General features: G+C 69.8%; 46 protein-coding genes and 1 pseudogene (1 of these 47 running past the window's edge). 15 read left to right on the top strand and 32 right to left on the bottom strand.

Annotated features, from left to right (window positions below; all coding sequences use genetic code 11):
* Positions 1-186: 186 nt before the first annotated feature.
* The 7 genes and pseudogenes from ABTX24_RS19145 to ABTX24_RS19175 all read right to left on the bottom strand — a co-directional run bounded on the left by ABTX24_RS19145 (position 187) and on the right by ABTX24_RS19175 (position 8524).
* The gene (locus tag ABTX24_RS19145) at positions 187-1470 is read right to left on the bottom strand and encodes a hypothetical protein (protein ID WP_350841777.1); all 1284 of its coding nucleotides are present in this window, start codon (positions 1468-1470) and stop codon (positions 187-189) included.
* Positions 1471-1529: 59 nt separating this feature from the next.
* Positions 1530-2006 carry a DUF6508 domain-containing protein gene (locus ABTX24_RS19150; RefSeq protein ID WP_350841954.1) on the bottom strand — a complete coding sequence of 159 codons (477 nt, stop codon included), beginning with the start codon at positions 2004-2006 and terminating at the stop codon, positions 1530-1532.
* Positions 1986-2462 (bottom strand): annotated as a pseudogene (locus ABTX24_RS19155) (O-acetyl-ADP-ribose deacetylase); the annotation flags it as partial. The gene ABTX24_RS19150 and the pseudogene ABTX24_RS19155, both read right to left, overlap by 21 nt.
* Positions 2459-4942: a non-ribosomal peptide synthetase gene (locus tag ABTX24_RS19160; RefSeq protein ID WP_350841779.1), complete on the bottom strand. Its 2484-nt coding sequence runs from the start codon at positions 4940-4942 to the stop codon at positions 2459-2461. The gene ABTX24_RS19160 and the pseudogene ABTX24_RS19155, both read right to left, overlap by 4 nt.
* Positions 4939-5976, bottom strand: coding sequence for an ABC transporter ATP-binding protein (locus ABTX24_RS19165; RefSeq protein WP_350841781.1), 1038 nt, complete (start codon positions 5974-5976; stop codon positions 4939-4941). Before ABTX24_RS19165 ends, ABTX24_RS19160 begins: the two co-directional genes overlap by 4 nt.
* Positions 5973-7469: an ABC transporter permease gene (locus tag ABTX24_RS19170; RefSeq protein WP_350841783.1), complete on the bottom strand. Its 1497-nt coding sequence runs from the start codon at positions 7467-7469 to the stop codon at positions 5973-5975. The genes ABTX24_RS19165 and ABTX24_RS19170 overlap by 4 nt, the downstream gene beginning before the upstream one ends.
* 50 nt (positions 7470-7519) lie before the next feature.
* Positions 7520-8524: an iron ABC transporter substrate-binding protein gene (locus ABTX24_RS19175; protein ID WP_350841785.1), complete on the bottom strand. Its 1005-nt coding sequence runs from the start codon at positions 8522-8524 to the stop codon at positions 7520-7522.
* Between the two features lie 205 nt (positions 8525-8729).
* Between ABTX24_RS19175 and ABTX24_RS19180 the strand changes: the two genes are divergently transcribed.
* The gene (locus ABTX24_RS19180; protein ID WP_350721157.1) at positions 8730-10121 is read left to right on the top strand and encodes a purine-cytosine permease family protein; all 1392 of its coding nucleotides are present in this window, start codon (positions 8730-8732) and stop codon (positions 10119-10121) included.
* A 32-nt stretch (positions 10122-10153) separates the two neighbouring features.
* On the opposite strand, the gene ABTX24_RS19185 is transcribed toward ABTX24_RS19180, so the two are convergent.
* The 5 genes from ABTX24_RS19185 to ABTX24_RS19205 are packed head-to-tail and all read right to left on the bottom strand — an operon-like array spanning position 10154 to position 14793.
* Complete coding sequence (locus ABTX24_RS19185; RefSeq protein WP_350841787.1) at positions 10154-11071, bottom strand: LysR family transcriptional regulator; 918 nt, start codon at positions 11069-11071, stop codon at positions 10154-10156.
* Positions 11072-11091: 20 nt separating this feature from the next.
* A complete protein-coding gene (locus ABTX24_RS19190; protein ID WP_350841789.1) occupies positions 11092-12540 on the bottom strand; it encodes an aspartate ammonia-lyase in 1449 nt (482 codons plus the stop codon).
* Positions 12537-13676 (bottom strand): M20 family metallopeptidase, encoded by a 1140-nt coding sequence (locus ABTX24_RS19195; protein WP_350841791.1) that lies wholly within the window; start codon positions 13674-13676, stop codon positions 12537-12539. The genes ABTX24_RS19190 and ABTX24_RS19195 overlap by 4 nt, the downstream gene beginning before the upstream one ends.
* Positions 13676-14344: a DUF1028 domain-containing protein gene (locus ABTX24_RS19200; protein WP_350841793.1), complete on the bottom strand. Its 669-nt coding sequence runs from the start codon at positions 14342-14344 to the stop codon at positions 13676-13678. The genes ABTX24_RS19195 and ABTX24_RS19200 overlap by 1 nt, the downstream gene beginning before the upstream one ends.
* A complete protein-coding gene (locus ABTX24_RS19205) occupies positions 14341-14793 on the bottom strand; it encodes a RidA family protein (RefSeq protein ID WP_350841795.1) in 453 nt (150 codons plus the stop codon). The genes ABTX24_RS19200 and ABTX24_RS19205 overlap by 4 nt, the downstream gene beginning before the upstream one ends.
* A gap of 168 nt (positions 14794-14961) precedes the next feature.
* Here ABTX24_RS19205 and ABTX24_RS19210 point away from each other — a divergent pair, with 168 nt between their 5' ends.
* Complete coding sequence (locus tag ABTX24_RS19210) at positions 14962-16221, top strand: flavin-containing monooxygenase (protein ID WP_350841797.1); 1260 nt, start codon at positions 14962-14964, stop codon at positions 16219-16221.
* A gap of 267 nt (positions 16222-16488) precedes the next feature.
* Here the strand turns inward: ABTX24_RS19210 and ABTX24_RS19215 are convergent, their stop codons facing one another.
* From ABTX24_RS19215 to ABTX24_RS19225, 3 genes are read right to left on the bottom strand one after another with little or no spacing between them, the layout of a single operon-like run.
* Positions 16489-18540 (bottom strand): oxidoreductase, encoded by a 2052-nt coding sequence (locus ABTX24_RS19215; protein WP_350841799.1) that lies wholly within the window; start codon positions 18538-18540, stop codon positions 16489-16491.
* Positions 18537-20051: an APC family permease gene (locus ABTX24_RS19220; RefSeq protein WP_350841801.1), complete on the bottom strand. Its 1515-nt coding sequence runs from the start codon at positions 20049-20051 to the stop codon at positions 18537-18539. Before ABTX24_RS19220 ends, ABTX24_RS19215 begins: the two co-directional genes overlap by 4 nt.
* A gap of 29 nt (positions 20052-20080) precedes the next feature.
* Positions 20081-21565, bottom strand: a complete 1485-nt coding sequence (locus ABTX24_RS19225) for an aldehyde dehydrogenase family protein (RefSeq protein WP_350841803.1) — start codon at positions 21563-21565, stop codon at positions 20081-20083.
* 99 nt (positions 21566-21664) lie between these two features.
* Here ABTX24_RS19225 and ABTX24_RS19230 point away from each other — a divergent pair, with 99 nt between their 5' ends.
* Complete coding sequence (locus ABTX24_RS19230) at positions 21665-22318, top strand: TetR/AcrR family transcriptional regulator (protein ID WP_160024111.1); 654 nt, start codon at positions 21665-21667, stop codon at positions 22316-22318.
* A 3-nt stretch (positions 22319-22321) separates the two neighbouring features.
* Here ABTX24_RS19230 and ABTX24_RS19235 read toward each other — a convergent pair whose 3' ends face one another.
* Together ABTX24_RS19235 and ABTX24_RS19240 are read right to left on the bottom strand one after the other, a co-directional pair.
* Positions 22322-22948 (bottom strand): hypothetical protein, encoded by a 627-nt coding sequence (locus ABTX24_RS19235; RefSeq protein ID WP_350841805.1) that lies wholly within the window; start codon positions 22946-22948, stop codon positions 22322-22324.
* A gap of 83 nt (positions 22949-23031) precedes the next feature.
* Entirely contained in the window at positions 23032-24255 is a 1224-nt protein-coding gene (locus tag ABTX24_RS19240) for an MFS transporter (protein ID WP_350841807.1), read from the bottom strand.
* 26 nt (positions 24256-24281) lie between these two features.
* Between ABTX24_RS19240 and ABTX24_RS19245 the strand changes: the two genes are divergently transcribed.
* On the top strand, positions 24282-24938 hold the full coding sequence (locus ABTX24_RS19245; protein ID WP_350841809.1) for a FadR/GntR family transcriptional regulator: 657 nt from the start codon (positions 24282-24284) through the stop codon (positions 24936-24938).
* Positions 24939-24961: 23 nt separating this feature from the next.
* Here the strand turns inward: ABTX24_RS19245 and ABTX24_RS19250 are convergent, their stop codons facing one another.
* The 9 genes from ABTX24_RS19250 to ABTX24_RS19290 all read right to left on the bottom strand — a co-directional run bounded on the left by ABTX24_RS19250 (position 24962) and on the right by ABTX24_RS19290 (position 40680).
* Positions 24962-26389: a phytoene desaturase family protein gene (locus ABTX24_RS19250; RefSeq protein WP_350841811.1), complete on the bottom strand. Its 1428-nt coding sequence runs from the start codon at positions 26387-26389 to the stop codon at positions 24962-24964.
* Between the two features lie 22 nt (positions 26390-26411).
* Entirely contained in the window at positions 26412-28547 is a 2136-nt protein-coding gene (locus ABTX24_RS19255; protein WP_350841813.1) for a DUF5005 domain-containing protein, read from the bottom strand.
* An 82-nt stretch (positions 28548-28629) separates the two neighbouring features.
* Positions 28630-32190 carry a TIM-barrel domain-containing protein gene (locus ABTX24_RS19260; protein ID WP_350841815.1) on the bottom strand — a complete coding sequence of 1187 codons (3561 nt, stop codon included), beginning with the start codon at positions 32188-32190 and terminating at the stop codon, positions 28630-28632.
* Between the two features lie 100 nt (positions 32191-32290).
* Positions 32291-33142, bottom strand: a complete 852-nt coding sequence (locus ABTX24_RS19265; RefSeq protein ID WP_350841817.1) for a class II fructose-bisphosphate aldolase — start codon at positions 33140-33142, stop codon at positions 32291-32293.
* 1 nt (position 33143) lies between these two features.
* On the bottom strand, positions 33144-34052 hold the full coding sequence (locus tag ABTX24_RS19270; protein ID WP_350841819.1) for a hexose kinase: 909 nt from the start codon (positions 34050-34052) through the stop codon (positions 33144-33146).
* On the bottom strand, positions 34049-34990 hold the full coding sequence (locus ABTX24_RS19275; protein ID WP_350841821.1) for an ROK family protein: 942 nt from the start codon (positions 34988-34990) through the stop codon (positions 34049-34051). Before ABTX24_RS19275 ends, ABTX24_RS19270 begins: the two co-directional genes overlap by 4 nt.
* 4 nt (positions 34991-34994) lie before the next feature.
* The gene (locus ABTX24_RS19280) at positions 34995-35915 is read right to left on the bottom strand and encodes an SIS domain-containing protein (RefSeq protein ID WP_350841823.1); all 921 of its coding nucleotides are present in this window, start codon (positions 35913-35915) and stop codon (positions 34995-34997) included.
* 91 nt (positions 35916-36006) lie between these two features.
* Positions 36007-36789: a DeoR/GlpR family DNA-binding transcription regulator gene (locus ABTX24_RS19285; protein WP_350720624.1), complete on the bottom strand. Its 783-nt coding sequence runs from the start codon at positions 36787-36789 to the stop codon at positions 36007-36009.
* 45 nt (positions 36790-36834) lie between these two features.
* The gene (locus ABTX24_RS19290; RefSeq protein WP_350841825.1) at positions 36835-40680 is read right to left on the bottom strand and encodes an endo-alpha-N-acetylgalactosaminidase family protein; all 3846 of its coding nucleotides are present in this window, start codon (positions 40678-40680) and stop codon (positions 36835-36837) included.
* A 104-nt stretch (positions 40681-40784) separates the two neighbouring features.
* On the opposite strand from ABTX24_RS19290, the gene ABTX24_RS19295 reads away from it, so the two are divergent.
* Together ABTX24_RS19295 and ilvD are read left to right on the top strand one after the other, a co-directional pair.
* Positions 40785-42551, top strand: coding sequence for a glycoside hydrolase family 35 protein (locus ABTX24_RS19295; RefSeq protein ID WP_350841827.1), 1767 nt, complete (start codon positions 40785-40787; stop codon positions 42549-42551).
* A 35-nt stretch (positions 42552-42586) separates the two neighbouring features.
* A complete protein-coding gene (gene ilvD / locus ABTX24_RS19300) occupies positions 42587-44272 on the top strand; it encodes a dihydroxy-acid dehydratase (RefSeq protein WP_350841829.1) in 1686 nt (561 codons plus the stop codon).
* Here ilvD and ABTX24_RS19305 read toward each other — a convergent pair.
* Positions 44262-45065: an AraC family transcriptional regulator gene (locus ABTX24_RS19305; RefSeq protein ID WP_350841831.1), complete on the bottom strand. Its 804-nt coding sequence runs from the start codon at positions 45063-45065 to the stop codon at positions 44262-44264. The genes ilvD and ABTX24_RS19305 overlap by 11 nt on opposite strands.
* A gap of 18 nt (positions 45066-45083) precedes the next feature.
* On the opposite strand from ABTX24_RS19305, the gene ABTX24_RS19310 reads away from it, so the two are divergent.
* From ABTX24_RS19310 to ABTX24_RS19335, 6 genes are all read left to right on the top strand, one after another.
* Entirely contained in the window at positions 45084-45449 is a 366-nt protein-coding gene (locus ABTX24_RS19310; protein WP_350841833.1) for a DUF4345 domain-containing protein, read from the top strand.
* Between the two features lie 98 nt (positions 45450-45547).
* Positions 45548-46030: an NUDIX hydrolase gene (locus tag ABTX24_RS19315; protein WP_350841835.1), complete on the top strand. Its 483-nt coding sequence runs from the start codon at positions 45548-45550 to the stop codon at positions 46028-46030.
* A 267-nt stretch (positions 46031-46297) separates the two neighbouring features.
* The gene (locus tag ABTX24_RS19320) at positions 46298-47353 is read left to right on the top strand and encodes a hypothetical protein (RefSeq protein WP_350841837.1); all 1056 of its coding nucleotides are present in this window, start codon (positions 46298-46300) and stop codon (positions 47351-47353) included.
* 530 nt (positions 47354-47883) lie between these two features.
* Positions 47884-49107, top strand: coding sequence for an ABC-three component system protein (locus tag ABTX24_RS19325; protein ID WP_350841839.1), 1224 nt, complete (start codon positions 47884-47886; stop codon positions 49105-49107).
* Positions 49104-49706, top strand: a complete 603-nt coding sequence (locus tag ABTX24_RS19330) for a three component ABC system middle component (protein ID WP_350841841.1) — start codon at positions 49104-49106, stop codon at positions 49704-49706. Before ABTX24_RS19325 ends, ABTX24_RS19330 begins: the two co-directional genes overlap by 4 nt.
* Positions 49707-49762: 56 nt before the next feature.
* Positions 49763-51736: a DUF3732 domain-containing protein gene (locus tag ABTX24_RS19335; RefSeq protein WP_350841843.1), complete on the top strand. Its 1974-nt coding sequence runs from the start codon at positions 49763-49765 to the stop codon at positions 51734-51736.
* Positions 51737-52544: 808 nt separating this feature from the next.
* Here ABTX24_RS19335 and ABTX24_RS19340 read toward each other — a convergent pair.
* Positions 52545-53096, bottom strand: a complete 552-nt coding sequence (locus ABTX24_RS19340) for a hypothetical protein (protein ID WP_350841844.1) — start codon at positions 53094-53096, stop codon at positions 52545-52547.
* Positions 53097-53297: 201 nt separating this feature from the next.
* The gene (locus tag ABTX24_RS19345) at positions 53298-53630 is read right to left on the bottom strand and encodes a hypothetical protein (protein WP_350841846.1); all 333 of its coding nucleotides are present in this window, start codon (positions 53628-53630) and stop codon (positions 53298-53300) included.
* 139 nt (positions 53631-53769) lie between these two features.
* Here ABTX24_RS19345 and ABTX24_RS19350 point away from each other — a divergent pair, with 139 nt between their 5' ends.
* A complete protein-coding gene (locus ABTX24_RS19350) occupies positions 53770-54159 on the top strand; it encodes an ankyrin repeat domain-containing protein (RefSeq protein ID WP_350841848.1) in 390 nt (129 codons plus the stop codon).
* 68 nt (positions 54160-54227) lie between these two features.
* Here the strand turns inward: ABTX24_RS19350 and ABTX24_RS19355 are convergent, their stop codons facing one another.
* On the bottom strand, positions 54228-54932 hold the full coding sequence (locus tag ABTX24_RS19355) for a TetR/AcrR family transcriptional regulator (RefSeq protein WP_350841850.1): 705 nt from the start codon (positions 54930-54932) through the stop codon (positions 54228-54230).
* A gap of 162 nt (positions 54933-55094) precedes the next feature.
* Here ABTX24_RS19355 and ABTX24_RS19360 point away from each other — a divergent pair, with 162 nt between their 5' ends.
* Both ABTX24_RS19360 and ABTX24_RS19365 read left to right on the top strand, forming a co-directional pair.
* Positions 55095-55880: an aminotransferase class IV gene (locus tag ABTX24_RS19360; RefSeq protein ID WP_350841852.1), complete on the top strand. Its 786-nt coding sequence runs from the start codon at positions 55095-55097 to the stop codon at positions 55878-55880.
* Positions 55881-55892: 12 nt separating this feature from the next.
* A complete protein-coding gene (locus ABTX24_RS19365) occupies positions 55893-56822 on the top strand; it encodes an SUMF1/EgtB/PvdO family nonheme iron enzyme (protein ID WP_350841854.1) in 930 nt (309 codons plus the stop codon).
* Positions 56823-56898: 76 nt separating this feature from the next.
* Here ABTX24_RS19365 and ABTX24_RS19370 read toward each other — a convergent pair whose 3' ends face one another.
* Together ABTX24_RS19370 and ABTX24_RS19375 are read right to left on the bottom strand one after the other, a co-directional pair.
* Positions 56899-57276, bottom strand: coding sequence for a nitroreductase family deazaflavin-dependent oxidoreductase (locus ABTX24_RS19370; RefSeq protein WP_350841856.1), 378 nt, complete (start codon positions 57274-57276; stop codon positions 56899-56901).
* A 1-nt stretch (position 57277) separates the two neighbouring features.
* On the bottom strand, positions 57278-57671 hold the 3' portion of the coding sequence (locus ABTX24_RS19375) for a nitroreductase family deazaflavin-dependent oxidoreductase (protein ID WP_350841956.1). Its footprint extends 62 nt past the window's final position; 394 of the gene's 456 nt are visible here — the last part of the coding sequence; its start codon lies beyond the right edge, outside the window; the stop codon is at positions 57278-57280.

Raw genomic sequence — 57671 nt, forward strand, 5'->3', positions numbered from 1 at the left:
TCCGCTGCGCCACACCCGGGCCGCCGCCCCGATAGCCAGCCAAGTTTTTTCTCGATCTGGTCCGGAGTCCAGGACCGCCGAAGGCGGCCGGCGAAGCCGGCGCCCGAAGGGCGTCCTTGACGCCGGACCAGATCGAGAAGACCCTCCAAGAACGGGTCGGCGGCCCACCCCAACCCCGAAGAACGATCACCCCTGCCAAGCCCTCCAGACAGCGTCAAGCAAAGCCCGAACCTCCTCGCGCCGCCCGGATTCGGACACCTCGATCTCGTCCCCCGCACTGCGAAAAGTGACGACCCGCCCCTGGTCGTCACGGACAGTGACCACCCTCCCGAACCCAGCGAGGGGCTTGATCACTTCCACCATGTCCGAAACCTCGTCGATGGTCACGTGCACCGAGAGGTCGTCATCGGTGAACGTGAACGGCGCATACGCAGCCAGCCGCGGTGCCGCAGCAACTCGCTCAGCGACCACATCCGGCGGTCCGGCAACCTGGTATCTCTCATCACCGGCGACGGTGCCGGAGATCGAGATCCGCCTGAGACCGGCGGCCTCGGGCTCCTGTTCGACCTCCCGATAGACGGCGACGACGTCGTGCACGTCGACGCCACTGATCTGGAGGCCGCGATCATCGCTGCTGACCGACCCGACCGATGAGAGCGCAGCGAGATCGAGGACGAGCTGAGCAGCGGGGACGTCCTGGCTCCAGGCACTGATCTTGCCGCCGCTGACGCTGACCTGTTGACCGGGCGTCCTGCGTGCGAGCTCGGCGGCCGCAACCACGTCTTCGCCGCGACTCATCTCCAGCGTCAGCGCGCCCGGCCTGATCGCGTACCCCACGACCTCGATCCGATTCCGGATCTCGCGGAGGCCGGCGATCGGCTCGGTCATCGGAACCGCTTCAGGCAACGTGTCGACGTGCTCCCAGTAGTCGGCCGCATCGGTGACGCTCTGATCTTCTCCGTAGGTCACCAGCACACCGGCGCGCTCACACCCCGGCGTCGCGGCCCGGAGCGCGACCAAGCCGTCATAGGCCACCAACGGATCCGTGCTTGACTCCGCCTCGACGACACAGGCCTGTGACCCGGCACCGTAGGCGATCGTCGCGCTGTCCAGATCGGTGCGCTGCCGCACTTCGTCGAGCAATCGCAACCCGCTCGCGTTGCTCTCCTCGGATGGGCTCACCTGAAGATCGACGCGGTCCATCTCGAGAGTGAGCTCGTAGTCGGGACTCTCCCCGGACACGTAGGGCGCCAGGATCGCGGCAATCTCAGCGGCCCGCGCCGTGCTGATCCCGTCCTCCAGGATGATGGTTCCGCTGGCGTCACCCGCAAACGGCAGCACGTTGTTGCCACCGACCTCCACCCGCTCGATGCCATCGACGCCCTCGAGCCGCTCACTCAGCTCATCGGCCAGCTGGTCGCCCCGGTTGGCCGCACACGACGACGCCATCAGCACGATCGCGAGCGCCATGACGACAGCGCGAGTGCTCACAATGCTTCCTTCGGTCCCGAAACATGGGTCATCGCTGCTCAGCGCTCGCTCTCGAACCACGTACGCAACCGAGCGACGATCGCGTCGATGGACCCATCCTGCAGTGCACGCCCGAAGACCCCGTCGTTGAAGCGTTCACCACGAACGTAGACCGTGGCGAGCCGAGCAGCGTCAGCGACCGGAGCAGCGCCAAGCAGCGAAGGGGCGGAGAGGAGCGGATTGCCGCGCATCCACTTCATCCAGTCGATGGACGCCCCCGGAAGCGAGCGATAGAGCTGCCGGACCCGAGGGCTGTAGGCGGGATACGGCGCCTGGATCGCGCCGCTCTCGGTCTTCTGCCCGCCACCCCAGGCGACGTCACGGTCCTCAGCCGTCAGCGCATCAGCGGCCGAGAAGGCCTCGAGCCACGTCGCGTCCGGGACGCTCCGCAGCTCAGCCTCGACCTGGGCATCGGAGGGATCGAGGGCCTCGCGGGCGCGGTCGAAGGTGTCGAACGCCTTCTGGTCGAAGAGCACGACACGCACCTCCTCGACCGAGGTCGGGGTCCGGGCGAGGGTCCACAGGGAGACGTACGCGGCCTCGTCGAGCGGGTAGCGGTAGACGCCGGTCGAGATCGCCGGGAACGCCACCGTGCGCGCCCCGAGCTCGTCGGCCACGCGGAGCGACTCACGGAAACACGAGGTCAGCAGGGCGACGTTGTCCTGGCCGTCGGTGTAGACCGGGCCGACCGTGTGGATCACCCACCTCGCCGGAAGATCGCCGCCCGTGGTCGCGACCGCCTGCCCGGTCGGCAGACCGCCGCCGAGACGTCCGGCCCGCAGCGCCCGGCACTCCTCGAGGATCGCCGGGCCGCCGCGCCGGTGGATCGCCCCGTCCACCCCTCCCCCGCCCAGCAGCGAGGAGTTGGCGGCGTTTACGACCGCGTCAACAGGCTGGTCGGTGATGTCCCCGCGTACGACCTTGATCCTCACGCCGTCAATCTAGCCACCCGGGCTCGGGCCGCCCAGGCCGCCGGGCCGAGGGCGGCGGCCACACCGGCCGCGAGGGAGGCGAGGACGCCCAGCCAGCCGAGCCCGGCAGCCTCGAGGCCGGGATAGATCTGCCAGTGGACGAGGTAGATCCACAGCGACGACGCCGCGAGCACGGCGGCCAGCCGGGCCAGCGGCCAGGGCAGCAGGGTCGGCCACGGGACCAGCAGGACGAGGATGCCGAGGGCGACCGTGGCCTCGCGGACAGGGTCACCGAAGAAGCCGTACGTCGCGACCACGACCGTGACCGCGACGAGCACCCGCTGCCACGGCCGCTGTGCCTCCGCCGCCGCCCAGCCCAGGGCGAGGCACCACAGCACGCAGCCGATCGTGTAGCGCTCGGTCGGACCGGCCTCTAGGCCGACCCACAGGTACCGCACCGCGAGGGTCGCCCCCACCACCACGGCGGCCGCACCGAACCGGTGGCGCCGCTGCCACCGGTCGAGGACGGGCACCAGCAGCAGGAGGGCGAGCCCGGCGAACGACCAGGTGATGACCTCCAGGAACCACAGCTGCCAGTCGCGGGTCCACTCGTCGCTGCCGAGCGCCTGGTTGAGTCCGAGCGCCGTCGGCCAGTGGTAGCGGTCGCTGACCAGGGCCACGGCACAGACCCAGAGGGCCGCCGGGAGCGCGACCGCGGCGGCTCCCCGGAGCAGGCGACGCGCGCGCAGGGTCCGGGTGGGAGCGGTGAGCCCGAAGCGGGCGAGGTTGAAGCCGGCCACCGCGAGCAGGATGTGCGCGCCGCCGAGGAGGGTCCACACGTCCGCGTGGCTGCCGACGATGGCGACGATGGCCACCGCGCGCAGCAGAACCGGGATCTCGACGGGCCGCAGCCACCGCCGCGGGCTCCGCGCGCTCGCGGCGAGCTCGGCGATGCTCCGGTGCTGCCAGCCGGAGGGCAGGGTGCCGAGCCGTTCGCCGAGCTGTGTGGCGATCTCGACGAAGGAGAGCGAGTCGCCGCCGAGCGAGACGAAGCTGTCGGCCACCGTCGCGTCGGGGCGCCGCAGCACCGTGGCATAGACCGTACGCAACGCCTCCGCGTCCGCACCTTCGGCCAGCCCCGTATCCGGTGGCCCGGCCGCGTCCGCCACGCTCGCCCAGGCACCGAGCGTGGCGTAGTCGACCTTGCCGTTCGGCGTACGCGGCACCTCGTCGATCACGTGGACCTGGACCAGCGCGCGCGGCAGCGCCACGATGCCGTCCACGAGCCCCGGCAACCGGTCGGCGGCCCCCGGATCGTCGGTGAACAGGTGCAGGCGGGCGCCGGGAGCGACGGCTCGCACCGGCCCACAGCCGGCCGAGGCCGCGAGCTCGGACTCGATCCGGTCGAGGTCGATGCGCAGCCCCAGGATCTTGCCGAACCGGCTGCGCCGGCCGGTGATCTCCCACAGACCGTCGTCGGCCTGCCGGGCGAGGTCGCCGGTGCGGAGCTCGGTGAGCTCGGGTCCGCGGGCGAGGTCGACCACGCTCTCGGCGTACCCCATCATCACGTTCGGTCCGGTGTAGACCAGCTCGCCGACACCGTCGGCCAGGCCGTCCCCGGCACCGTCGACGGGATCGAGGTGGAAGTGCCCGCCCGGGATCGGGATGCCGATCGCCTCGGGCCGGCTCGCGGCGAGCGCGGGCGGGAGGTAGGCCATCCGGGCGGTGGCCTCGGTCTGGCCGTACATCACGACCAGGTCCCAGCCACGCGACTCCCCCAGCGCGGCATAGCGACGGACCGTCTCGGGCGGCATCTTGCCGCCGGCCTGGGTGATGTAGCGCAGCGACGGCAGCGAGCGGTCGGCGAACCCCGAGGTGTCGAGCAGGTCGAACGTGTAGGGAACGCCGGCGAACGAGGTGGCGCCGTGACGCGCCGCGACGTCCCAGAAGCACTCGTCGGCGACAGAGAGGTCCGTGAGGATCACGGCGGCTCCGGCGCTCAGGTGGGAGTTGAGCACCGAGAGGCCGTAGCAGTAGTGCAGCGGCAGCGAGCTCATCGCCCGGTCGGCGGAGGTGAGCCCGAGGTAGGCAGCGATGCTGGCCGCGTTGGCGGTCAGGTTCTCCCGGGAGAGCCGGACCAGCTTCGGCGACCCGGTCGAGCCCGAGGTCGACAGCAGCAGCGCGAGGTCGGGATGGAGATCGGCCCGGCCCTCGAACGCCGCCCGGTAGCGCGTCCGCAGCTCGGCGTGATCACCACCCGGCGGCGTCAACAGCACCGGCCGGCGAGCGGCGAGCGCGGCCAGGTAGCCGACCACCGAGTCCAAGTCGTTGCCCGCCTCGAGCAGCACGACGCCGCGGGCGGGACCGTACGCCGCCGCGCGGTCCATCACCGCCTGCTCCAGCTCGGCGTAGGTCAGCGTCGTCTCGTCGGTGATGACCGCCGGGTCGCCCGGTCGCCCTTGCAGGAGCAGGTGGGCATCGGTCGCGATGGTCGAGCTCATCGCATGTTCCCTGGATAGCCGACCAGCGGCCCGACGACCTCGAGCGCGACCGTGGCTCCGATGTCGGGGATCCCGGTGCCCGCGACCCGGGCGGTGACGCGTACGTCATCGCTCAGCCGCACCCGGATGGTGGCGTCGTGGCCGAAGAAGGAGACCTCCTCGACGACGCCCTTGGTGCCGGAGGTGGCGTCGACCGAGACCTGCACCTGCTCCGCACGGACGACCAACGTCACCGCCCCGGCGGGCCGTGGCGTGATGAGTGCGACCTCCCCGAGCGGCGAGTCGACCCGCCCGTCGCCGCCGACCTCACCGGGAAGCAGCGTCGCCGAGCCGAGGAAGGCCGCGACCCCGGGATGCTCGGGGGTCAGGTAGACGTCCACCGCGGAGCCGACCTGCAGGAAGCGCCCGGCAGCCATCACGGCGACCTGGTCGGCCAGCGAGAGCGCCTCGCCCTGGTCGTGGGTGACCAGCAGCGCTGCCGCGCCGGCCGTACGCAGCGCCCGCACGACCGCTCGCCCGGACTCCTCGCGCAGCCCCGCGTCGAGCGAGGAGAAGGGCTCGTCGAGCAGCACCAGGCGGGGCCGGGGCGCGAGCGCACGGGCCACGGCGACCCGCTGCTGCTGGCCCCCGGAGAGCTCGTGGGGATGCCGGTCGGCCAGCTCGGCCGGCAGCTCGAGCAGCCGGAGCAGCTCGGCGACGCGTTCCTGCCGCTCGGCACGGGCCACGTTCCGGCGCAGCCCGAAGGCGATGTTGCCGCCGACGTCGAGGTGCGGGAAGAGCGCGCCCTCCTGCGGGACGTACCCGATCCCACGGCGGCGCGGCGCCAGTCCGGCGACCGAGCGTCCGCCGATCCTGATCTCGCCCGCGGTCGGCGTCATGAACCCCGCCACGCAGCGCAGCAGCGTGGTCTTGCCGCAGCCCGAGGCACCGAGCACGGCGGTCACCCCGCCCTCGACGGTCAGGTCGAGCCCGTCGAGCACCTGCCGCCGGCCGTGTCCGGCCCGCAGCCCGCTGATCTCCAGTGCCGCGGTCATCGCGCCTCCCCTCTCGACGAGCGACCCAGCAGGATCGTCGCCGGCATCGCCAGGAGCACCAGCGCCAGCGCGTACGGCGCCGCGGCGCCGTAGGCGACCGAGGATGCCTCGCTCCAGAACTCGGTGGCCAGCGTCGTGGTCCCGATCGGGGCCAAAAGCAGCGTCGCGGTCAGTTCCGTGGAGACTGCGAGCGCAACCATCGCGGTCGCCGTGGCCAGCCCGGGCAGGAGCAGCGGCAGGGTCACCCGGCGCATCGCGCCGGCCCGGCTCAGCCCGAGGCTGAGCGCGACCTCCTCCAGCCGCGGCGGCACCAGCTCCAGCACCCCGCGCACGGCGACGAGCGCGCGCGGCAGGAACAGGATGACGTACGCCGCCACGAGCAGCGGCAGCGTCTGGTAGAGCGCAGGCACCCAGCCGATGGCGACGGTGACCAGGGCGAGCGCCACGACCACACCGGGCAGCGCGCTGGTGACGTACGCGACCCGCTCGACGCCCAGCGACCAGCTCGTCCGGCGGCGGACGGCCTGCCAGACGACCGGCACCGCGGCGGCGGTCGCGACGACTCCGGCGACGGCGGCCAGCGCGATGCTGGTGCCGGCGGCAGGCAGCAGGCGGCTCAGGTCGAGCTCGGCCGAGGCACCCCGGACCAGCCAGCGCACCAGGCTGACCGCCGGCAGACCGACAGCCAGACCGACGAAGGCCGCGAGCCCGACGAGCACCGGCGCGGTAGCCCGCCCCAGCCGCTGCCGTGGGGCCGGCCGCGCCGTGCCGCTCCCGACGTGGGCACGCCGAGCCGGGCCGCGGGCCAGCATCTCCAGGGCCAGCAGCCCGAGGCAGGCGAGCAGCAGCACGCCGGCGAGCAGGGTGGCTGCCGGTCCGTTGAAAGCGGTGCCGTACTGCTGCAGGATCGCGGTCGTCAGGGTCGGATAGTTGAGCAGCTGGAGCGCGCCGTACTCGGCCAGCAGGTGGAGCCCGACGAGCAGCGCGCCGCCGAGCACCGCCGGCGCGACGGTCGGCAGGACCACGCGGAGGAACACCTCCCGTGGCCGCCGCCCGAGGGACGCGGCGACCTCCTCCAGCGATGGGTCGAGGCGTCGCAGCGCGGCCACAGCGGGCAGGTAGACCAGCGGATAGTAGGAGAGCGAGACGACCAGCACGGCCCCGAGATAGGACTGGACGGCGTGGGTCGTGGCGACCCAGGCGTAGCCGTTGACGAAGGCGGGGATGGCCAGCGGCGCGCACAGCGCTCCGTGCCACCAGCCGGCCAGGGGCAGAGAGGTCCGCTCGACCACCCAGGCGCCGCAGACCCCGAAGACCACCGAGAGCGCGACCCCGCCGACCAGCAGCCGGCCGGTGTTCCACAGCAGCTCGCCGATGCGCGGGCGGACCAGGAAGTCGTACGCCTCCGCCGGCCCCAGCGAGGCGGTCGACCACACGACGTACGCCACCGGGAGCAGACAGACGGCGGCGATGGTGCCGGCGACCGCCGGCATCAGCCATCTCCCTGAGGAGGCGGCCGGAAACGTGCCGAGATGCACGCTGCTCAGAGGAACCCGGCTTCCGTCATCATCTCAACCACGGCGTCGCTGTCGAGCTCGGAGACCGAGACGGCGGGCGGGTCGAGCTCGGAGAACGGCTTGACCGGCGGGTCGAGCTGCACCTCGGGGTTCAGCGGGTACTCCAGCGCGTAGCTGTCGGCCAGCCCCTGCTGCCCGGTCTTGCCGGTGAGATAGCCGACGAACTTCTCGGCGTCCGTCTTGTGCTCGGCCGAGGCCAGCACGCCCGCCCCGGAGACGCTCACGAAGGCGCCCGGGTCCTGGTTGCCGAAGAAGTGGAGCTCGGAGCTGTCGCTGACCTCACCGGACTCGGCCTGGTCGCGGTACCAGTAGTAGTGGTAGATGACGCCGACCGGCACCTCGCCCGCGTTGACCGACTCCAGCACGACGTTGTTGCCGTCGTAGACCGTGCCGTTGGCCTTGATCCCGTCGAGCCACTTCTTGGTGGCCGCCTCGCCCTCGGTGGCCAGGACTCCGGCGACGATCGCCTGGAAGTCGGCGCCGGTCGGCGAGAAGGAGATCTTGCCCTTCCACTCCGGCTCGGCGAGGTCGAGCAGCGAGGCCGGCAGCTCGGCCTCGGTGATCTGGTCGGTGTTGTAGACCAGCACGGTGGAGCGGGCCACGAAGCCGGTCCAGGCGTTGCTCTCCGGCCGGTACTGCTGCGGGATCGGCGCGGTCACGTCGTCCGGCAGCGTGGCCAGCAGGCCCTCGCGCTCGACCGCGGCCATCGCCGGGGAGTTCTCGGTGAGGAAGACGTCGGCCGGCGACTTCTCGCCCTCCGCGACCAGCTGTGCGGCGAGCTCGAGGTCCTTGCCGTTGCGCAGCTCGACGTCGATCCCCGTCTCCTTCTCGAACGCCGGCACCAGCTCCTCCATGAGCTGCTCGTGCTGGGCGTTGTAGACGACGAGCGCGTCGCCGGAGGAGCATGAGGTGAGGGTCGTCGCGAGAAGGGCGACGGAGACCGAGACCACGACAGCGGAGAGAGGCTTCACGGCCTTCCTTTCATTTGGTAAGCCTGACCTTACGAAGGTTTACCTAAGAAGGCGAGCACGACAATGTGACGGTTTCAGTTCGCGTTGGAGCTCGATCCGCGCCTGCATCGGTTTTGCCGATGCCTTACGCCAAAAGGATTCGTTTGCCAGAGGAACAGCCCAGTCACGACCATGGTGGGGCGCCTCACACCTTTGGAGAATGACCATGTCTGACCAGCCAGTCGTCGAGAAGCACACCATCGGCTACGTCCCACCCGAGGACCGCCATGGCAAGGTGCGCGACCTCTTCACCCTGTGGTTCGGGACCAACATCGCTCCCCTGCCCGTCGTCACCGGTGCCGCCGGCGTCACCGTCTTCGGCCTCGATCTGTTCTGGTGCGTCGTCGCCATCGTGGTCGGCCACCTCGTCGGCGGCGTCTTCATGGCGCTGCACTCGGCCCAGGGTCCGCAGATGGGCATCCCGCAGATGATCCAGAGCCGCGGCCAGTTCGGCTCCTACGGGGCACTGATCGTCGTGGTGATCGCGGCGGTCATGTACCTGGCCTTCTTCGCCTCCAACATCGTCCTCGCCGGGCAGTCGCTGCACGGAATCGCCGACCCGATCCCGGTCGAGGCGGGCATCGTCCTCGGGGCGCTCGGTTCCGGCCTGATCGCCGTGATCGGCTACAAGGTGATCCACTCGCTCAACAAGGTCGCGACGTGGGTCCTCGGCATCGGGATCGTGCTCGGCACCGTCGCGATCTTCGTCTCCGGCCTGCCCGCGGGCTTCTGGACCCAGGGCGGCTACAGCACCGCCGGTTTCCTCGCGACCGTCTCGCTGGGCGCCCTGTGGCAGATCGCCTTCGCGCCGTACGTCTCGGACTACTCGCGCTACCTGCCGGCCGGCGTCGGGGTGAAGGCGACCTTCACCGCCACCTACCTCGGCTGCACCCTCGGCTCGATCCTGCCGTTCGTCTTCGGCGCGATCGTGGCGCTGGCGATGAAGCCGGGCGTCGAGGTGATGACCGGGGTGCGCGACACCACCGGCGCGTTCGGTACGCCACTGCTCGTCCTGTTCCTGCTCTCGGTGATCAGCCACAACGCGCTCAACCTCTACGGCACCGTGCTCTCGGTCATCACCTGCGTGCAGACGTTCGTCGCGTCCTGGATCCCGACCGCCCGCAGCCGCGTGGTGCTCTCGCTGGTGGTGATGGCCGCCTCGACGTACTTCGCCATCGGCGTCTCCGGCAACTTCATCTCGCACTTCGTCGACATCGTGCTCGCGCTGCTCGTCGTGCTGGTCCCGTGGACCGCGATCAACCTGATCGACTTCTACCTGATCCACCGTGGCAACTACGACCTCGACTCGATCTTCGCGGCCGACGGCGGCATCTACGGCCGCTTCAACGGCCAGGCGATCCTCGCGTACGTGATCGGCATCGTCGTCCAGATCCCGTTCATGGCGACGCCGCTCTACACCGGCCCGGTCGCGGACAGGCTCAACGGCGCCGACCTGAGCTGGATCATCGGCCTCGTCGCGACCGCCCCGATCTACTACCTGCTGGCTCGCGGCCGCAAGCTCGCACCGAGTGAGATGGCGCTGGCCTCGCACGCCTGAGACCCGAGCACTCCCACGGCGGGGAGGTCGCGTCAGCGGCCTTCCCGCCGTCGCGCTGCCCGGCCCGAGGAGCGGACGAACGCCTGGGCGCGGGCGGTGAGGCGTACGCCCTTCATCGAGGCCAGCACGACCTCGAGGGGCTCGACCGGGTCGCTGATCTCCAGGGTCACGATCTGCGCGCCGTCGTAGGTCGTGTCGCTCGCCGGGCGCTGATTGAGGACCGACCATCCCTGGCCGTTGGCGACCATCGCCCGGACGGTCTCGAAGCCGGCGCTGCGGTGCCGGATCTGGGGTCGGAAGCCGGCGGACTCGACGAGCCGCTCGAAGTACTGGCCACTGTGCGGCAGGTCCAGGAGCACCATCGGCTCCTCCTCGAGCTCGGCGAGCGCGACCTTCTTGCGGCGCGCCAGCCGGTGGCCCTTGCCGATGAGGACGTACGGTGCCGCGACGCCGACCCGGACGTGGTCGATGTCGTCGTCGAGGTCGTAGCCGTACATGAGCGCCAGCTCGCAGCTGCCCGAGCGCAGCGCGTGCTTGAGCGCGGCGTGCTCGTCCTCGACGACGGAGACGTGGATGCCGGGGTGGTCCTGCTCGCAGGCGGCCAGCAGCCGGGGCAGCTCGAAGGGGCCCAGGGTGGTGAAGCAGCCGATGGCGAGGTCGCCGACGAGCGCCTGGCCCGCGGAGCGCGCCACCTCGACCAGCTCGCTGGTGTGCACGAGGTAGCTGCGCAGCTCGCGGTAGAACTCCTCACCGGCGGCCGTCAGGGTCAGGCCACGGGCATGGTGGCGCAGCAGCAGCTGGACGCCCAGCTCCTTCTCGAGCTGGGCGACCGCCGTCGAGACGGCAGACTGCGAGACCACGAGCTGCCGCGACGCGGCGGTCATGCTGCCCAGCTCCGCGGCCGCGGCGAAGTAGCGCAGCTGGGTCAGGGTGAAGGACGGCTCGGCCATGCGGGCCATCCTGCCCGAAGTCACTCTCGTTTCGCCCCGTTGACGCCGTCGGCGCCGGTGGCGTCGAGGTTCGCGAGCGTCTCCGGTCGCAGCAGCGCGTCGAGCACGACCGGGTCGAGCCCGCCGGCGGCGAGCGCCAGATCCCGTACGTCGCCCGCGCCGCTCAGCGCGGCCTTGGCGATCTCGGCGGACCGCGCGTAGCCGAGCAGCGGGGTCAGGGCGGTGGCGAGGCCGGCGTTGCCTGCGGCAGCGGCGGCGAGCTTGGCAGCGTCGACGGTGATCCCGTCGACGCACATCTCCCGCAGCGAGTCGAAGGCGGCGGCGGTCCAGGTGAAGCCCTGCAGCAGGCCGTGCGCCATCACCGGCTCGAACGCGTTGAGCTGGAGCTGGCCGCCCTCAGCGGCCATGGTGACGGTCAGGTCGTTGCCGATCACCCAGAAGGCGACCTGGTTGACCATCTCCGGGATGACCGGGTTGACCTTGCCGGGCATGATGCTCGACCCGGCCTGGCGGGCGGGCAGCTGGAGCTCGCCGAGCCCGGCCTGCGGGCCGGAGCTGAGCAGCCGCAGGTCGTTGCAGATCTTGGACGCCTTGACGACGATCCGCTTCAGTACGCTGGAGACCTGTACGAACGCGCCGGTGTCGCTGGTCGCCTCGACGAGGTCTCCCGCGCCGACCACCGGCAGGCCGGTGATCTCGGCGAGGTGCCGGACGGCGAGCCGCCGGTAGTCGGGGTGGGCGGTGATCCCGGTGCCGATCGCGGTGGCGCCGAGGTTGATCTCGCACAGCAGCACTCGCGAGTCGGCCAGCCGGGCCAGCTCCTCGCGCAGCGTGATGGCGAAGGCGCCGAGCTCCTGGCCGACCGTCATCGGGACGGCGTCCTGGAGCTGCGTACGTCCGATCTTGGGGACCGCGCGGAACTCGGCCGCCTTGCGGGCGAACGAGTCGGCGAGGGCCGCGGTGGCCTCGACCAGGCGGTCGATCGCACCGACCAGGGCGAGCCGGACGGCGGTCGGGTAGACGTCGTTGGTCGACTGACAGCGGTTCACGTGGTCCAGCGGGTGGATCTCGTCGTAGCTGCCGAGCGGCAGGCCGAGGATCTCGAGCGCACGGTTGGCGACGACCTCGTTGGCGTTCATGTTGGTCGAGGTGCCGGCACCGCCCTGGATCACGTCGACGACGAACTGGTCGTCGAGTGCTCCGTCGCGGACCTCCTGCGCGGCGGCGGCGATGGCGGCATGGCGACGGTCGTCGAGCAGGCCGAGCTCGTGGTTGGCCCGCGCGGCGGCGAGCTTGACCGCGCCGAGGGCGGCGACGAGCGAGCGGTGGCTCCCGACGGTGGTGCCGCTGATCGGGAAGTTCCGCAGCGCGCGGGCGGTGTGCACGCCCCAGTAGGCGCTCGCCGGTACCTCGAACGGGCCGAGCGAGTCGTGCTCGGTGCGGGTGGCCGTGGCGTCGACGGTGGTCATCGTGCGGCCGCATCCTCGGCGACGTCGAGCGCGGTCCAGGCCAGCGCGGTGGCGGCGTCGAGGAGTGCCTTCTCGGCGTCCCCGCCGACGCAGTGCGCGGCGAACTCGGGCTGGTGGTTGAGTGCGGTCCCGGAGTTGATGCCGACGTAGGGGTGGATGGCGTTCACGACCTGGGAGACGTTGCCCATGTCGGTGGAGGCGCGGTTCATCCGGCGAGCGGGGGTCCCCGGGTCGAAGATCCGGCCGATCTCCTCGGCATTGCGCCGGTACGCGGCCAGCGCGGGCGCGAACGTGCGGAAGTCGGCGTACGGCTTGCTCTCGGGTTCGACGGTGAGCTGCGCGCCGGTGGCGAGCGCGCCGGCCTCGAAGCAGCGCCAGACCTTCTCCTCGGTCTCGGCGAGCTGGGCGAGGCTCTCGGCGCGGACGTACCAGCGGCCCTCGGTCCGCGCGGGGATGGCGTTGGGTGCCTCTCCCCCGTTGGTCATCACGCCATGCACGCGTACGGTCGGCGGCAGCTGCTGGCGGAGCAGGCCGATCGCGACCTGAGCGATGGTGAAGGCGTCGGCGGCGTTGACGCCCTGCTCGGGGTAGGCGGCCGCGTGCGCGGCCTTGCCGGTGTACTCGACGTGCGAGTGCGACACCGCGAACGGCTCGGCCTCGGCGACGTCGACGGGAGCCGGGTGGGCCATCATGGCGAGGTCCAGGCCGACGAAGGCGCCGCGTTCGAGCAGCTCGATCTTGCCGCCGCCGCCCTCCTCGGCGGGGGTGCCGTAGACCTCGATGGTGAGTCCCGCGGCGTCGGCCAGCGGGGCCAGCGCGCGGGCGGCGCCGACGGTGATCGCGGAGATCAGGTTGTGGCCGCAGGCGTGGCCGAGGCCGGGGAGGGCGTCGTACTCGGCGCACAGGCCGAGGCGGAACGGACCGCTGCCGAAGGTCGCCAGGAAGGCGGTCTCCAGCCCGAGGTAGGCCGGAGTCACGGTGAACCCCGCCTCCTCGAGCGACTCCGCGACCCAGCGCGAGGAACGGTGCTCCTCCCAGCCGGTCTCGGGGTTCGCGTGCAGCTGCTCGGAGAGCCGGATCAGGCGCTCGGCGTCGCTGCCGACGGTTGTTGCTGCGTACTGCTTCGCGGTGGTCATCACTCGTCCCCGGGGACCCCGTAGGACGGGGCGGCGGTGGGATCGAGTCCGCGGGTCACGTAGTCGTCGCGCTGCGGCATCCAGACCTTCAGCAGGTCGCGGAGGTCCTCGACCGGGCGCTCGCTCCAGTCGACCCGAAGGTCGGTGACTCGCCAGGCGACGTCGCGTACGACGGAGAGGCCCGCCGAGTGCAGCGGTCCGGCCTCGCCGCCCGCGGCCAGCCCGGCCTCCAGGGCGGCCAGGAGCCGCTCTTCCAGTTCCCCGGTCGCGGACTCGAAGCCCGCGACGACGGCGTCGACGACCTCGGTGCCGGCCAGCAGGTTGCCGGCGGCGACCACCTGTGGCGCAACGGCGTGGTGATGGATGCCGAGCGACCCGGAGCCGCTGTACGCCGCACCGGCGCCGTCGAGTCCCAGAACGGTGAGCTGGCGATGCTCGATGTGCTCACGGCACTGGGTGACCGAGGCGAGCGCGGCCCGGGCGTCGAGCCCGGAGGCGAGCGCATCGAGCAGGTCGGTGCCCAGACGCGGGTCGGTGATGTTCTGCGACGAGGCGCCGCCGACGCCGGGACGCAGGTGGATGCAGCGCGCGGCGACGGCCGGGCTGGAGGAGGTCACGGCGATGCCGACGGCGCCCTTGCCGTCGGTCGCGAGGACGGAGAAGGTCACTTCGCCCCCTCGGGGATGACCGCGATCGCGTCGACCTCGACCAGCCACTCCGGGCGGGCCAGGGCGGAGATCACCAGGCCGGTGGAGATCGGGTGCACGCCCTTCGTCCAGCGGCCGATCGTCCGGTAGACCGTCTCGCGGTAGCGCGGGTCGACGATGTAGATGGTGAGCTTGACCAGGTGCTCCATCTCGGCACCGGCCTCCTCGAGCAGCATCTTGATGTTGGCCATCGCCTGCTCGGTCTGCGCCTCGACGTCGCCGATGCCGACCGACTCGCTGGTGTCCAGGTCCTGCCCGATCTGACCGCGTACGTAGACCGTGTTGCCCGCGACGACGGCCTGGCACAGGTCGTTGTCGAGGTTCTGCTCGGGGTAGGTGACGCTGGTGTTGAACGGGCGGATCCGGGTGTGCCCGCCGACGACGATGCTGCTGGGTTTGTTGGTCTCCACGACGACCAGTCCACCTCGTCCGAGAGCATGTGTCCAACAGATGTTTCCAAGGACTATCGTCAATGAAACAGATGCAGAGACACCGATGGCGATTGCATCAGTCGATCCGATGGGTAAGGCCAACAACATCTGTTGGACACGAGCAACCCCGCGGCTCAGGATCTGAGTATGTCCAACGAACAGATCGAGGTCCTCGTCGTCGGCGCCGGTCAGGCCGGCGTGGCGATGAGCGAGCACCTGAGCGACAACGGCGTCCCCCATCTCGTGCTGGAGCGTGACCGGATCGCGGAGCGCTGGCGCACGATGCGCTGGGACTCGCTCGTCGCCAACGGCCCGGCCTGGCACGACCGGTTCCCGGGCCTGGAGTTCCAGGACGTCGACGCGGACGCGTTCGCCACGAAGGACCAGGTCGCGGCCTACTTCGAGGCGTACGCCGAGAAGATCGCCGCTCCGATCAGGACCGGCGTCGAGGTCACCTCGGTGACCCGCAACCAGGGCCGTCCGGGCTTCCGGGTCGAGACCTCCGACGGCGTCATCGACGCCCGGTTCGTGGTCGCGGCGACCGGCCCGTTCCAGCGGCCGGTCTACCCGCCGATCGTCCCGGACGGCGCGGTCGCCGTGCAGATGCACTCGAGCGACTACCGCAACCCCGACCAGCTTCCCGAGGGCAACGTCCTCGTCGTCGGCGCCGGCTCCTCCGGCGTCCAGATCGCCGACGAGCTGCAGCGCTCCGGCCGCCAGGTCCACCTCTCGGTCGGCCCGCACGACCGTCCCCCGCGCAGCTACCGCGGCCGCGACTTCTGCTGGTGGCTCGGCGTCCTGGGTCTGTGGGACCTGGAGACCCCGGCCGCCGGCGCGGAGCACGTCACGATCGCCGTCAGCGGCGCCCGTGGCGGCCACACCGTCGACTTCCGCGCCCTCGAGGCGAGCGGGATCCGGCTCGTCGGCATGACCGACCGTTTCGACGCCGGCACGCTCACCTTCCGTGAGGACCTCGCCGAGAACATCGCCCAGGGCGACGCCAACTACCTCGCCCTCCTCGACGCCGCCGACGAGTACGTCACCCGCAACGGCATCGACCTGCCCGAGGAGCCCTCGGCCCGCGACCTCGGCCCCGCCCCGACGGCCGCGACCACCCCTCTGCTCTCCCTCGACCTGGCCGAGGCCGGCATCACCACGGTGATCTGGGCGACCGGCTTCGCGACCGACTACGGCTGGCTCCAGGTCGACGCGCTCGACGAGAACGGTCGTCCGGCCCACCGCCGCGGCATCTCCACCGAGCCTGGCATCTACTTCGTCGGTCTCCCCTGGCTCTCCCGCCGTGGCTCGAGCTTCATCTGGGGTGTCTGGCACGACGCCAAGCACATCGCCGGCCACATCGCGACGCAGCGTAGCTACGCGGCGTACGACCGACAGGCGCGCGGCTGATCAACGGCGCACAGCCGCGTCACATCGATGGCCCGGATCCCGAAAAGGGATCCGGGCCATCGTCCTTCTTCCCCGACCCAACCCCCGCCGAGTCGGCTCGTCATGACGCGCCGACTCGACGTCCGATCCGGTCAGAACGAGCCGACTCGGCACCGGATCCGGTCACGATGAGCCGACTCGGCATCGGGTCGGCGGGCAAAAGCACCGCGCCCCGGCCTCGCGAGGAGGCCGGGGCGCGGTTTCTCTGCCCAGCTGGCGGGTTGCGCCTCAGGCCAGCTGGGTCACCTCGCGCCGGAACGGCACCTCGTCGTTGGAGGGCAGGACGGCGTCGAACTCCTCGGCCGCGCGGCGGCCGGACCAGACGGCGGCCGCGATGGTGCCGGGGCCCCAGGAGTCGCCGATGCCGCGTACGGAGGCGATCTCGCCGGCGTCGCGACGGGCGAGCAGGTCGAGGTAGAGCTCCTCGCGCGGCAGGCGGGCGGTCACCATGACGACGGCGTCGCAGTCGAGGTCACGCTCGATGCCGGCGTAGACGTCCTGCACCCGGACACCGCCGGTCCCCACCGACATGACCGCGTGGTCGGTCACCCGGGTGATGCCGTTCTCGATGAGCCGTCGCTGGATCCGGTTGATCTCGAAGGTGTTGCTGGTCCACGACGACACCTGCGCGCCGGTGGTGACGATCGAGACGTCGTAGCCCTTCTGCACGAGCAGCTCTGCCAGGACGCCGCCCAGGTAGTAGTGGTCGTCGTCGTAGACGACCACCTTCTTGCCGTCGGGCAGCCGGCCGGCGAAGAGGTCGTCGGGCCCGAGCACCTGGGCGCCCTCTGCGATCAGCATCGCGGTGGTGTGGAAGCGGGCGACGCCGTCGGTACGCCACGTCGCGCCGGTGGCGGTGATGACGTGCTCGAAGCCGAACTCGACGATGTCCTCGGCGGTCATCGGGCTCTCGCGGTAGATCTCGACGTTGGGGAGCTCGGCGAGGACGGCCTCGCGGTACTCCTTGACCCTGCCCCACGCCGAGAGCCCGGGCAGCTTCGACTCGGCCGTGACCCGGCCGCCGAGGTCGCGGCCGGCCTCGGCCAGCACGACGTCGTAGCCGCGTACGCCGAGCGCCCGGGCCGCCTCCAGGCCGGAGGGACCGGCGCCGACGACGAGGATGCGGGAGTCGCTCTCCTTGGCCCGGATCCGCTCCGGGTGCCAGCCGCGGCGCCACTCCTCCCCCATGCTCGGGTTCTGGGTGCAGCGGATCGGCGACATGGTGAGGTCGCCGGAGACGCAGATGTTGCAGCCGATGCACTCGCGGATCAGGTTGAGCCGGCCGTCGCGGATCTTGTTCGGCAGGAACGGGTCCGCGATCGACGGGCGGGCCGCGCCGATCAGGTCGAGGATGCCGGCCTTGACCTGGCGCACCATTGCGTCCGGCGAGGTGAACCGGCCGACGCCGACGACGGGCTTGGAGGTGAGCTTCTTCAGCCCGGCGACGAACTCCTCCTGGCGACCCTCGGGTGCGAACCGCGAGGTGACCGAGTCGCCCTCCCAGCTGCCCATCGCGAAGTCCCACAGGTCCGGCAGCTCGCCGAGCTCGCGCAGCACGCCCTCGATGTCCTCGCGGGTGATGCCGCCGTCGATCTCCTCCTCGACCGTGATCCGGCAGGCCACCGCGGCCCGGCCGGCGACCTCGTCGATGGTGTCCTCGAGGAGCTCGCGCAGCAGTCGCATCCGGTTCTCGAGCGAGCCGCCGTACGCGTCGGTGCGGTTGTTGTAGCGCCGGGAGAGGAAGTGGTGCGGGGCGCCGTAGCCGTGGGCGCCGTAGACGTAGACGACGTCGTAGCCGGCCTCGAGGGAGCGGCGTACGGCATTGCGGTGCCAGCGCCGCAGGTCCTCGATGTCCTGCAGCGACATCGCCCGGGCCTGGACCGGCGCGATGGTGTCGGGGGCGACCGGGAGGTGCGCGGGCCCGAGCGGGGTCTCGCGGCTGAGCTGGTTCGGCGCGTTCATGCCGTTGTGGGCGAGCTCGATGCCGGCCAGGCCGCCACCCTCGTGGATCGCATCCGCGATCCGCTTGAGCGCGGGCAGGTCCTGGTCGTCCCAGATCCGTAGCTCGATGAACGGCGCGATGTCGGAGGTCGCGTGGATCTCCACCTGCTCGGTGCACACCACCGACCAGCCGCCCTCGGCCTTGATCTTGCGCATCGCCGCCTGGGCGCTGGGGTCGCGGTAGCCCATGCCGTTGCAGTGGGGCACCTGGTAGAAGCGGTTCTTTGTGGTGATCGGCCCGATCTGCACGGGCTCGAACAGGATGTCGTATGGGGTCATCGGGTGGGCTCCTCGCTGGGAACGGACGGGACGGGAGCGCCGACCTCGGCGCGGACGCGGGCACCTCGGACGTAGCCGATGCCGCACAGCAGAAGCAGGCAGCCGAGGGTGCCGAGCGTGAAGACCTCGAAGGTCAGCTGGCTCACGCCCCAGATCTCCTTGAACGGGTATGCCTCGCCGAACAGTCGCTCGAGGGTGCCCGGGAACACCGCGACCCAGGAGCCGAGCAGGACCCAGGCGAAGGCCAGCCAGCCGAGCATCGCGAAGCCGCGGTCGGAGACCGGGACCCGGAACGGGCGCGGGCGGTCGGGGTAGCGGGTGCGCAGCCGGATCGCGGCCGGGATGACCAGCAGGTAGCTGAGCAGGAAGGTGGAGATCGAGATGGTGAGGACGACACCGAAGATCGAGGCGCCGTCGCCGGTCACCTGCATGGCGACGAGGAGGAAGACGGTGGCCACGACGCCGGAGAGCATGTTGACGCGCACCGGCGTACCGAGGCCCTCGTGGAAGCGGCCGAAGAACCCGCCGAAGAAGGAGCCGTCGGCGGCGGTCATCGCCTGCATGCGGTCGGAGATGATCATCCACGCTGCGCCCTGGCTCATCAGGATGTAGACGAAGACGACGGCGGTGAGCGTGAGTAGCGGCTCGGCCGCGGGGCCGTAGACGGAGTAGACGGTGCCGACGGCGTCGAGGAGGCCGCCGATGCCGGTGATGTCGTCGCTGGGGACGACGAGCAGGATCGCGAAGATCGGCACCAGGTAGCAGACCGCGGCGGTGGCGCAGGAGCGGAAGATGGAGACCGGTACGTCGCGGGCCGGGTTCTCCATCTCGCCGGCGGCGCTGTTGGAGGACTCGAAGCCGAGGTAGGCGAAGAGCAGGATCGGGACGGAGCCGAACAGGCCGAGCAGGGTCGGGCTGAAGTCGCCGCCGCTGAGGTCGACGACGCCGTTCTTGGCGGCGTAGATGACCGTGGTCAGCACGAAGAACGCGAGCAGGCCGACCTTGAGGATCGCGCCGCTGGTCGGCAGCCACTTGCCCTTGGCGAGGCTGGCGATCGCGGCGACCACGGTGATCCAGATGAAGACGATCTTGAACAGGTAGTCGCCGACCGAGCCGTGCTCGAGCGGGGTGATGTAGACGCTCACCGTCTCGGCGGCGAGGAAGGCCATCGAGCCGCCGACCCACACCGGCTGCGTGATCCAGGTCAGGATCGCGGCCACTGCCGCGGCCGGGCGCCCGAAGGCGTCTCGGACCCAGGTGTAGGCCCCGCCCTCCTCGCTGAACGCGGCGCCGGTCTCGGCGAAGATCAGGCCGTACGGCACGAGGAAGAAGACCGCGAGCACGAGGGCCCACGTGAACGCCTCGGCGCCGTAGAGCGAGACCTGCCCGAGGGTCTCGAGGCCGACGACGGCCGCGATGAGCAGGAAGACGATGTCGAAGCGTCGCAGCGTCTTGCGGAGATGTGACTGTTGCTCGGCCGCGAGGGCGGTCGGCTGGTTGGTCTGCGTCATGGTGTGTCCCTGGCTGGTCGGGCTGGCGGTCAGTGGTTGATCCAGACGGTCTTGAGACCGACGTACTTGTCGAGGGCGTGCAGCGAGAGGTCGCGCCCGAAGCCGGAGCCCTTGAACCCGCCGAACGGGGTCCAGGCGCTGAAGGCGTCGACGCCGTTCACGGTCACGGTGCCGGCGTGGATCCGCTCGGCGAGCCGGTGCGCGCGGCTCAGGTTGCTGGTCGCGACCGAGGCGGCCAGGCCGTACGGGGTGTCGTTGGCGAGTGCGACCGCCTCGTCCTCGGTGTCGAAGGCGGTGACCGCCAGGACCGGCCCGAAGACCTCCTCGCGGGCGAGGGCGTCGGCCGGGTCGACGTCGTCGAAGACGGTGGGCTGGACGTAGCAGTCGCTGCCGTCGCGGGTGACCCGCTCGCCGCCGGTGACCAGGCGCGCCGTCGAGGTCGTGGCGTCGTCGACGAACTGCATGATCCGGTCGGTCTGCTCGGGCGAGACGATGGCGCCCATCCCGGCGGCCGGGTCGAGGGGGTCGCCGGGGGCGTACGCCGCGGCCTCCTTCGCGACGAGATCGACGAACTCCTCGTGGACGTCGCGCTGGACCAGGACGCGGGAGTGCGCCGAGCAGACCGCACCCTGGTTGAACCAGATACCGAAGGCGGTCTGCTTGGCCGTGGTGGCGAGGTCCTCGGCGTCTGCGAAGACGACGTGCGGGCTCTTGCCGCCGCACTCGAGCCAGACCTGCTTGAGGTTGGACTGGCCGGCGTACTGCAGGAAGTACGCACCGACCTCGGTCGAGCCGGTGAAGGCGAGCACGTCGACGTCGGGGTGGAGGCCGAGCGCCTTGCCGGTGGTCTCCCCCAGTCCGGGGACGACGTTGAGGACACCGTCGGGGATCCCGGCCTCGGCGGCGAGCTCGGCGATTCGCAGCGCCGAGGACGGCGACTGCTCTGCCGGTTTGAGCACGACGCTGTTGCCGGCCGCCATGGCCGGGGCGACCTTCCAGGCGAGCATGTCGACCGGGTAGTTCCACGGGACGACCGCGCCGACGACGCCAAGCGGCACGCGGCGGATCAGCGCCGTGGTGCCCGGCGGGGTGGGCGCCACCTCGTCGTTGATCTTGTCGATGGCCTCGGCGTAGTAGCGGAACAGGTTCACCGAGAACGGCAGATCGAGGTCGTACGCATCCACCACCCGCTTGCCCATGTCGAGCGAGTCCAGGACCGCGAGCTCCGCGGCATGGTCGGCGAGGAGGTCGGCGAAGCGGAGCATCCGCTCCCGGCGGAAGGCGACGCCCGCCCGCGACCAGCCCCCGTCGTCGTACGCCGCCCGCGCCGCGCGCACGGCCGCGTCGACACCGGCGGCGCCGGCGTCGGCCACCTCGGCGAGCAGCGTTCCGGTGGCGGGGTTGCGGTTCTCGAAGGAGCCCTCCGCGGTGTCGACGGAACGGCCGCCGATGAACGCTCGGGTCCGGGGCCGGACCTCGGCGGCGATCTCTCGCCAGTCCTGGTGGGTGTGCACAAGCAAGTCCTTTCTTTGCGCTTCACCGCAAATATGAGCCTCGCCACACCAGGTGTCAATCATTCGCCCGCAGATTTCACATACGCGTTACGGTTGAGCATGGCTCGACGCAAGGACCAGGCCGCTCGGCGCGAACATCTGACCGCGGCAACACTCACCGTGATCGCGGCCCACGGCTTGGCCGGCGCCACGATGAAGAACATCGCCGCGGAGGCCGGGATCTCACCGCGCCTGATCGCCTACTACTACCCCGAGCTGGACGGCCTCATCGAGGCCGCCCACCAGGCCGCGACCGACCGCTACTACTGGTCCCGGCAGCGGGCGATCGAGGGCGATCTCTCCCCCGCCGAGAAGCTCGGCCGCCTGATGTACTCCGGTCTTCCCCGAGGTGAGGACCTTCTCCTGAGCCAGGTCCTCGACGAGATCTCGGTCAATGCAAGCCGCAGCCCGATGCACGCGACCCTGATGACGCTGCTCTTCGACCGCGAGGTCTCGCTCTACACCGCCGTGCTCGAGGTCGGGCGCGCCACCGGCGTCTTCACGCTGACTGACTCGGCCGAGGCCATCGCCCGCAACTTCGTGGCCCTCGAGGACGCTTTCGGCCTCCACCTGCTCGCCCACAACTCGTCGCTGACGCTCGAGCGTGCCGAGCAGCAGCTGGCCAGCTACGCCCACTCCGCCCTCGGCGTCCGAGTCGCTCCGATCGACCCGGAATTGCCCAAGAAGGCAAAGAATCCGCCGGCTGCGAGGTAGTGGTCAGGCAGCCGCGACCTGGGCCGGTCGCGCCGTACGCGACAGCGCCTCGACACCCCAGCAGGCCAGGCACCCGACGAGCGGGATGGCGACGGTCGACACCATCATGAAGAGGTCGGACACCACCAGCGGGCCGCCCAGCGTCTCCCAGGCTCTGTCCGCCCACCCGATCCACCCGATCATCAGCACTCCGGGCACCACCAGCCCGACCAGCCACAGGATGCCCCGACGCCGCGCGATCCCCCACGCGGCCGTCAGGCACAGCACGGTGATCACCATCTGGAGCCGGATCATCCACAGCCACCACTCACCGTTGGGCAAGTCGATCGCGCCGCGCGCCATGAGGAAGCTCGCGATCAGCCAGAAGGTGTCGAAGATCCACGGCACGAGCAGGAGGAGCGGCGCAGTGATCCGACGGACGAACGTTCGTCCACGCCAGACCAGTACCGCTGCGTACGTCAGGTAGACCAGCGTGAACAACACACCCCGGAACGCGTAGATCTCGGGATGGCCGAGCTCCCACTGGAGCCGGCTCAGCAGCACCAACCGCAGGGCCTCCGCTCCCGCGACGATCACCACCGCCACCACCGAGAGTCCGACCCGATCCGTCCGCTCCGAGATCTCCGCCATGCCAGCAGTATTGCGGTTCAGGCGACGTACGGGCGGATGGACGACCGACGTGTCGGCTATTCCAAGATCAGCGAGCCGACCGCTCAGTCCTCGGCAGGGTCTCCGATGACGACCGGTCGCCCGGCGACGTACCCGGCGAAGATCTGGACGAGCGCGAGCCCCAGCAGGAGCGCGATCGGGACCGACCACGAGCCGGTGGACTCGCGCAGCAGGCCGACGAGGAACGGGCCGGCGGCAGCGAGGAGGTAGCCGATGCTCTGCGCCATCGAGGACAGCGCGGTGGTGCCGGCGGTCGTCGCGGTGCGGATGCTGAACAGGGTCAGGGCCACCGGGAAGACCGCCCCGCCGATGCCGACGAGCACGGCCCAGAGCCAGGCGCCGGCGACGGGAGCGAGCCAGAGGCCGGCGAACCCGATCGCCAGCAGCGCGGTCAGGACGGCGATCAGGTGGCCCTGGGACGACGCGCGGATCGCGAGCGAGGGGGCCAGGAAGAACACGGGTACGCCGACCAGGATGCTCACCGCGAGCAGCAGCCCAGCCGTCGCGTGACTGAAGCCGGCGTCGGCGTAGATGCTGGGCAGCCAGCTCATCACGACGTACGCGAACAGCGACTGGGTGCCGAAGACGACCGTCACGGCCCACGCGGTGGGCTCGCGCCACAGCGCGATCCGGGTGCCGCCGCCGCGGCGGTGACCGCGGTCGCGCAGGTGGGGCAGCCACGCCAGCAGGGCCAGCGCGGCGAGCAGCGCCCAGACGCCGAGGCCGGCCCGCCAGCTCCCGGCGGCGTGGGCGATCGGCACCGTGACCCCGGCTGCGATCGCCGCGCCCAGCGACATCACCGCGCTGTAGGCACCGGTGACCGCGCCGACCCGGTTCGGGAAGCCCTCCTTGACCACGGCGGGAAGAAGTACGTTGGCGAGCGCGATGCCGGCGCACGCGACGAACGTGCCGGCGAGCAGCAGCCAGGGGTCGCCGATCACCCGGACCAGCAGCCCGGCGACCAGCAGGCCGAGGGCGACGCCGATGCCACGATGTACGCCGAGCCTGCGCGCGAGCGTCATCCCCGTGGCACCGACGACCGCGAAGCAGAGCACCGGCAGCGAGGTCAGGAAGGCCCGGGTGCCGGCCGAGAGCCCGTCGAGACTGTCGAGCAGGGCACCGAGCGACGTGATGCCCCCACGCAGGTTGGCGGCGACCAGCAGGACCGCGACCAGCAGCCACACCGTCGACCGAACGGCTCTGTTCGACGGCGGAGAATCGGGGCGGGACTGGATGCGGGAGTTCACGCCCTCTAGGATGCCAGACATCGGATGATTGGATGAAAGGACGGCACGTGCCGCTCTCCACCACCACGCCTCGCTCCCTGGTCGACCAGGCGATCGACGGCATGCGCGCCCTGCTCGCCGACGGCGAGTGGGCCGTCGGCGCCCGCATCCCACCCGAGCCCGAGCTCGCCGCGGCTCTCGGCGTCAGCCGCAACACGGTGCGCGAGGCCGTACGCGCCCTGGCCCACACCGGCGTGCTGGAGGTGCGACGCGGGGACGGGACGTACGTCGCCGCCTCCAACGAGGTGGCCGCGATGATGCGGCGTCAGGTCGGCCGGGTCGACCTGGCGCACGTCCTCGAGGTCCGCCAGGCGATCGAGACCCGCGCCGCGGCGCTGGCCGCCGAGCGTCGTACCGAGGACGACCTGCGATCCCTGACCGCCATCATGGAACGGCGCGCCACTGCCGTCGCGGCCGGGGACGCCGATGCCTTCGCCGAGGCCGACGCGGAGTTCCACCTCGGCGTGGTCACCGCGACCCACAACCCGCTCCTCATCGAGCTCTACGCCGGCTTCGAGGACACCCTGCGCGCGACCATCCACCTCGACGACGAGACGGCCGAGATCGCCGACGAGCACCTCGCCGTCTTCGACGCGATCCGCGCCCAGGACCCCGGTGCCGCCGCGGCCGCCGTCACCGGCCTCCTCCACACCCTCGCCCGCTGACCGGACTGGTCAGCCCAGCCGCTTCAGCCCAGCCGCTTCAGCGCGGCCTCGGCCGCATGGAAGCCGCCCATGCCGTGGACCCCGCCGCCCGGCGGTGTCGCCGAGGAGCACAGGTATACGCCCGGGACGCCGAGGGCGTACGGATCGAGCGCAGGGCGCGGCCGGAAGGCGATCTGGAGAGCGGTGTTCGCGCCGGCGCTGATGTCGCCACCCACCCAGTTGGGGTTGTACGTCTCGAACTCGGCGGGCGTGCGAGTGGAGACCGCCACGATGCGCTCCCGGAAGCCGGGCGCGAAGCGCTCGATCTGGCCGAGGATCGCCTCGGTGGCGTTGCCGTCGTAGGCGTGCGGGACGTGGGCGTAGGCGTAGATCGGGTTGACCGAGCCGCGGGACCGGGTCGGGTCGGCGAGGTATTGCTGTCCGAGCAGGACGAAGGGTCGCTCGGCCATCACGCCGCGGGTCGTCTCCTTCTCGATGGCGGCGATCTCGGCGGCCGTACCTCCCAGGTGCAGCGTGCCGGCGCGACGGCAGTCCTCGTTCGTCCACGGGATGTCGCCCTCGATCGCGATTTCGACCTTGAAGGCCGCCGGACCGTAGCGGTATCGGCCCAGGGCGCGACGTACGCGGGCGGGCAACATCTCGCCCACGATCTCGAGCACGCCGGCCGGTGCGGTGTCGAGCAGGACGACGCCGGGGCGACCGCCGGCGAGATCGCGCAGCTGGTCGAGGGAGGTGACCCGGACCCCGGTGACCACCTTCCCGCCGAGCTCGGCGAGCTCGGCCAGCAACGCGCGGGTGATGCTCTCGGTGCCACCCTCCGCCACCGGCCAGCCCACGGCGTGCGTGGCCGCGGTCAGCATCAGGCCGACCGAGCTGCTGAGCGGGGTGTCGAGGCGCGCGAACGCATGGGCGGCGACACCCATGAACAGCGCGCGAGCCGGGTCGTCCTGGAACCGGCGGACCGCCCAGGTCGCCGGCTGCAGGGCGTCGATGCCGAAGCGGCCCAGGACGACCGGGTGGCGCGGCACGTGTACCACCGGCTGGAACACCTCTGCGATGAGCGCCTCGAAGTTGCCTGTGGCGTTGGCGAAGAGCCGGTCCCAGCGGTCGGCATCGTCGCCCAGCGAGCGCCGGGTCAGCTCCCGGTCGCGGGCCGCGACCCCCGCCCGGCCGTCGTCGAGCGGGTGCGCGAGATCGATCTCCGGCCACAGCCAGCGCAGGCCGTGCCGCTCCAGCCCCAGCGAGGCGAAGAAGGGCGAGGCCACCCCGGTCGGGTGGAACGCGGCGCAGTCGTCGTGGAGCACACCGGGGACGGTGCGCTCGCTGGTCCGGGTGCCACCCCCGGGCCGGTCGTACGCCTCGACGACGGTGACGTCCATCCCGGCCTGGGCGAGCCGGATCGCGCCGGCCAGCCCGTTGGGACCACTGCCCACCACCACTGCCGTGCTCATGGCGTCAGCGTACGCAAGCCCGTCAATGCCTCGGGAGGAGGACGCGGATGAACGTCGGCCGATACAGGAGCGGGTTGCGCAGGGCCGCGCCGAGGTCGGTGCTGTTGCGGCTGTAGGAGACGACCACCGAGCCGGGTTCCTCGAGGATGTCCGGGTGGGCGAGCGGCATGTAGCGGAGCTCGCCGCGGGCCACTCCGGAGGGAAGGGTGCCGACCGGCGGTTGCGCCCGGAACGGACCGGTCGGCGACGACGAGGTCCAGAAGACGAGGTCGTCCCCGAGGAACTCGTCGCTCTTGCTGAAGGCGTACCAGCGCCCGTCGCGTTCGAAGACGCTCAGCGTCTGGGAGACGCCGTCGGCGGCGGGGATCAGCTCGCTCGAGGATCCTGCCCGCTTGGTCCACGCAGTGCCGTCCCAGTAGGTCCAGCGGTCGGGGTCGGCGACGTGGTCGGGCGCGACGCGGGCGACGTGCAGGGCGAACCCGGTGCCGAGCGGCGGGTCGGGCTCGCGGGCGGTGCCGTAGAGATAGAGCCACTCGCCCGAGACGGCCGCCGCGGCGCCCCACATCGGCCGGCGCGTGTCAGCGTCGTCGGCACCGATGTCCGTCACGGCGATCAGCTGCGGGACTCCCCCGTCCGGGACCACGAACTGGGCGATGGCCGGTCCGAGTGCCTCGAAGCCGAACGCATCCTCGGAGTCGGTCGTACGCACCCGCTGCGCGGCCACCACGACGAGGGCGTATCCCGGCTTGTCGAGCGTGGTCACCGACATGGGCCAGTAGCCCACGCCGTCGTCGCGGTCGGGGATGATCGCGCCGCCGGACTCCGGGAGGACGACCTGCAGGCAGTCGGGCTCGACGAGCAGCATCGAGTTGCGTACGAAACCGGCGCCGGAGAACTTCTCGTCCCGCAGGGTGTCGCCGAACATCCAGATGCTCCGGCCATCACTCAGATGGGCACTCACGCCCACGTCGCCGCCCTGGAGCGCCGGCTCGGCGCGGAGCCTGGTGATCCGGTTGAGGTCGTCGACGTCCTCGACGGGACCCGAAGGTACGCACTGGGTCGTCGAGGCGAGGCTGGCCAGCGGTCGCGGCACGGTCTCGGCATGCAGCGCGGAGGTCAGCGCGGTCGCCAGCACGGTCACGCAGGTGGCCGAGACCAGGACCAGGCCGAGGGTCCTGCGCCACCCGCTCACCGACACAGGTTCTCCGTCGGGCGCGACGAGACCTCGGACCAGCCATCGGGTCGCCACCAGCACGACCAGGCCGAGCAGCGCCGAACCCATGATCGTCACCACCGGTTGAGCGATGCCGGTGCGAGCGTCGACGGCCCACAGCAGCGACTCGCCCGCACCGGCGATCGTCCATCGGGAACCGGTCGCCCACGGTTCGGTGAGCAGCAGACGGTCGCCGGCGAGGACGAGGGGCGCTGGCCCGGCGACGATCACCGCTGCCGCGAACAGCAGGCCCGGCAACCCACCGATGACCTCGCAAGCGAAGGTCAGCGCCCCCGCGGCGACCACCGTCGCGGCGAGGACCGATGCGACGAGCATCCGCTCCCCTGCCGGTTCCGGCGCGGCGAGGAACCAGCCCCAGATGCCCGCTCCCACCGCAAGTGCGGCGAGCGCCGTCAGCCGCGCCAGGAGCCGAGGCAGCGTACGTGCCAGCGGCCCCCACACGAGCGAGACGACGCACACCAGCAGGAAGCCGGCCAGCGCGGTCGCGAAGGTGATCCGGGCCCACGACCGCTCCTCGTGCCGGTCATCGGTCGGGGCGAGCGCGACCGTCCGGCCGCGGCTCGTCTCGATCCGCGCGACCTCGGCGTGGATCTCGCGCGCGAGCTCGGGCCGGTGAGCCGCCGTGATCCGCAGCTCGTCGCGCGTGCCTGACAGGTCGAGGTGGAGCGCCGCGACGACGTCGCCGCTCTCCAGCAGCTCCGCCGCCTCGGCCGGGTCGTCGACCCCTCCGGCCGTGAACGGCCGCCCGGGCACCGCGTTGACCTGCTTCACGAGGGGCGCCGTGACGACGTCGGGACCGACCAGCACGACCGGCACCTCGTGCAGCTCACCGGAGTCGGCGCGAAGTCCGGTGACGATCCACCCCAGGGCGATCAGCACGAGGACAGCGCACAGCAGGACCTCACGACGACTCCCCGGCCGCACCCCTCACCGCCCTCCTCGGTCACCGCACGACGCGGTTCCTGAGGGTCATGTAAGCAGTGCGACCGGGTCGCCCGCCACCGGCCTAGTTCGGCGTGGCGCGCCAGCGCTGGGAGCCGGCAGCGGTGTCGGTCTGCTGGATCACCAGTCCGTTGGCGCCGGCGGCCAGGCTGAGACCGCTGTGCTTGGCGGAGAACTTCAGCGAAGCGCCGTCGGCCGCGATCACCCACCGCTGGTTGGGCGTGCCCGTGCAGGTGTACTCCACGACCGGGTCGCCGCTCGTCTTCGAGCTGTAGGCGACGTCGGCGCACAGACCGGTGCCGGCGTTCTTCAGCTGGTAGCTGCCGTCGTCCTCGTTGCGGGTGACCACCCACTTCTGCGACGCCGCCGCTCCGACGGCCGACGTGGTCAGCTGACCGTTGCTGGTCGCACCGGCGGCATCGAGCGCGAGCCCCGAGGCGACGTTGCCGAGCGAGTACTGGCCGTCCGCCAGGGCCGGCGGAACGATCTCCTCGTCGCCGACCGTCATCGCGAACACGTGCACGGCGGCGTTGGCGGGCAAGGTGACCGCGGCGATCTCCTTGGCCGGGTCGGTACGCAGCGTCTTGGTGAACAGGCGGTAGGAGACCGTCGGATAGGCCGGGCCGTTCGGGGTGTTCTTCCCGAGCGTGGTGACGGCCACCTTGGCGCCGTAGCTGTCCGTCGCCGCGCAGCACCAGTTGGGGAAGCCGAGCGTCCCCGTGGAGGAGGTGCCGTCGGAGTAGTGCACGGTCGCCTTCGCGGAGGCCGACAGGCTGGTGCCGGTCCCGAGGAACGCCAGCGCGTTGCCCTTGCCGCTGATCCGGATGGTCTCGCCACCGGAGGCCACGTTGTCCTGGGTGCCGGGTTCCGAGTCCGGCCAGGTGAAGTCGAAGCCGTTCGCGCTCACCGTCGCACCCGGTGTGACCCCCTTCTCGGCGAGCTTGTCGGCGAGGAAGCTGCTGCCGCCGCCGTCGATGTCACCCGGTCCGGGATCCTCGGCCCTGGTGACACCCACGTTGTTGAACGCCGAGGCCAGGTCCGGGTGGGCGACCGTGGTCGTGGCCGAGTCCGTCACGGCGTACGTCCGGTCGTGGGCCACGTAGGTCGCGGTCGCGTCGATCTTCACCCGGCCGGGCGAGGCCTCTGCCGGCGGCGTGACGCTGAACGTCGCGGTGCGAGAGGCACCGGGCGCGAGGGACCCCGACACCGCGTCTCCCGGGCGTACGTCCCAGCCCTCGGGTGCTGCGGCCGTGATCGAGTCGAGCTGGACGCGGGAGCCGGTGTCGTTGGTGAAGGTGGCGGTGACGTCCGAGGCCTCACCGGCGACCGCGATCGCGGCCGTGGCGGCGTCGAGGGTCACGTTGCGGTCGCTCGGGTGGCCGCCGCCGACCGCCGAGGACCCGTTCAGCGCGACCACGGCCCCGGTGGAGGTGGACAGCTTCCCGGTCTTCACGTGGGTGATGCCCGTCGCGGAGTCGTGGAACCATCCGGTCGCCGCCCCCTCGAGGTCCTCCTTCGAGGACCGCTGCGGCAGCTCCTCGCCGTCCACCTCCACGCCGCCCGGCTCGGCATCGGCGTGCACGCTGAGCCCGTACTCGCGGGAGGCTGGCTTACCGGCGTACGAGCCGTCCACCTCACCCAGCCGCATCACGACCCGCCCGCGGCCCTGCGACGGGGCGTCGACCTCGAACTCCTGGGTGGCGGACTCGCCGGAGGCGTGCGCCTGGCTGCGCCCGTCGTCCTCGTAGTTCACGAACGACGAGGCACCTTGCGGGTAGATGTCCAGGTCGAGGCGGCCCGACTTCTTGCCCTGCTGCCAGTCGAGCGTGCCCTCGGGGAACTGCGGCACGACCGCCCCGGCGCGTACGAAGAGCGGGAGCGTGTCCAGCGGAGCCTTGTAGCCGTCGATCGTGGTCGGTCCCTGGTGGACCCGGCCGCTCCAGTAGTCGACCCAGGTGCCCTCGGGGAGGTAGATCCCGTCGCGCGTGGTGGCGTCCTCGTAGACCGGGGCGACCAGGAAGTCGTCACCGGCGAGGAACTCGTACTTGACCGCGTCGCCCCAGGTCTTCGGGTCCTCGGGGTAGTTGAGGTAGAGCGGCTTGACCGCCCCCACGCCGTTGCGGTTGGCCCGCATCGTGTGCGTGTAGAAGTAGGGCAGCAGCCGCTCGTGCAGGCTCAGGTACTTCCGGTTGATCGAGGTGTACGGCTCGCCGTAGCGCCACGGCTGCTTGTCGGAGGCCGCCCACCCGCTCATCAGGTAGGTCATCGGCAGGAACATCTTCCACTGCATGTCGCGGACGTACGTCTCGGCGCTGCCGCCGAAGATGCCGTCGACGTCGCCGGTGGCGAGGTGCTGGCCGGACATGGTGGAGCCGGCGTACGTCGGGATCTGCCAGCGGATGTAGTCCCAGCTTCCGGACTGGTCGCCGCTCCACACCGCGGCGCAGCGCTGGGTGCCGGCCCAGGCCTCGACCGTGAGCACGGTCGAGCGGTCGGCGCTGTTGGTCTCGATGCCGTCCCGGGCCTGCTCGCAGGCGTCCAGCGCGAAGCGGTAGCCCGGGCCGACCCAGGCGACGTCGGTCTTGCGGACGCGGACACCGGCCTTGACCTCGGTCTCCTGCTCGGTCAGGTCGTCCTCGGTCCACAGCCCCAGCTCGGCGCCGTGGTTGTTCAGCATGTCACCGGTCTCGGCCAGGTCCTCGTAGCCGCAGCCGTAGCCGTCGTTGACCAGCATCCAGCCCAGCGGCATCTTGTGCTCGGCGTAGCCGTCGGCGATCGCCTTCGAGTCCCGCAGGGTCTCGCGCTCGCCGCGGTTGGCGTTGTGGAGGTAGCAGTCGGCGTCGCCGACCTCCAGGGCGTACATCGGCACCGCGACCGGGCGGCCGGTCAGCTCGGTGTAGGAGTCGATGACGCGCTCGGCGTCGCCGACGAAGTAGTAGGCGTCGAAGCGCTGCTCGTCGTGGGTGGTCGTGGTCGGCGCCCCGAAGTCGTAGCTGCCGGCCGCGAAGGTGTTGCGCAGCACGCCGTAGCCGCGGGAGGAGACGTAGAACGGGACCGCGTTCGGGTTGCCGCCGTCGTTCCAGTTGAAGTCGCGCGAGATCTTGATCGTCTCGCCGCGGTGGCTGAACCGGCCGTTCTGCATGCCGCCACCGAAGAACTGCTCCTCGGCGCCTCGCTGCAGGTGCTGCGCCGTGCTCTTGTCGTCCCAGGTCAGCGGCGAGGCCTCGGCCATCAGCACCTTCCCGTCCGGGTCGGTGAGTCGCAGGGTGATCGGCTGCTTGGTCACGGTGAGCACGGCCTCGTCGGTGCTGATGACGTACGCCGCGCCGGTCTCCTTCACCTCCGACCGCCCGCCGGGGTAGTCGCGCTTGACGACGATGTCGGCGTCGGGGGCGCCGGGGTCGGCGGGGTCGTCGTTGGCCGGGTCGGTGAACTCGCCGTCCGGGGCCAGGCGTACGCGCACCGTGTCGGCGTCCTCGAAGGTCACGCGCAGCGCGGCCTCGCCGGACTCGAAGGTGTAGCTGTCGCCGTCGCGCTCGAAGCCGGTGACGTCGCCGAGCTCGCTCGCCTCGGCGGCCACGGAGCTCACCGGGCTGAGCGCGACCAGTGCGGCGGCCAGAGCCACCCCTGGGACCAACAACCGTCTGATTGAGTGATTGAACATGATCGCCTCACGCCCTAAAGAGTCAGAATCAATCGTAAGTTGGAGGCGACTGTAACGCAGGTCACACTGCCCGGTCCACCCTTGGTCCGCCGATCAGAGCGAGCAGTCGCGCGGCCTCGCCGGCCACCGCATCGCGGCCGGCGCCGAGGTACTTGCGCGGGTCGACCTTGCCCTCGTCCGCGATCGCCGCGCGGACGGCGCGGGTGAAGGTCGCGTTGAGGTGGGTGGCGATGTTGACCTTGGTCATCCCGGCGGCGATGGCCGCGACGATGCCTTCGTCGGGCACCCCCGAGGAGCCGTGCAGGACGAGCGGCACGTCGACTGCGGCGGCAAGCCGGTTGATGAGCTCGTTGTCGAGCGAGGCCGTACGGGTCGTCATCGCGTGCGAGGAGCCGACGGCGACCGCGAGCGCGTCGACACCGGTGGCCTCGACGTACGCCGCGGCCTCGGCCGGCTGGGTGCGGACGCCTGGTGCGTGCACGCCGTCCTTGCCGCCGACCTCGCCGAGCTCGGACTCGACGGAGGCGCCACGCTCGTGGCACCAGGCCGCGACCTTGGCCGTGGCGGCCACGTTCGAGTCGTAGTCGAGCTTGGAGGCGTCGAACATCACCGAGGGACACCCCAGCTCGACGGCCTCCTCGACGAGCTCGACCCGGGTCGCGTGGTCGAGATGTACGCAGACCGGCACCTCGGCGCTCTCCGCGATCGCGATGGTCGCCCGCAGCAACGGCGCCAGCCGGCCGCGGTAGTCGACGGTGTTCTCGGAGATCTGCAGCACGACCGGACGGCCGGCCTGCTCGGCGCCGGCGACGATCGCCTCGGCCAGCTCGAGCTGGATGACGTTCATCGCGCCCAGGCCGCGGCCGGTGCCGCGGGCGTGGTCGAGCAGCAGCGACATCGGTACCAGGGGCATGTCAGTCTTCCTCGTGGTCGATTCGGCTGACCCTGACGTCGGCCAGGAACGTTGCGTACGCGTCGGGGTCGATCTCGCCGGCGACCGGGGTGACCACGGCGGCGGCGCCGAGCGCGGCGGCGTCGCGAAGGATCTCCGGCCACGGCCTGCCGTGGGCCATTCCGCGGGCGAGGCCGGCGGCGGCCGCGTCCCCAGCGCCGGTCGGGTTCCCGGTGACCCCGGCGGGCGGGCTCACCTCCCAGCAGCTGCCGTCGGCGTACGCGACCAGCCCGTGGTGGCCGCGGGTCAGCACGACCGGGCCACCGTGGCGGGTGGCGAGCTGTGCGACCGCAACGGCCGGGTCGTCGAGGGGCCGGCCCAGCAGACGGGCGGCCTCGTCCTCGTTGGGCGTCAGCACGGCGCCGGTGCCGACCGCGGCCGCCAACGCCGCGTCGTCGAGATCGAGAAGCACCGGTACGCCGCCAGCGGCCGCGAGCCGCGCGATCCGTGCCGGGAGGTCGGTGGGCACTCCGGGCGCGAGGCTGCCGGAGACGACGAGGGCCGTCGCCTCGGCGATCCGATCGGCGAGGAGGTCGAGCAGTCTCAGGTCGGATCCGGGCGCCGCCTGCCGGCCCGGTTCCCACAGCGAGGTCGTCGAGTCGGCGACGACGACCAGCGTGCGGCGTACCTCCTCCAGCTCGGGCAGGAAGGTCGATGGCAGCTCCCGGGCGAGAGCGTCGCCGAAGTCGTGGTCGGCGAGGCCGACGGCATGGGTCGGCTCTCCGACCTGGTGCAGCACCCGGGCGACGTTCACGCCCTTTCCGCCGAGCCGGCTGGTGACCTCGGCGACCCGATGGACCTCGCCCGCCCGCAGCCGGGGCAGCCGGTAGGTCACGTCGATCGCCGGGTTGAGCGTGACGGTGATGATCATGCGCCCGTCCCCGTCGATGCCAAAGCCAGCCGGGCGGCGCCGACCAGGCCGGCCCGCCCGCCGAGGGCGGAGAGGCGTACGGGCGGGACCGCCGTGACGCCGGCGCGCTCGCTCATCCGGGCCTGCAGCGGTTCGAGCAGGTATCCCCTGGCCTCGGCGACGCCACCGCCGAGGATGATCTCGCCCGGCGCGAGCAACGCGCCGACAGCGAGGAAGCCGTCCGCGAGGGCGGTGATCGCCTCGGACCAGACCTCGGCGGCGAGCGGATCGTGCTCGGTCCGCGCGACCAGCTCGGCGACGCCGGTGATCCTGGTGTCGCCGCCCAGCGAGGCGTACCTCTCCAGCATGCGGCGGGCGCCGGCGCGCGACTCGACGCAGCCGCGCAGCCCGCAGGTGCACGGCGGCCCTGCCGGGTCCACCACCAGGTGGCCGAGCTCACCGGCCTGACCGGAGGCACCGGCGATCGGCCTGCCCTCGACGTACGTCACCGCGGCAACACCCGTCCCGAGCACCGCGACGAACGCCGAGGCCGGCGAGCCGGCGTCGGCCCAGATCGCACCAGCGGCGGCGGCCGTGTCGTGCGAGACCGCGACCGGAAGGCCGAGCCGCTCGGCCAGCGGCGCCGCCACAGGTGTGTCGACGAGACCGAGGTTGACCGCCTTGAGGGAGGTCCCGGTCTCGGTGTCGACGATGCCGGGGAAGGCGACCCCGACACCGGCGACCTGCGTCCTGGCCGCGGGGCTCAGGCCGGCGAGCAGCTCCTCACCCAGCTGCGCGATGTCGTCGAGGACGGCCGGGCCGGGGCGGGTGGCCACCCGCGACTCCGCCCACGACACGTCGCCGGCGCCGACCACGGCTCCGCGCACGGAGGTGCCGCCGACGTCGAACGCGAGGGCGAGAGCTCGCTCCGCGGCTGGTTGCGTAGGAGACTCGCTCATCGGTTCACTCGGGGTCGGCAGCAGCCGGGTTCAGGATGATCGAGCGGGTGAGGTTGCGCGGTGCGTCGGGGTCGAGACCGGCCCGACGGGCGCGCTCCACGCAGAGCAGATGCACGCGCACCAGGTCGGCGAGCGGGTCCATCTCGTGGTGCACGAGGTCGGCGCCGGTGACCGCGACGTCGTCGGCGAAGCCCGGCACCAGGTCGCCGAAGGCCCACACGACCCGGCCGGGGGCGCTGATCGAGAGCGGGCCGTGGCGGTACTCCATCATCGGGTAGGACTCGGTCCACAGCTGTGCGGACTCCCGGAGCTTGAGCGCCGCCTCCTGGGCGACTCCGTTGGTCCAGCCGCGGCCGACGAAGGTGAGCTGCTCGGCGGTCAGCGCCGGGCCGTACGCACTCTCGCCGGCGTCGATGATCTGCTGGGCCTGCTCGGCGGCCAGGCTCAGGTCCTCACCGAGGTGCCAGCGGAGCAGGGCGAGCGTCGTGGTCGCGAAGCGGGTCTGGACCACCGACTTCTCGTCGATCTCGGGCATGAGGATCGGCTCGGCCAGCTCGAGGGCCGGGGTGCCGGGCGAGGAGGAGATCACCGTCGCCGGGATCTTGCCCCGGATCCGGGCGAGCAGGTCGACGACCTCGGTCGTGGTCCCGGACCGGGTGATCGCCACCAGCCGGTCGTAGTCCCGGTCGAGCCGGGCCTCGGTCGGCGTCCAGGCGTCGGTGATGCCGTGACCCTGCTCCTCGCGCAGCGCGGCGTACGCCTGGGCCATGTAGAGCGAGGTCCCGCAGCCGATGACCGCGACCTTCTCCCCCGTCTTCGGCAGGGCGTCGGCCGATCGTTCGGCGGTGCTCCTGGCGGCCAGCCAGTTGGCGGGCTGCGTCGCGATCTCGGCTGCGAGATGCGTCGTCGGTGCAGATGCGGTCATGGTCTCGGGTCACCCTCCGATGTGTTGCCGGCTGGACCCGAATCATCCAACGCGCTGCGCGTTTCTGTCAATAAAGGACCATAAATGATCATTATCGCTCAGTCGTGACGATGATCTCCGTCCCGCCATCGGTCAGTGCCTTCGCGAGCGACTCCGGCACCGGTTTGTCGGTGACGAGCATGGAGACGCAGGAGAGGTCGCGGATGCGCGCGAAGGTCGGATGCTCGAGCTTGGTGCTGTCGGCCACGACGATGGTGCGCTGCGCCGCCGCGATGAAGTCGGCGCTGATCTTGGCCTCGGCCGGGTGGATCGTGGTGAGCCCGGCCCGGGTGCTGATGCCGTCGACACCCAGGATCGCGGTGTCGATGTGGATCTTGGACAGCACCCCCTCGCTCAGCGGGCCGACCAGCTCGTAGGACTGGGTGCGCGCGGCCCCGCCGGTCACCACGATGTTGACGTTGGGCCGGATCGAGAGCTCGTAGGCGATGTTGAGCGCGTTGGTGACCACGGTGATGCTGTCGTCCTCGGCCAGGTCGGGGTGGCGCCCGATCGCACGGGCCACCTCGCTGGTGGTCGTGCCGCCGTTGAGCGCGACCGTCTCGCCCGGCACGAGCAGGTCGGCGACCGCGGTCGCGATCGCTCGCTTCGCGTCGGCCTGGCGACCGATCTTGTACTGCAACGGCAGCTCGTACGCCGAGCCGAGCGCGGTCGCGCCGCCATGTGTCCGGGTGACCAGCCGCTGGTCGGCGAGGTGCCCGATGTCGCGGCGGGCGGTCGCCGCCGAGACACCGAGAGCGCTCTCCACCTCCGCGATCGACACGTGCCCGTGCTCGCTGATCAGCTCGAGCAGCTGGTTGAGTCGCTGTTGTCTCATGGGCCCCCTTCCTGGGTCCCGGACAGCCTACGCAGGTCCGGCCTCTCAGGGGCCGCAGTGGAAGGTCGCGTCGGCCCAGTCGGCGTGGTCGTTGCCGTTCCCGTCGCCGGCATCGCCGGCCACCAGGTCGACATAGTCGGCACCGGTGACGTCGGCGGTGATCGCAACGGTGGCACTGGCCGGCCCCAGGGTGCCGGTCTCGGTGACCGTCGTCCCGTCCGCGACGACGGAGAACCTCACCGAGCCCCGCGACGTCTGGACGTCGTCCACCCCGACGTCGGCGGTGAAGCTGGTGCAGTTGCCGGCCAGGTAGTAGCGCACCTTCGAGACCGCATGCGCCCCCAGCCCCTTGGTGTAGACCTTGCCGGCGAGCGTGATCGGCCCACCGTCGCCGGCAGCGTTCTCCCCCACGCTGGTGTCACGCTCGACCGGTCCCCAGCCGTTGGTGGCCGAGATCCAGCCGAGATCGCTGGCGTAGGTGTCCGCGGTCGGCGGAGGCGGCGCGGTCTGCACCGTGGCTGAGCGGGTCACCGTGCGGGTCTCGCCACCGACGTCGTACGTCGCAGAGCCGGTGAGCTGATAGCTCGACTCGGCCGCGTCGGCCGGCGGCGTGACCTTCCAGGTCACCGCGTGGCTCGCCCCGGGAGCGAGCGAGTCGAAGGCCGCCGGCGTGGTGGCCTCCGCCGTCCAGCCCTCCGGCACCTCGAGACCGACCGTCCCGGCCCCGGTCTCGGAGGCCTCGTCGCTGGTCAGCGTGGTGGTGACCTCGGTGACCGCGCCCGGTAGCAGCTTCTCCTCGCCGGCATCGACGGCGAGAGTCGCGCAGGCCGGCAGGTCAGCGGCCGCACCGAGGTCCTCGACGGTGAAGTCGTCGATGCTGATGTCGCCGTTCGCGCCGTTGTCGTCGGCGGTCCGCAGACCGACCCAGTAGTCGCCGCAGCCGCCGGCCACGAACTCCTCGCTGAACCGGGCGGTCTCGACCTGCTTGCCGATCGGGCGGGCACCGACCTCGACCGAGCGCGGCTCGCCGCTCGCGACCGAGTCGTAGCCGGTGACCCACTCGTAGTCGTCGGCCCGCTCGGTCTGGTGGTCGAAGGAGACCCGGTAGCGGTGGCCGGGCTCGAGACGTACGGTCTGCGGGACGGTGCGATAGACGAGGCCGCCGTTCTCGGCATGCGATTTGAGCGACCAGTCGCCGCTGATCACGTCGTCGGTGACCTTGCCGTTCCAGCCGCTCTGCGTGTACGGCTCGTGCCGCTCGGCCAGGTGGGTGCGCGGGTCGGTGACGCCGCCCGAGGTGCCCTTGACGAACGGCGACCAGCCCTGGACGACCTCCTCGAAGTCCTCCTTCACGATGACCTTCGCGCCGGGCGCGGCCGGCAGGTCGCGCTCGACCGCGACGACACGTACGTCATCGAGGCGGACCTTCGCCGATCCCGCGTCCGCGGAGATCCTGACGGTCGCGGTGCCGTCGCCGCCGACGTCGAAGGGCACCTCGACCCGCTGGAAGTAGGTGCTGTGCAGCTCGTCGGCGGCGACCAGGTTCTTCGCGGTCGAGCGCTCGACGCGTCGGGTGTAGGTCTTGCCGGCGGAGGTGACGGCGACCGTGGTGGCCCGGCTCCGGCCGGGCTCGACCTCCACCCAGACACCCAGCGCGTTGCGGCCGCTGCGCAGGCCGTCCAGTCGCTGGCTGATCGCGGCCCTGCCACCGGCGCCCAGGACGGCGACCTGCTGACCGGTCGAGGTACGCCCGGTCGTGGCCGGGCCGCTCGGGTGCCAGGCGTCGAGGTCGCCGGCGTTGAAGCCGGGGTCGGCGACATGGCTGCCCTGACCCCACTGCGGCGTGGGCGAGCCGCCCGGAGCCTTGGTCAGGACGTACGCCGTCCCGGCCTTCGCATCGAGCGTGACCTTGCCGGCTCGGACCGGCACGCTGCCCGCCGCGACCCGGCCCTGCTCGGTGAGCTCGTAGACGTTGAGCCGGCTGCTGGTGCTCCACGCGTCGGTCAGGCTCCAGGTGGTCCGGCCGCCGTCGGTGTTGTGGTGGTAGAGCTTCGTGTCGTCCTTCCACGGGAGGAGATAGGCGTCGCCGTCGAGCACGAGGTCGCCGTCCTGATAGATCTTCCGGGTGGCCTCGGTCTGGCCGGTGTTGACCACGCGTACGCCGCCGTCCTGGACGATCTCGTCGCGGCTCCAGCGCAGGATCGGGTTCTGCTGCAGATACTTGGTCGGCAGGTTCGTCTGCCAGATGTTGTCGTAGAAGGCGTCGACGTCGTTCTCGCCGGTCCATCCCTCGAACTCGACGATCTCGGTGTGCCCGAGCAGCTTGTCCGGGTTCCAGGTGTCCTTCTGCCCGTTGCGTACGAACCGGATCATCTGGCTGTTCAGGCCCTTGTTGGTGGCGCCGCCGTAGGACTCGTCGTTGGCCCAGTGGGACCAGAGCGCGTCCTCCTCGAAGTGGTAGGACCACTCGGTGCCGATGTTCCAGCCCTGCCCGCGCAGCTCCTGGGCGAGGCGCTCCTGGAGCCAGCCGAAGGAGTAGTAGACGTCGATGTAGAGGAAGTCGAGGTTCGGGTGCGTCTCGCGGCGCAGCTGGGCGAAGCGGTCGACGATGTTCTTGGTGGCGAGGTCGGTGCGCTGGTCGATGTAGTAGGACTGGTCGATCCAGTCCCAGCCGGGACTGCCCTCGTTCACGAGGGTCTCGTCGAAGGTCTTGGCCTCGGGGTAGGCCTCGGTCGCGTTCACGTGGACGCCGAAGTCGGCTCCCCACTTCTCGCCCGCACGGACCAGGGTGTTGAGGTCGTCGAGCCCACCGGCGCGGGTGTTGTAGTTGCCGCCGTAGTCGGGGTGCGCGGAGTCGTGGCCCTCCGAGCCGTACCCCTTCAGCACCGCCAGCTGCCCCAGCCCGTCGGTGGCCAGCGAGACCCGCTTGACGTCGTCGAGCGTACGCAGGAACGGATGCGTCGCCTGGCTGGCGAAGTTGAACGGGATGTGGGTGACCACCCGCTCGGGGGTCTCCTCCGCGCCGTTCATCGGTCGCTGGATGTCGCGCAGCGCGATCGCGCCGTCCTGCCAGTCGACGGTCTGGTCACCGTTGGCATCGGGGGTGATGGTGACCTTCGCCCACGGGAGCTCCTCGGTGTAGGGCGAGCCGGTCGCCCGGTAGGTCCACTGGCCGCTCCACAGGCCGACCCGTCGGCCGCTGTCGGTGGCGCTCACGCTGCGCCAGATCCGGCCGCGTTCCCGGGTCGCGTCGCCGCTGCTCTGGTCGTAGACCGAGTTGGTCTCGATCGCCGCGGCGAGCTGGTCGGTGTCGACGATGGCGTACGCCGATCCGACCGGCTTCTCGGTCGTGGCCAGGTCGGCGGTGACCTCGGTGTGGGTGTCGCCGTTGGTCGCGCGGTCCGCGCTCACGACGGCGGTGCTCACGGTCGCACCGGCCTGGTCGGAGCTGACCGAGAGGAGGTCGTGCCCGGGGATGTCGAGGGTGCCGACCCGGTGCTCGGCGGTGTCGGTCACCTTGGTGACCGCGAAGGTGACGACGTCGCCGGCCACCTCGAGCTTCGCGTCGAGCTCGACGCCGGGCAGATCGGCGAAGGTCAGCCGGTAGGTCGCGGTGTCGGCGTCGGCCTGGGTGCCGGTCACGGTCGCCGTGTGCGCCGTGCCGTTGATCCGCACGGCCGTCGGTGTCGTCGCGGCGCCGCTGATATCGCCGCCGGCGGTGTGCCGGTAGCCGAGCACGGCGGGGAAGTCGTCGGCCACCCGCACGCTCAGCACGGGCGAGGTCAACGTGAAGCCGTCGGTGGGGGCGGCATGGCCTTCTGGCGCGATGGCGACCACGCCGGCGAATGCCGTCACGGACGCGAGGAGGGCTGTGGGGAAACGCTTCGGCATCGTGACTCCCGAGGGTGGGGGTGGGCCTGACGAGGTCCGTCCATCATGCAGAGTTTTGCGCGGATTGGCTACGTTATGCGCAAAAGTTGTCATATCCTCGGCTGGTGACCCCCACCTTGGCCTGGCGTGACGGCGAGTTCCTGAAGCACGGCGTCCCCCACCGGATCCTGTCCGGGTCCATCCACTACTTCCGCATCCACCCGGACCTGTGGGAGGACCGGCTGCGCCGGGTCGCCGCCACCGGGTTCAACACCGTCGACACCTACGTCGCCTGGAACTTCCACGAGCAGGACGAGGGGTCCCCGGACTTCACCGGGCCCCGCGACCTGGCCCGCTTCGTCACGATCGCCGGCGACCTCGGGCTCGACGTGATCCTGCGCCCCGGGCCGTACATCTGCGCCGAGTGGACCAACGGCGGGCTCCCGTCGTGGCTGACCGCGCGCACCCGGGCACCGCGCAGCAGCGATCCGGTCTACCAGGACGCGGTCTCACGCTGGCTCGACCTCCTGCTCCCCCAGCTCGTCCCGCTCCAGGCCGGTCACGGCGGGCCGGTCGTGGCCGTGCAGGTCGAGAACGAGTACGGCTCCTACGGCGACGACGCCGCCCACCTCGCCTGGCTCCGGCGGGGGCTCCTCGACCGTGGCATCACCGAGCTCCTCTACACCGCCGACGGCCCGACCGAGGTCATGCTCGACACCGGCATGATCGACGGCACGCTCGCAGCGGCGACCTTCGGAAGCCGCGCTTCGGAAGCCCAGACGATGCTGCAGTCACGACGACCCGGCGAGCCCTTCCTGTGCGCCGAGTTCTGGAACGGCTGGTTCGACCACTGGGGCGAGAACCACCACGTACGCTCCCCCGCGAGCGCCGCCGCGACGCTGCGCGAGATCATCGATCTCGGCGGCTCGGTCAGCGTCTACATGGCGCACGGCGGCACCAACTTCGGGCTCTGGGCCGGTGCCAACCACGACGGCCGCCGCATCCAGCCCACCGTCACCAGCTACGACTCCGACGCCCCGGTCGGCGAGGACGGCCGGGTCTCGGAGAAGTTCCGGCTCTACCGCGACATCCTGGCTCCCGCCACCGGGCGGTCGGTCGACGAGCTGCCTGGTCTGCCGCCGGACGCCGCGCGTCACGCGTTCTCCTCGGCGCCACTGTCTCCCGGCGCCGACCTGCTGTCCCTGGTGACCCGCGGACCGGCGACGCGCGCCGCGGGGCCGCTGAGCTTCGAGGAGCTCGGCATCGACACCGGCCTGGTGACGTACCGCTCCTCGGTCACGCTCCCCAGCCACGACGTCCACCTCACCGTGCGCGGCCTGCACGACAGGGCGTACGTCTTCCTGGACGGGCGCCCGCTCGGCCTGCTCGAGCGCGACGACGCCGACCCTGCGGTACTGACTCTTCCCGGCCTCGGCAGGGAGGCCGAACTGACCCTGGTCGTGGAGGCGCTCGGCCGCGTCAACTACGGCCCGCTGCTCGGCGAGCACAAGGGGATCCTCGGCGGCGTCCAGGTGGACCGGCGCCTCGTCCACGGCTGGGCGCACCACCTCGCACCCCTCGACCGCTGGGTGCCTGACGACCTCGACGGCGTCGCACATGCGGTCATCGAGGTCGACGGCCCGGCCGACGGCTGGCTCGCCGTCCCCGGTGACGGAGACCGGTTCGTCTGGCTCAACGGCACCCTGCTCGGCCGCTTGTGGAGCCGCGGGCCCCAGCGCCGCCTGTACGCCCCCGCCGCGCTGTGGCAGGCCGGAGCCAACGAGGTCGCCGTCCTCGACCTCACCCACCCCGCGACGTACGTCGAGGTCCACCCGGACCCGGACTTCGGGCCGAGCGAGGAGTACGTCGAGACACTCCCGACCGGGACGTAGATCCGCAGCCCTGGGGGTCGGTTAGCCTCGTACATGTGAACCCCGACACGCCTGACATCAAACCCAGGTCGCGCGCCGTCACCGACGGTCTGGAAGCCACCGCTGCCCGAGGCATGTTGCGGGCCGTCGGCCTTGGAGACGACGACTTCGCCAAGCCACAGATCGGCGTCGCGTCGTCGTGGAACGAGATCACCCCGTGCAACCTGTCCCTCGACCGGCTCGCAAAGGCGGTGAAGAACGGCGTCCATGCGGCCGCTGGCTACCCGCTGGAGTTCGGCACCATCTCCGTCTCCGACGGCATCTCGATGGGCCACGAGGGCATGCACTTCTCGCTGGTGTCGCGCGAGATCATCGCCGACTCGGTCGAGACGGTGATGAGCGCCGAGCGGCTCGACGGCTCCGTGCTGCTCGCGGGCTGCGACAAGTCGTTGCCCGGCATGCTGATGGCGGCTGCTCGGCTCGATCTCGCCTCGGTGTTCCTCTACGCCGGCTCGACCATGCCCGGGCAGGTCGACGGCCGCGACGTCACGATCATCGACGCCTTCGAGGCGGTCGGGGCCTGCATCGCCGGAAAGATCAGCCGCGACGAGGTCACCCGCATCGAGAAGGCGATCTGTCCTGGCGAGGGCGCCTGCGGAGGCATGTACACCGCGAACACGATGGCTGCCGTCGCTGAGGCGATGGGCATGTCATTGCCCGGTTCGGCCGCTCCCCCTGCGGTCGACCGACGACGCGACGGCTTCGCCCACCGTTCGGGCGAAGCGGTGGTCGGGCTGCTGCGCAAGGGCATCACCGCGCGCCAGATCATGACCAAGGAAGCCTTCGAGAACGCCATCGCCGTCGTGATGGCCCTCGGGGGTTCCACCAACGCCGTGCTGCACCTGCTGGCCATCGCCAACGAGGCCGAGGTCGACCTGACTCTCGACGACTTCACCCGGGTCGGAGAGAAGGTCCCCCACCTCGCCGACCTCAAGCCGTACGGCAAGTACGTCATGAACGACGTCGACAAGATCGGCGGGATCCCGGTCGTGATGAAGGCGCTCCTCGACGCCGGCCTGCTCCACGGCGACTGCCTCACGGTCACCGGAAAGACCATGGCCCAGAACCTCGCGGAGCTGAGCCCGCCCGCGCTCGATGACGAGGTGATCCACTCCTTCGAGCGGCCGATCCACCGCACCGGTGGTCTCACCATCCTGAAGGGCTCGCTCGCCCCCGAGGGCGCTGTCGTCAAGACCGCCGGCTTCGACGACACCGTCTTCCGCGGCACCGCCCGGGTCTTCGACGGGGAGCGGGCCGCGATGGACGCCCTCGAAGCGGGGCGCATCGTCGCGCGTGACGTCGTGGTCATTCGGAACGAGGGCCCGAAGGGCGGCCCGGGCATGCGGGAGATGCTCGCCATCACGGGAGCCATCAAGGGCGCTGGTCTCGGCAAGGATGTCCTGCTGATCACCGACGGCCGGTTCTCCGGAGGAACCACGGGTCTCTGCGTCGGCCACATCGCCCCAGAGGCCGTCGACGCCGGCCCGATCGCCTTCGTCCGCGACGGCGACCCCATCGTCCTCGACGTCGTCAACCGCACCCTCGAGGTCGAGGTGGAATCCGAGGAGCTGGAGCAGCGGAAGGTCGGCTGGGAGCCACTTCCCTCGAAGTATCAGCGCGGAGTGCTCGGCAAGTACCGGCGTACGGTGCAGTCGGCCGCGGTCGGCGCCGTCACGAGCTAGTCAGCTGCCCCATCACGATGATCCGGAGCTGGCTGGCGAGCAGCTGCGTGGCGGTGAGTCCGAACATCGCCCGGAAGGTGTCGCTGAAGTGGCTCGGGGAGGCGAACCCCGCGTCGCTGGCGGCCGTCGAGAGATCCGCGCCCTGACTGACGGCCGCGGCGGCGTACCGCATCCTGGCCCAGAGGCGGTAGCGGCGAAAGCTGGTGCCCGACTCAGCTGAGAACAGGTGCAGGAAGCGCGACTGGGAGAGGTTGACCGCGGCGGCCAGCTCCGCCGCACTCCCCCGCTCACCGGGTCGGTCGCGAAGGAGCTGCATCACGACGCGGATCCGCACGTCGGTCGGCTCGGCCTCACCGGCAGGGAGCAGACGTCGTCGCAGCATCTCCGGATCCGTGACCGGCCCCTGGCTCCAGTCCGCGATCAGCGCCGCCTCGTCGAGATGGTCGTACGCGATCGTGCTCGTCCGGTCCGTCATCTGCCCGAGCACGTGCGCCGTCCCCGAGGCGCCGGGGTCGACGTAGTAGAACAGCATCGTCTGCTCCTCGCCAGCGACGATCTGATGGGACGTACGCGCAGGGATCAGCGCGCTCCGCGCCTGCCGTGGCTCGGCCTGCCCTGATCGCAGCAGGAAGGGAGCGTCCAGCCCCAGCGCGAAGCAGGTGACCGACCCGGAGTGCGTGCCCAGCCGCAACGACGGGCCCCGGTACGCCGCATGTCCCGACCAGAGCCAGACCGTCGGCCGCGCGTCGTCGCAGCACGAATCCGGAAGCGGCTCGGTCGCCATGCGCGTCATGATCCCACGGTGAACACCGTGGCCAGCCTGACCATCGCCGTCATCGGCATCTTCTTCCTCGCGATGGGGACGTACGCCCTGGTCACCCCGAGCGCCCTCGCCGCCCCGTTCCACCTCTCGGCGAAGACGCCCGAGTCGCGATCCGAGATCCGCGCGGTCTACGGCGGGTTCGGCATCGCGATGGCCGCTGTGCTCGGCGCCGCCGCCCTCGACATCGGCGACATCCGGACCGGCGCCGTGACCGCCGTCGGCCTCGCCCTGATCGGGATGGCCGGCGGCCGACTCATCTCTCGCCTTCTAGATACCCCCGCAGGTTTCTATCCGATCTGGTTCTACTTCGGGATCGAACTCGTGGCCGGCACGGCCCTGCTTGCGTGCGTTTGACCTCGGCAAATTCGGCTATGCTCGCCACCGTGGGATCTCGGCCGACAATGGACACGTCTGTACATCCGCCACGCCCTCGCGCCCCTGGCGGGAGCCGCATGGCCCGACGAGTCGACTGGCACAACGATCCCTCGGCGCCCGAGGTGAACAGCATCCGACCCAGCGCCGCCGCCTTCGTGCTCGACGACCCGGGCAGGATCCTGCTGATCCGCCGCGACGACACCGGCAACTGGACCATGCCCGGCGGGGCGATGGAGCCCGGCGAGTCGCTGACGGCTGCCGCGGTCCGCGAGACCTTCGAGGAGACCGGCATCACCATCGAGGTGACCGGCCTGATCGGGATCTGGACCGACCCCCGCCACCGCATCGAGAACACCACCAACGGCGAGGTACGCCAGGAGTGCTCCATCATCTACGCCGGCCGCTACCTCGCCGGCGAGCCCACACCATCCGCTGAGAACACCCACGCCGAATGGGTGTATCCCACGATGGTTCCCAGTTTGCAGATGGACCGCAGCCAGCGCGTACGGATCGACTGGGCCCTCAACCGCAACTTCCCCCACCTCGACCCCAACCCCTGATCGCCGGACCGTTCCCGACTCTGGGGCCGATGTGACCCACCTCGGTCTCTCATGAGGCTCGATCGAATCAGAACGGCGCGCGTACTACGACCCCATCCCGCAACAGCCGGACACGGCAGGCGTCGCATGGCGGGCATACCGCCCACTGTGACGCAGACACGACTGGCGTCTGTTCGGGCGCTCGACCAGTGTGCAGCAGCGGAAACTCGCTCGGGTGCGAGTCGTCTCGGGGCGACTGGCCGCCTCCCGCCGTGAGACTCTGGTTGGGTGAGCAACACGTTGGCAGACGACCCGGAATGGGTGCTGCTGCGCACTTTGGTCATCAGCGTCGGCGACCCGCCTGCGGAGATCGATTGGCGGGGTAGGCTGGGATCGGTCGGCGTCGAGACCATCACTCCGGTGACGAAGGACGGCGAGCCGCTCGGGACACTGGTGATCGCTCACCGGAACCTTGACGGGCCGCCCGTCCGCGACGGTGTGTTTGATCTCCCGGAAGACGCACGCGCGGAGGCCGAGGAGGCGCTAGAGATGCTGGCCCGTCTCATAGCGTTGGAGTATGGCAAGCGCTTCTCCCTGGCATCGCCGTCACCCTGCTTGGGCTTCCATTGCACCGACCCCGCCGCGCTCGACGCACTGGACGGGACGCCCGCGGGGCAACCCAGAGCCGGCTTGTCCATGGAGGGCGTCGCGTCGGCCGGGATCCTCGAAGATGGGGAGCTCCTCGACGTCATCGGGACGCGACCGGATGGTCTCATCATGCTCACAGAGGCGCTCAACGCGCGGTCCCCTGTGGGACAGTTCACCATAATTTGGCGAATGTTCGAGCGTGCCTTTCACCGCGGCTTCCGCGAGGCGGCGCCGCTTCTACATGAGTTCCTATCTAGCGGGCCGCACGGCTTCGAGCGGGCAGAGGTAGATGAGTGGGTCGACCGCCGGAACTCGGCCGTCCACGCCAACAGGCCGACGGATCCCGTACTAGACCGGCACGTCCAGCCGTTCATCGGCCGGATGCGGGAGGCGGCCTTCGACGTGCTGCTCAACAAGGCGGTGTGGCACGACTCTGCGCCCGACCGGCGCGTGGATCATCCGTGGCGCCCCGCATCGGGCTCCTCTGGACCGGACGGCGGAGTATTTGTGACGCGTGGGAAGGAGGCGGCGCTGCAGACTCAGTTGCTGGACCCATTCAGGCCGTTTCCCCTCCTGCTTGCGGGAGGCCCACGCCCGCTGGTACCGCCGGGGCTATGGCTGACGCACGAGGACAAGGATCTAGTACTTCGCCGACTGCGCGAGGTCGACGTGCTGCTCGGGATCGCCCACACCTAGCAGAGACCGCTGCCGTGATGGCTCCTGTCGCAAGCTAGGCCGTCCATCGGGTGTAGTAGTTGCCACGGCCTGAGCAATGACGTCGGGGAACAAAGCATGCCTCAGCAAACTAGTCGCGCGGGACTCCGGGATCGACCTCATCACGCTGGTAAGTCAACTCTCGCCACGTCTCTACCCACGTCGCCATCCGCCGCGCGCGCCGCCTCGAACACCGCTGGGGTGCTCTCTTCGGCCCGGGACATGACGGCGGCCAAGATCATCGACCAACTGGCTGAGGGTCGCGACCCTGCGAGAATACCGGCGACATCGACGAGGTGGCAGGGTCTCTTCGATGCAACTTTCGAGCGGACGACCGAAGTAGATAACCCAAGGCCGGTGCCCAGCATCCGTTGCTATGGGCTCGCCTTCACCAGGCACTCGTAGCACGAGGGTTGGACTGCCGGTTCCTTCAGCGGCTCTCGCTAGAAACCGATACACGACAGTAAGGGAGCACCTAGAGTCGTCCGTACGCCGAGGGAAGGGATGCGGGGATGAGCAACGCCCACTCTGCGGCGGGCCCTGCGCTCGGCTATCAATATCAGGCTGACTACGGCCTTCTGACGTTCGTCCGCGACGGCGAACCCGGTCGTGCCATCACGCTTGAACTGCACGACGATGTCGCGTGGGACGACAACGGCACGCCCGTTGAACAACTCCAGGTCAAACACAGCGTCGCAGCCAGCAGCACTGTTGGCGACACGTCTCCCCAAATCTGGCGCACGTTGAAGGCCTGGCTCGACGCAGGCAACCCCGCCAATCTGGACGGGCCGTCGCTCGTGCTCGTCACGACCTCAACAGCAGTAGATGGGTCCGCTGTGCATCTGCTCCGCGATGACTCTCGCGACGCGCCTGCCGCAGCGACACTCCTGCGGACTGCGGCAGCCGACACAGACGGCGGGAAGACGACCGCCGTCGCACGAGCCGCGTTCATGAAGTTGTCGGTGGCTGAGCAGAACGCGTTCGTTTCCCGCATCCGGGTCATTGATGGCACCCCGAACGTACTTGACATCGACGCTGCGCTCCGTGTCGCTGTCAGGCGGCATCTCCCTGCTGAGGAAGGCAAACAGGACGCGTTCATGGACGCGTTGTGGGGATGGTGGCGCCGGCATGCCGTCGACATGCTCAGCAGTCGCTTCTTCCCTGACCGCCACCTTCGAACCACTGTCGAGGAGGTCGAACTCAACAACCAACTCAATCACCTCGCCGTGACTCATAGCGACCTCGGGCTTCCCGAGTACGACGACCTCGACATTCAGGACGGCCATGACGACCTCGTGGTCCACGAGGACGATATCTTTGTTCACCAGTTGAAGTTCCTCGACTACGCACAGACCGCTCGGACCGTCCGGAACGCCATCGTCGACTACCACCGGGCGGTCGCAAACGAGACACGTTGGCTTGAACGCGACTTCCTGAACCGTGACGAGGTCGAGAAGTACGAGAAGAAACTCCGAGAAGCATGGCGCATCGCGTCGGGGTTCCTGTTCGATGACCTCCCCGGGGAGGCGTCCGACGCCGACCGTGTTCAGGCCGGACGGAAACTTCTTAGCACCATACTCATGGCGACGCCCGTACGTATCCGGACCCATGTCGACCAAGACTTCTACTACCGAGGCAAGCACCACATGCTTGCTGAAGACGGTGTCATCGGCTGGCATCCAGACTTCGAGGAGCGCGTGCAAGCCATGCTTCTGGCTAAGGAATCTGTCGCATGACCGAGAACCGTGATGACGCACCAGCAGCTCATGACACCGAGGTCCCCGACCCAGCAGTCCCCAGCACTGAGGCCCCGGAGGCGGGAGCAGCTGACGCCGTGCCCCAGCACCTTCTCTCATGGGCGGACCGTTCGCCGGTAGCCGCAGCGATGTTCAACCCTGCCGTCGTCGCTGTCATCATCGCTGCAGCCACGAATCAGTACGAGGACGTGACCGGCGACCCTATGCCGTGGCCGCTGGCGTACCTCGTCCCGCCTCTCGTTCTCCACGGACCGACCCGGGCTGCGCTGCCTCGAACTAGCCGGACCAGCCTGCCGAACTGGGTGAACAACCATCCGGTGCTCAATGCAGGGTTTCCTGCCCGGGCACGCCACCTTGCCCCAACCGTGCGCGAAGGTTTGCGGTTCGCGCTCCGAGAAAACGCACTCCAACTGACTGCAGACGGCGGTAGTTTCACCAGCACCAAACTTAAGGGCGTCAAGAAGACCGCTCCAGGCGACCTCGCCCCAGTTGTCCTTGCAAGCGGCATGCTTGGCCGTATCTTCGGTCGCACACGCGACCCTGCAACCATCTTCGCCACCCTGCGCGTTCGCCCGTAGCCGCCAGTACACCGCAAAAGGCGCCAGGATCTCTTTGTCTCTGGCACGCTGGGTCGGTGCAACTGGAATCACTTGCCCTGTACTCACGCACCGGTGAACGCAAGATCATCCCGTTCAAACTCGGTGCCCTGAACGTCATCACGGGGCAGTCGAAGACCGGCAAGACAGTTCTGGTCAAACTCATCGACTACTGCCTCGGACGTCGCGATGTTCCGACATCTGCGGGCGGTGTTGAGCGCGCGCTAGTGTGGGTCGGTGCAATCTGGCAATTCGACGACGGCAACCGCGCCTTCGTCGGTCGTCCCGTCCCGCCCATCAAGACCGCGACGACGACCGAAGCGATGCTCATCCTCGGTGACGGCACACTTATCGCACCCGACTTCGGAGCACTTAACGTCAACACCAACACGAGCACGATGCGTCTGGAACTCGGCGCAAGGCTCGGGCTGACCGAGAGCGAAATCGCGCCGCCAGTCGGTGCTTTGCGCAACCCGACACGAACCAACCTCGGCCATGCCGCCCTGCTGTGCATCCAGAACCAGGACGAAATCTCGTCGTCGAGCCGCATCTTTCACCGGTCCGGCCAACCAGGCATCGACGACGCGCTCCGGGATACTATCCCGTACTTCCTTGGTGCGACGCCCGCTGACCAAGCGCTCCTCAAGTCAATGCTCCGCCAGGAGAATCGGCGACTTCAACGCCTCGAACGAGAACTCAAGGACGCCCAGGATGTCGCCCGGGACCTCGACGACGACCTTCGGAACTTGCTCGCTGAGGCCACCGAAGCCGGCCTCACTGAACGCGTCGAGGGCGACAATCAACTCGACCGATCCGCTCTTATCCTTCGACTCCACGCCGCTTCACGCGACCTCGCCGCCGCAGTCGATGACGAGCCCGCCATTGCGCAACAAGACAACCGGCGTCGCGAGCAGAATGAACTCGCCCTGGCTTCAGACGCTTTGGACCAACTGCTCCAGCAGCGCGCCCTCCTCCTCGAAGAGTCCGAAGGAGGCAACGCGTACGCCGACGCCATCGACGTCCAAGTCGGGCGGCTTGCCAGCCTAAACCTCCTCACTCTCACCTCCGACCGCGCAGAGGACGCACCTGCAGGAACCACGTGCCCCATCTGCGGCAGCGCCGAAACGACCACCGACGCAACCGCTTCTCAAATGCGTGAGGCACTCGACCGCCTTCACAACAGGCTGGCAAGCACCCGCAGCGCCAATCCGGCCAAGAGCGCCACCCTCGACGGCCTCAACGCCCGCATCGCCATTGCCCAAGCCCAAGTGCGGTCAGCACGGCAACTCCTCGAAGCGACCTTCGCCACGGACTCCACTGTCGGACGCGAGACCAACCGCCGACGTGACTTCATTCGTGGACGCATCGACGCCACGCTGGCCCGCACTCCCCAGACCGACGACATCCAACTTGCACGCATGCGCGAACGAATCGAACTCAGCAGGCAGGCCGTCGAAACGCTCCAACTCCAACTGTCCGACGACGACACCCGCGAACGCCTCAACTCGCTCATGCTCGCCGTCGGGCGTGACCTCACCAACTACGCACGCACGCTCGAACTCGAACACTCCGAACGAGACGTACGCATCGACCTCGTCCGCCTCACCGTCATCGCGGACGTCGACGACGTTCCCGTGCCGCTCAACCGCATCGGTAGCGCCGAAAACTGGATTGGTTACCACATCGCCAGTCACCTGGCACTCCACCAAAGTTTTATCCGGCACGAGCGGCCTGTGCCCCGCCTTCTCGTCATCGACCAGCCGTCCCAGGGCCACTACCCCTCCGAGATGGCGAAGCGCACGGGACGAGCCGACACCGATGCCGACGAACTGGCCGTCCGTCGTCTGTACGAGCTCATGAACGACTTCACCGTCACAAACGGCGGCCAGTTCCAGGTCATCACTGTCGACCACGCCGACATCGACGAACCCTGGTTTCAGACCGCCATCACCGACCGCTGGCGCGGAGAAGGAAACGCTCTCATCCCCACCGACTGGCTAACCGCGAACTGACCCAGCCGCTGCCGAGTGAGGGACCTGCGAGGCTCTGACAGGCGAGTTCTGCGTCACACAACGTGTGCCGGCCGGCCCTAGATGGAGTGTCGCGCTCGCATCCATGTTCCAGCCGGGGTCTGGACTGAGCAGTCGCACCGGTCCCCGGCATCTTCTCCGGCAAGGCGCGACGCCGACCCAAACACGCTGCAACGATCGCGCTGATGCTGAAGACGTCGGGCTGGAGATGTTCGCCTCACTGAGCGAGGCTGTCACCCTCCGATCTCCCGCACGGGCCAACGCGCTCGTCCAGCCGCCCCGCGGCCTACTAGGCTCCGTGCTGGCGCCTTCTTCGGTCCCATTCAGGACGACGCTGTTGGCGCTCTGGACACGACGTAACGGAACGAGTGTCGTTAGCTTGCTCGTTCCGCACGCACCGACCGAGAGAAAGTGGATCAATTATGGCTTCGACGCCTATCGACAGCATTGACACCGACGTTCCCTGCCCTGGCCGCGACTGCACGGCAACGCTGATGCGATTGACCATGCAGGTCGACGGAACTCCGAAGACCTTCTACGACTGGAAATGTCCGACCAGCGCGCTGCACGTAACCCAGCAGTGGGAGCCGCCCACGGCGTACGAAATTCTGTAGTCCGCGAACAGACGGCTTTGGCATTCGTGAGCATGCGTGTCAGCCCAACTCATCCGCGTCTTATCGTCACCTGCAAGTGCGCACAGCACATGCTCGGCACTTGACTTTGGGGCGTACAGGCCGTTGCCAGCGGTCGGGCACGCAATGCGGATGCTAGGGCGGACAGAGCATCCCGCCTACTTGATTGCACTCAGATCTCGAGCCTTCTGAACTGCCTCCGAGTTCTGTTGGATGCCAGCCTCTGCGATGGCGACTTCAATCAGGTCGGCGCAAGCCATGAGCGAGGTCCGCACGTCCAGCTCGAAGGACGTCTGCGCGGCTTGGATGCCGGTCCTTGTAACGACCACTACGGAGTAGTCCGACCCGCCGGACAGGAACGACTCGCTTCCGGTCTCGATCATCGTCCAAGGCGTGCGCACGCCTTCAGGTGTCGGCTTCGGCTGGAGCTTGCCCGTTCCGGTCAGGTAGTTGTCGAAGTGCTCCAGCATGTCGCGAATGTGCTTCCCATCGGGAACTGCGGCGTCAAAGGCCGCAGCCTGTGGGTGGTCCCTGCCGAGTACGGCCTTGGCACCGCGGGCGGCATTGTTGAGTGCCGTGGCGAACAGCATGAACTCGACGTTCTGCCCGTCATCCAGCGTTCCGTCCAAGACCCGCTGCGCTTGACGCACAGACGCCTCTAACCATGCATTTGCAGCTCCAACAACGATGCGTTTGTGTCCGTCCTCCATGGGTCCCCCTTAGCTAGCCTCACATCGTCACATCTCCAGTTGCACTAGCAGCGTAGTAGTGACTGGTTGGCGCAGGAACGGCCGAGTAGCCGTCCGGGCGTGCTGACGGGCCGTGCCGACAATGCGTCATACCGCCGCGAGCGCGCTACATCTCCGCGATGGATCACTCACCGAAGGGGCGGGCTGTCGAGGTCTCCCTTCCTATGGCGCCGTCGTGGCGAGGAGGCGTCGCGCACGACGGCCCAGGTCGCTCAGATCCACCCGACCCTCCTCAGCCGCGGCCGCCAGACGAGCGGCGAGGTCCATTGCCTCGTCAAGCTCGGGTGCGGTGACCGCGGACTCCTGGCCCATATCGCGAAGGATTGTGATCTCGGTCCTGGACGCGATCAAGGGGTCGGTGACCCCGTCGATCCAGACTCGAGTGCGGCGACCATCGCCGCGTTCCTCCCCGGTGATGCGCTCCAGGGCGAAGATACGGTCGGCGCGCGCGAACTTTCCGAAACCCAACGCCACCATCCGGGAGTCCGATGCCATGTAGTCATCTTGCCATCACGCATCGAACCTTGATCTGGCATGCAACCCCGGCTGGCAGAAAGGGTCCCGCGTCATACCGCCGCGTGTGGGACGCGCCCTCTCCTTCGACCAGCGGTGAGGGAAGCGGCAAACTGTCGGCATGGATCGCGAAGGTCGTCAAGATCTCCACTATCACGCAGCTGACGGTGACCTCCCAGCCATCAGGGCTCGTCTAGCCGCAGGTGACGACGCTGGTCTGGCCGACAGGCAGGGATTCACGGCACTGCACTTCGCTGCCCAGCAGTCGCAGACCGAAGCGGTCCGGGTGCTAATCGAGGCTGGTGCATCCGTCGATCCACAAGATCGGCACGGGAACACCCCGCTTTGGCGTGCAGTGTTCGACTCGCACGGTCGGACCGCGACTGTGCAAGCGCTGCTTCAGGCTGGTGCTGACCCCGACATCGCCAACAACGCTGGAGCAACGCCGCGTGATCTGGCGAGCAAGATTGGAACCGCAGAGGTCGCCGCCCTCTTCACGGAACCGGATTGATTGTCGGAAACCGTTCCCCCTCCGAGCGCCTGTGTCATTTCGCGGCATGTGGGTCAGCGCCCGCAACTTCACCCGTTCCGTTGCGCCAGCCGCTCCTCGCCAAGCCTCGGCAAGAGTTCGTCGGCCGTAACTACCGCGCGGGCGATCCTCTCCTCGGGCACCCCACAGATCCGCAGGCAGGCAGTTGCGATCGCCTGCGCCTGGGCACAGGTGATCTCGTCACCGCGGGAGCGGGTCCGGATCACCACCTCGACCACCTGGACTAGCAGCCCGCCCAGCTGGTCCACGCCCACCGTCGCGGCGACCGGGCCGCTGACGACGTCGGCACCGAGCCGACCGTACGCAGCAGTCAGCTCCCGCAGGGCAGGCTCGAACTCCTCAGAGACCTCGCTGCTCCTGACATCCGGCATCCGGTAGAGCTTGCCGATGTTGTGCGGCACCGTCGCGAGAGTGTGCGCGTCGATCAGCGCGAGCAGGTAGAGCGCTGCCTCCGGAACGTCGGCCGGACACTCCAGCTCGATCCTCTCGACCTTCTCGAGACTCGGCCGCACCGAGAGCTCGAGGAGCTCAGCGAGGATGCCGGGCTTGCCTGCAAAGTGGTAGTAGAGCGACGCCTGCCGGATCCCGCACGCCTCAGCGATCTCGCGCGTCGACGTGCCGGAGAAGCCGCGTTCGGCGAACAGACGTGCGGCATGGTCGAGTATCTCCTCCCGCGCGGGCCGCTGGGTTGATCGCGACCCGGTATGCCGCGGGCGCCCGGGACCTGTTGGCACGTTCGAAAATTGGCGGGTCATGACAGTAGGCATCGCGGATCGACGTCCTTGAGGAGGCGGATGAGGTTGACTCCCACGCTCGCTTCAGACGCGCTCAGCCGGAATGATCCGACCTCGACCACCTCCTGAACTTTTCTGCACTTTCATGGCAGGGTGATCGTCATGGCGACCATTCATGGCATCGACGCGACCGCCGCCGAACTGAACGCGCTCGCAATGACCGGCTACGGCCACTTCACCTCGATGCATGTCGACGACGGGGCCGTTCGCGGCTTCGATCTCCACCTCGAACGCCTGGTCAGCAACGCGAAGACGGTGTTCGATGCCGATCTCGACCGAGATGGCCTGGTTGCCGACATCCGTGCGGCGATCGCCGGATCAAGCGGGTCCTACACGTTGCGGGTGACGATGTACGACCCCGCGATCAACCTCGGAAACATCGGCACGGTGGCCGCGCACCCCGTTCCTCTGATCACCTCACGCCCCAGTGGCGGCGGGTCGCTGCCACCGCTGCGCGCCAAGACGATCGCCTTCCAGCGCGACACCCCTGAGGTCAAGCACGTCGGCCTGTTCAGCACGCTCCATCATCGAGTCACCGCCAAGAAGGCCGGATTCGACGACGTCCTGTTCACCGATCCGATCAACACAAACATCTCCGAGGGCAGCACCTGGAACATCGGCTTCATCGCCGCCGACAGGAACGTGATCTGGCCCGACGCACCCGTCTTGCCGGGGGTGACGATGGCACTCCTCCAAGCCGCCGGCGCGCACGACCTACGGAGTGTCCCGCTCGACCAGCTCGGCGAGATCCCGGCCGCGTTTGCAACCAACGCCAGCATCGGCGTACGTCCGATCAGTGCGATCGACAACCACAGCTTCGATCCAGATCACCCCGTGATCGCTGAGCTGCAGCGGGCCTACGCTGCAATCCCGGCCCAACGGATCTGAGGCAAACCAGACATGGCGATCGTGCCAGAGTGGTCAGGCGTCGAGCTTCGTGCCTTCAGGGTGGCAGCACGCTGGAGCCAGGCCGACCTGGCCGCCAGGCTCGAGGTCTCCGAGCGCGGCATCGCCAAGGCCGAAGCGGCCGGTTCTGGCCACAGCCTGCGACCGATCACCCAAGCCATGCTCGACGACCTCCTTCGTCAAGCCCCCTCCGACGTCCACGCCCGATTGGTCAACCTCCTAACCCGCGACGGCGAGACCACCTACCCCGTCGTAGCCGATCCCGAACCCGATCCCGTCCTGGGCGACCACTTCGTCAAACACCCACGCGACGGCAAGCTCATGGTCGAAGTCACCGCCGGCATCTACCTCGCCGGCCCCGAAGACGAACCCCGCTGGGAAGACACCTTCTGGCTCGACGCCCACCCAGTGACCGGCTCGGACTACGCCCGCTTCATCGCCGCAACCGGACACCGCGCCCCCGAGCACTGGCCCGAGGGCCGCTGCCCCATCGACCTCTACACCCACCCTGTCACTCACGTGACCTGGCACGATGCCACCTCCTACGCCGAGTGGGCAGGCAAAACCCTCCCCACCGCCGCACAGTGGGAGAAAGCCGCCCGCGGACCCAACGGCAACATCTGGCCCTGGGGCAACGAACACACCGCCGCCAAATGCAATGTCAAAGAGACCGGCCTCGGCACCACCTCCAAGGTCAGCCGCTTCCAATCCGGAATCAGCCCTGTCTACGCCTACGACATGGTCGGCAACGTCTGGGAATGGACTCAGACCACAACAACGACCGGCCGACACGAACTCAAAGGCGGAGCCTGGTCCAGCCCCCTGTTCACCGGCCGCCCCAGTACCTTCAACGACGCCGACGCGACCATGCATGACAACGACACCGGATTTCGCTGCGCCACCGTCGGGAACCCTGCGCGCTAGCGGGCTGAGCACCGCTCCCTCGCCCACAGCGCGGCGTTCCGCAGCCACTAGCCGCGCTCAGGGGCGCCCGGTTTGTTCAGGCCGTACGCAGCAGCCTGAACTCGTGCTTCTGCAGCACCTGCAGCACCAGTTTCGCCGGATAGCCGAACGCGTCCCGCCCCGCATCGGACGAATATGGCTCGATAGCGGAGACGTGGTGCCACGTCCCGTCCACGAACACCTCACAGCCTCCGGCGGCGACGATGTTGCGGTACCAGTTGACGTCCTCGCCGTACGTCAGCTCCGCGATGAAACCTTCCGGCACCCGCGCAAGCATGATCGGCGTCTCGTAGGTCTTCCCCGACTTCCGGCCCACGTGACGCACGAGCGAGAACGGCCCGTGCCCGGAACGAGCGACCCTCGTCGTCACCCTGTTGAGCGTGTTCTTCATCAACCACAGCCACTTGCGACGCATCTCAGTCTCCTATGAGTCTCAGGTTCACCATCGGCAGTCCCTCGACCTCGTGACCGACCGCCGTCTCGATCGCACCGCGCAGGCGCCGCCAGGCCTTCGGGTGTGCCTTCTGATAGCGACCCAGCACCGCAGCGGACTCCTGCTCCGAGAGTAACGTCGCCTGCGCCGCCACGCTCGTACGCTTCCCGATGCTGACGCGACATGCAGGCTCGGCCAGGAGGTTCCGATACCACTGCGCCCCGGTGCCGAATCCGCTCACCACCACGATCTCGTCCACGCTCGGCCGCTCGACGACCTCGAGGCAGACATACCGCGGGACCCCTGATCGGCGTCCGATGTGCTCGAGCATCAACATCCGGGATCCGAAGAGCCACCCGGCCCGGTGTCGATAGAGC

It is taken from the genome of Nocardioides sp. NPDC127514 (genome assembly GCF_040302125.1).
Classification (GTDB): domain Bacteria; phylum Actinomycetota; class Actinomycetes; order Propionibacteriales; family Nocardioidaceae; genus Nocardioides.

What these genes read in the sequence shown, in the direction of transcription:
- ABTX24_RS19145 (WP_350841777.1), bottom strand. Translation starts at nt 1,470, where the DNA reads ATGGCGCTCGCGATCGTGCTGATGGCGTCGTCGTGTGCGGCCAACCGG.
- ABTX24_RS19160 (WP_350841779.1), bottom strand. Translation starts at nt 4,942, where the DNA reads ATGAGCTCGACCATCGCGACCGATGCCCACCTGCTCCTGCAAGGGCGA.
- ABTX24_RS19165 (WP_350841781.1), bottom strand. Translation starts at nt 5,976, where the DNA reads ATGACCGCGGCACTGGAGATCAGCGGGCTGCGGGCCGGACACGGCCGG.
- ABTX24_RS19170 (WP_350841783.1), bottom strand. Translation starts at nt 7,469, where the DNA reads ATGCCGGCGGTCGCCGGCACCATCGCCGCCGTCTGTCTGCTCCCGGTG.
- ABTX24_RS19180 (WP_350721157.1), top strand. Translation starts at nt 8,730, where the DNA reads ATGTCTGACCAGCCAGTCGTCGAGAAGCACACCATCGGCTACGTCCCA.
- ABTX24_RS19185 (WP_350841787.1), bottom strand. Translation starts at nt 11,071, where the DNA reads ATGGCCGAGCCGTCCTTCACCCTGACCCAGCTGCGCTACTTCGCCGCG.
- ABTX24_RS19190 (WP_350841789.1), bottom strand. Translation starts at nt 12,540, where the DNA reads ATGACCACCGTCGACGCCACGGCCACCCGCACCGAGCACGACTCGCTC.
- ABTX24_RS19195 (WP_350841791.1), bottom strand. Translation starts at nt 13,676, where the DNA reads ATGACCACCGCGAAGCAGTACGCAGCAACAACCGTCGGCAGCGACGCC.
- ABTX24_RS19210 (WP_350841797.1), top strand. Translation starts at nt 14,962, where the DNA reads ATGTCCAACGAACAGATCGAGGTCCTCGTCGTCGGCGCCGGTCAGGCC.
- ABTX24_RS19215 (WP_350841799.1), bottom strand. Translation starts at nt 18,540, where the DNA reads ATGACCCCATACGACATCCTGTTCGAGCCCGTGCAGATCGGGCCGATC.
- ABTX24_RS19220 (WP_350841801.1), bottom strand. Translation starts at nt 20,051, where the DNA reads ATGACGCAGACCAACCAGCCGACCGCCCTCGCGGCCGAGCAACAGTCA.
- ABTX24_RS19230 (WP_160024111.1), top strand. Translation starts at nt 21,665, where the DNA reads ATGGCTCGACGCAAGGACCAGGCCGCTCGGCGCGAACATCTGACCGCG.
- ABTX24_RS19235 (WP_350841805.1), bottom strand. Translation starts at nt 22,948, where the DNA reads ATGGCGGAGATCTCGGAGCGGACGGATCGGGTCGGACTCTCGGTGGTG.
- ABTX24_RS19240 (WP_350841807.1), bottom strand. Translation starts at nt 24,255, where the DNA reads ATGTCTGGCATCCTAGAGGGCGTGAACTCCCGCATCCAGTCCCGCCCC.
- ABTX24_RS19250 (WP_350841811.1), bottom strand. Translation starts at nt 26,389, where the DNA reads ATGAGCACGGCAGTGGTGGTGGGCAGTGGTCCCAACGGGCTGGCCGGC.
- ABTX24_RS19265 (WP_350841817.1), bottom strand. Translation starts at nt 33,142, where the DNA reads ATGCCCCTGGTACCGATGTCGCTGCTGCTCGACCACGCCCGCGGCACC.
- ABTX24_RS19270 (WP_350841819.1), bottom strand. Translation starts at nt 34,052, where the DNA reads ATGATCATCACCGTCACGCTCAACCCGGCGATCGACGTGACCTACCGG.
- ABTX24_RS19275 (WP_350841821.1), bottom strand. Translation starts at nt 34,990, where the DNA reads ATGAGCGAGTCTCCTACGCAACCAGCCGCGGAGCGAGCTCTCGCCCTC.
- ABTX24_RS19280 (WP_350841823.1), bottom strand. Translation starts at nt 35,915, where the DNA reads ATGACCGCATCTGCACCGACGACGCATCTCGCAGCCGAGATCGCGACG.
- ABTX24_RS19285 (WP_350720624.1), bottom strand. Translation starts at nt 36,789, where the DNA reads ATGAGACAACAGCGACTCAACCAGCTGCTCGAGCTGATCAGCGAGCAC.
- ABTX24_RS19290 (WP_350841825.1), bottom strand. Translation starts at nt 40,680, where the DNA reads ATGCCGAAGCGTTTCCCCACAGCCCTCCTCGCGTCCGTGACGGCATTC.
- ABTX24_RS19305 (WP_350841831.1), bottom strand. Translation starts at nt 45,065, where the DNA reads ATGACGCGCATGGCGACCGAGCCGCTTCCGGATTCGTGCTGCGACGAC.
- ABTX24_RS19315 (WP_350841835.1), top strand. Translation starts at nt 45,548, where the DNA reads ATGGCCCGACGAGTCGACTGGCACAACGATCCCTCGGCGCCCGAGGTG.
- ABTX24_RS19325 (WP_350841839.1), top strand. Translation starts at nt 47,884, where the DNA reads ATGAGCAACGCCCACTCTGCGGCGGGCCCTGCGCTCGGCTATCAATAT.
- ABTX24_RS19330 (WP_350841841.1), top strand. Translation starts at nt 49,104, where the DNA reads ATGACCGAGAACCGTGATGACGCACCAGCAGCTCATGACACCGAGGTC.
- ABTX24_RS19340 (WP_350841844.1), bottom strand. Translation starts at nt 53,096, where the DNA reads ATGGAGGACGGACACAAACGCATCGTTGTTGGAGCTGCAAATGCATGG.
- ABTX24_RS19345 (WP_350841846.1), bottom strand. Translation starts at nt 53,630, where the DNA reads ATGGCATCGGACTCCCGGATGGTGGCGTTGGGTTTCGGAAAGTTCGCG.
- ABTX24_RS19350 (WP_350841848.1), top strand. Translation starts at nt 53,770, where the DNA reads ATGGATCGCGAAGGTCGTCAAGATCTCCACTATCACGCAGCTGACGGT.
- ABTX24_RS19360 (WP_350841852.1), top strand. Translation starts at nt 55,095, where the DNA reads ATGGCGACCATTCATGGCATCGACGCGACCGCCGCCGAACTGAACGCG.
- ABTX24_RS19365 (WP_350841854.1), top strand. Translation starts at nt 55,893, where the DNA reads ATGGCGATCGTGCCAGAGTGGTCAGGCGTCGAGCTTCGTGCCTTCAGG.
- ABTX24_RS19370 (WP_350841856.1), bottom strand. Translation starts at nt 57,276, where the DNA reads ATGCGTCGCAAGTGGCTGTGGTTGATGAAGAACACGCTCAACAGGGTG.